The organism is Citrobacter sp. MGH110 (assembly GCF_001037515.1).
Taxonomy (GTDB): domain Bacteria; phylum Pseudomonadota; class Gammaproteobacteria; order Enterobacterales; family Enterobacteriaceae; genus Citrobacter; species Citrobacter portucalensis.
On record NZ_KQ089832.1, the window covers coordinates 341305 to 397411 of the forward strand.

The 56107-nt window shown below is 52.2% G+C and carries 60 protein-coding genes, 1 tRNA gene and 1 other annotated feature (2 of these 62 running past the window's edge); of the genes, 27 read left to right on the forward strand and 34 right to left on the reverse strand.

Features of this window, described 5'->3' with window-relative positions; translation table 11 throughout:
• Window positions 1-371, reverse strand: partial view of a glycoside-pentoside-hexuronide family transporter gene (locus tag SK38_RS21550; protein ID WP_048237025.1) — the beginning only. It extends 1012 nt beyond the left edge of the window; 371 of the gene's 1383 nt are visible here — the first part of the coding sequence; its start codon is at window positions 369-371; its stop codon lies off the left edge, out of view.
• A gap of 290 nt (window positions 372-661) precedes the next feature.
• Here SK38_RS21550 and SK38_RS21555 point away from each other — a divergent pair.
• A tRNA-Sec gene (locus SK38_RS21555) sits at window positions 662-756 on the forward strand.
• Window positions 757-855: 99 nt separating this feature from the next.
• Window positions 856-1422 carry a DUF6680 family protein gene (locus tag SK38_RS21560; protein WP_048237026.1) on the forward strand — a complete coding sequence of 189 codons (567 nt, stop codon included), beginning with the start codon at window positions 856-858 and terminating at the stop codon, window positions 1420-1422.
• Window positions 1423-1430: 8 nt separating this feature from the next.
• On the opposite strand, the gene SK38_RS21565 is transcribed toward SK38_RS21560, so the two are convergent.
• Entirely contained in the window at window positions 1431-1625 is a 195-nt protein-coding gene (locus tag SK38_RS21565) for a toxin-antitoxin system HicB family antitoxin (RefSeq protein WP_008786495.1), read from the reverse strand.
• 135 nt (window positions 1626-1760) lie between these two features.
• Here SK38_RS21565 and SK38_RS21570 point away from each other — a divergent pair, with 135 nt between their 5' ends.
• The 3 genes from SK38_RS21570 (at window position 1761) to SK38_RS24510 (ending at window position 2793) form a co-directional block, all read left to right on the forward strand.
• Complete coding sequence (locus SK38_RS21570; RefSeq protein ID WP_048237027.1) at window positions 1761-2051, forward strand: SymE family type I addiction module toxin; 291 nt, start codon at window positions 1761-1763, stop codon at window positions 2049-2051.
• Between the two features lie 175 nt (window positions 2052-2226).
• The gene (locus SK38_RS21575; RefSeq protein ID WP_008786497.1) at window positions 2227-2487 is read left to right on the forward strand and encodes a type II toxin-antitoxin system Phd/YefM family antitoxin; all 261 of its coding nucleotides are present in this window, start codon (window positions 2227-2229) and stop codon (window positions 2485-2487) included.
• Window positions 2488-2490: 3 nt separating this feature from the next.
• The gene (locus SK38_RS24510) at window positions 2491-2793 is read left to right on the forward strand and encodes a type II toxin-antitoxin system RelE/ParE family toxin (RefSeq protein ID WP_075553080.1); all 303 of its coding nucleotides are present in this window, start codon (window positions 2491-2493) and stop codon (window positions 2791-2793) included.
• A 109-nt stretch (window positions 2794-2902) separates the two neighbouring features.
• On the opposite strand, the gene misL is transcribed toward SK38_RS24510, so the two are convergent.
• Together misL and SK38_RS21585 are read right to left on the reverse strand one after the other, a co-directional pair.
• Window positions 2903-5707, reverse strand: coding sequence for an intestinal colonization autotransporter adhesin MisL (gene misL / locus SK38_RS21580; RefSeq protein ID WP_048237028.1), 2805 nt, complete (start codon window positions 5705-5707; stop codon window positions 2903-2905).
• A gap of 75 nt (window positions 5708-5782) precedes the next feature.
• Window positions 5783-6400 carry a helix-turn-helix transcriptional regulator gene (locus tag SK38_RS21585; RefSeq protein WP_032945410.1) on the reverse strand — a complete coding sequence of 206 codons (618 nt, stop codon included), beginning with the start codon at window positions 6398-6400 and terminating at the stop codon, window positions 5783-5785.
• 577 nt (window positions 6401-6977) lie between these two features.
• Between SK38_RS21585 and SK38_RS21590 the strand changes: the two genes are divergently transcribed.
• The 3 genes from SK38_RS21590 to SK38_RS21600 all read left to right on the forward strand — a co-directional run bounded on the left by SK38_RS21590 (window position 6978) and on the right by SK38_RS21600 (window position 10051).
• Window positions 6978-7751: a winged helix-turn-helix domain-containing protein gene (locus tag SK38_RS21590; protein WP_048237029.1), complete on the forward strand. Its 774-nt coding sequence runs from the start codon at window positions 6978-6980 to the stop codon at window positions 7749-7751.
• A complete protein-coding gene (locus SK38_RS21595) occupies window positions 7748-8212 on the forward strand; it encodes a hypothetical protein (protein WP_003827183.1) in 465 nt (154 codons plus the stop codon). Before SK38_RS21590 ends, SK38_RS21595 begins: the two co-directional genes overlap by 4 nt.
• Window positions 8213-8554: 342 nt before the next feature.
• Window positions 8555-10051 carry a C69 family dipeptidase gene (locus SK38_RS21600; protein ID WP_048237030.1) on the forward strand — a complete coding sequence of 499 codons (1497 nt, stop codon included), beginning with the start codon at window positions 8555-8557 and terminating at the stop codon, window positions 10049-10051.
• Window positions 10052-10087: 36 nt separating this feature from the next.
• On the opposite strand, the gene SK38_RS21605 is transcribed toward SK38_RS21600, so the two are convergent.
• Complete coding sequence (locus tag SK38_RS21605; RefSeq protein ID WP_020996048.1) at window positions 10088-10990, reverse strand: LysR family transcriptional regulator; 903 nt, start codon at window positions 10988-10990, stop codon at window positions 10088-10090.
• Window positions 10991-11094: 104 nt separating this feature from the next.
• Here SK38_RS21605 and SK38_RS21610 point away from each other — a divergent pair, with 104 nt between their 5' ends.
• Window positions 11095-12111 carry a zinc-binding alcohol dehydrogenase family protein gene (locus tag SK38_RS21610; RefSeq protein WP_048237031.1) on the forward strand — a complete coding sequence of 339 codons (1017 nt, stop codon included), beginning with the start codon at window positions 11095-11097 and terminating at the stop codon, window positions 12109-12111.
• 7 nt (window positions 12112-12118) lie between these two features.
• Window positions 12119-12409, forward strand: coding sequence for a putative quinol monooxygenase (locus SK38_RS21615; RefSeq protein WP_162623446.1), 291 nt, complete (start codon window positions 12119-12121; stop codon window positions 12407-12409).
• Between the two features lie 39 nt (window positions 12410-12448).
• Here SK38_RS21615 and SK38_RS21620 read toward each other — a convergent pair whose 3' ends face one another.
• Entirely contained in the window at window positions 12449-13225 is a 777-nt protein-coding gene (locus tag SK38_RS21620; RefSeq protein ID WP_048237032.1) for an SDR family NAD(P)-dependent oxidoreductase, read from the reverse strand.
• A gap of 146 nt (window positions 13226-13371) precedes the next feature.
• Between SK38_RS21620 and SK38_RS21625 the strand changes: the two genes are divergently transcribed.
• On the forward strand, window positions 13372-14316 hold the full coding sequence (locus tag SK38_RS21625; RefSeq protein ID WP_048227379.1) for a LysR substrate-binding domain-containing protein: 945 nt from the start codon (window positions 13372-13374) through the stop codon (window positions 14314-14316).
• A 25-nt stretch (window positions 14317-14341) separates the two neighbouring features.
• Window positions 14342-15244, forward strand: coding sequence for a carboxylate/amino acid/amine transporter (locus tag SK38_RS21630; RefSeq protein ID WP_048237033.1), 903 nt, complete (start codon window positions 14342-14344; stop codon window positions 15242-15244).
• Between the two features lie 28 nt (window positions 15245-15272).
• On the opposite strand, the gene nlpA is transcribed toward SK38_RS21630, so the two are convergent.
• The 3 genes from nlpA to SK38_RS21645 all read right to left on the reverse strand — a co-directional run bounded on the left by nlpA (window position 15273) and on the right by SK38_RS21645 (window position 17771).
• A complete protein-coding gene (gene nlpA, locus SK38_RS21635; protein ID WP_048237034.1) occupies window positions 15273-16091 on the reverse strand; it encodes a lipoprotein NlpA in 819 nt (272 codons plus the stop codon).
• Between the two features lie 123 nt (window positions 16092-16214).
• A complete protein-coding gene (locus SK38_RS21640; protein ID WP_048237035.1) occupies window positions 16215-17129 on the reverse strand; it encodes an Rpn family recombination-promoting nuclease/putative transposase in 915 nt (304 codons plus the stop codon).
• 225 nt (window positions 17130-17354) lie between these two features.
• Window positions 17355-17771, reverse strand: coding sequence for a GNAT family N-acetyltransferase (locus SK38_RS21645; protein ID WP_003827152.1), 417 nt, complete (start codon window positions 17769-17771; stop codon window positions 17355-17357).
• A 130-nt stretch (window positions 17772-17901) separates the two neighbouring features.
• Between SK38_RS21645 and SK38_RS21650 the strand changes: the two genes are divergently transcribed.
• Window positions 17902-18195, forward strand: a complete 294-nt coding sequence (locus tag SK38_RS21650) for a YicS family protein (protein WP_003827149.1) — start codon at window positions 17902-17904, stop codon at window positions 18193-18195.
• A 37-nt stretch (window positions 18196-18232) separates the two neighbouring features.
• Here the strand turns inward: SK38_RS21650 and SK38_RS21655 are convergent, their stop codons facing one another.
• Window positions 18233-19180, reverse strand: a complete 948-nt coding sequence (locus tag SK38_RS21655) for a LacI family DNA-binding transcriptional regulator (protein WP_032941556.1) — start codon at window positions 19178-19180, stop codon at window positions 18233-18235.
• Between the two features lie 292 nt (window positions 19181-19472).
• Here SK38_RS21655 and SK38_RS21660 point away from each other — a divergent pair, with 292 nt between their 5' ends.
• From SK38_RS21660 to SK38_RS21680, 5 genes are all read left to right on the forward strand, one after another.
• Complete coding sequence (locus SK38_RS21660; protein WP_008786511.1) at window positions 19473-19787, forward strand: PTS sugar transporter subunit IIB; 315 nt, start codon at window positions 19473-19475, stop codon at window positions 19785-19787.
• Between the two features lie 12 nt (window positions 19788-19799).
• A complete protein-coding gene (locus SK38_RS21665) occupies window positions 19800-21131 on the forward strand; it encodes a PTS cellobiose transporter subunit IIC (protein WP_008786512.1) in 1332 nt (443 codons plus the stop codon).
• 20 nt (window positions 21132-21151) lie between these two features.
• The gene (locus SK38_RS21670; protein WP_048237036.1) at window positions 21152-22534 is read left to right on the forward strand and encodes a glycoside hydrolase family 1 protein; all 1383 of its coding nucleotides are present in this window, start codon (window positions 21152-21154) and stop codon (window positions 22532-22534) included.
• Window positions 22535-22546: 12 nt separating this feature from the next.
• Complete coding sequence (locus SK38_RS21675) at window positions 22547-22849, forward strand: PTS lactose/cellobiose transporter subunit IIA (RefSeq protein ID WP_008786514.1); 303 nt, start codon at window positions 22547-22549, stop codon at window positions 22847-22849.
• A gap of 205 nt (window positions 22850-23054) precedes the next feature.
• A complete protein-coding gene (locus SK38_RS21680; protein ID WP_048237037.1) occupies window positions 23055-24434 on the forward strand; it encodes a carbohydrate porin in 1380 nt (459 codons plus the stop codon).
• Window positions 24435-24495: 61 nt separating this feature from the next.
• Here SK38_RS21680 and nepI read toward each other — a convergent pair whose 3' ends face one another.
• The 3 genes from nepI to SK38_RS21695 form a co-directional block, all read right to left on the reverse strand.
• Window positions 24496-25689, reverse strand: coding sequence for a purine ribonucleoside efflux pump NepI (gene nepI, locus SK38_RS21685; protein ID WP_048237038.1), 1194 nt, complete (start codon window positions 25687-25689; stop codon window positions 24496-24498).
• A 141-nt stretch (window positions 25690-25830) separates the two neighbouring features.
• Window positions 25831-26355, reverse strand: a complete 525-nt coding sequence (locus SK38_RS21690) for an SRPBCC domain-containing protein (protein WP_003827143.1) — start codon at window positions 26353-26355, stop codon at window positions 25831-25833.
• A gap of 99 nt (window positions 26356-26454) precedes the next feature.
• Window positions 26455-26907: a DUF1198 family protein gene (locus SK38_RS21695; protein WP_003827141.1), complete on the reverse strand. Its 453-nt coding sequence runs from the start codon at window positions 26905-26907 to the stop codon at window positions 26455-26457.
• A 105-nt stretch (window positions 26908-27012) separates the two neighbouring features.
• On the opposite strand from SK38_RS21695, the gene SK38_RS21700 reads away from it, so the two are divergent.
• Window positions 27013-27918 (forward strand): LysR family transcriptional regulator, encoded by a 906-nt coding sequence (locus SK38_RS21700; protein WP_003827139.1) that lies wholly within the window; start codon window positions 27013-27015, stop codon window positions 27916-27918.
• 47 nt (window positions 27919-27965) lie between these two features.
• Here the strand turns inward: SK38_RS21700 and uhpT are convergent, their stop codons facing one another.
• The 7 genes from uhpT to rbsK form a co-directional block, all read right to left on the reverse strand.
• Window positions 27966-29357: a hexose-6-phosphate:phosphate antiporter gene (gene uhpT / locus SK38_RS21705; protein WP_048237039.1), complete on the reverse strand. Its 1392-nt coding sequence runs from the start codon at window positions 29355-29357 to the stop codon at window positions 27966-27968.
• Between the two features lie 142 nt (window positions 29358-29499).
• On the reverse strand, window positions 29500-30828 hold the full coding sequence (locus tag SK38_RS21710) for an MFS transporter (RefSeq protein WP_048237040.1): 1329 nt from the start codon (window positions 30826-30828) through the stop codon (window positions 29500-29502).
• 9 nt (window positions 30829-30837) lie between these two features.
• The gene (uhpB, locus tag SK38_RS21715) at window positions 30838-32340 is read right to left on the reverse strand and encodes a signal transduction histidine-protein kinase/phosphatase UhpB (protein WP_032945436.1); all 1503 of its coding nucleotides are present in this window, start codon (window positions 32338-32340) and stop codon (window positions 30838-30840) included.
• Window positions 32337-32930, reverse strand: coding sequence for a response regulator transcription factor UhpA (gene uhpA, locus SK38_RS21720; protein WP_003023923.1), 594 nt, complete (start codon window positions 32928-32930; stop codon window positions 32337-32339). The genes uhpB and uhpA overlap by 4 nt, the downstream gene beginning before the upstream one ends.
• A 153-nt stretch (window positions 32931-33083) precedes the next feature.
• Window positions 33084-34097 (reverse strand): aldose 1-epimerase family protein, encoded by a 1014-nt coding sequence (locus tag SK38_RS21725; RefSeq protein WP_048237041.1) that lies wholly within the window; start codon window positions 34095-34097, stop codon window positions 33084-33086.
• An 11-nt stretch (window positions 34098-34108) separates the two neighbouring features.
• Window positions 34109-35425, reverse strand: coding sequence for an L-fucose:H+ symporter permease (gene fucP / locus SK38_RS21730; RefSeq protein ID WP_003827126.1), 1317 nt, complete (start codon window positions 35423-35425; stop codon window positions 34109-34111).
• Window positions 35426-35452: 27 nt separating this feature from the next.
• Window positions 35453-36373: a ribokinase gene (gene rbsK, locus SK38_RS21735; RefSeq protein ID WP_048237042.1), complete on the reverse strand. Its 921-nt coding sequence runs from the start codon at window positions 36371-36373 to the stop codon at window positions 35453-35455.
• Between the two features lie 324 nt (window positions 36374-36697).
• On the opposite strand from rbsK, the gene SK38_RS21740 reads away from it, so the two are divergent.
• Window positions 36698-37483, forward strand: a complete 786-nt coding sequence (locus SK38_RS21740) for a DeoR family transcriptional regulator (RefSeq protein ID WP_048237043.1) — start codon at window positions 36698-36700, stop codon at window positions 37481-37483.
• A 1-nt stretch (window position 37484) separates the two neighbouring features.
• Here the strand turns inward: SK38_RS21740 and ilvN are convergent, their stop codons facing one another.
• The 3 genes from ilvN to ivbL all read right to left on the reverse strand — a co-directional run bounded on the left by ilvN (window position 37485) and on the right by ivbL (window position 39673).
• Window positions 37485-37775 carry an acetolactate synthase small subunit gene (gene ilvN, locus SK38_RS21745; protein ID WP_003023914.1) on the reverse strand — a complete coding sequence of 97 codons (291 nt, stop codon included), beginning with the start codon at window positions 37773-37775 and terminating at the stop codon, window positions 37485-37487.
• 3 nt (window positions 37776-37778) lie between these two features.
• Window positions 37779-39467, reverse strand: a complete 1689-nt coding sequence (gene ilvB, locus SK38_RS21750) for an acetolactate synthase large subunit (protein WP_048237044.1) — start codon at window positions 39465-39467, stop codon at window positions 37779-37781.
• Between the two features lie 107 nt (window positions 39468-39574).
• On the reverse strand, window positions 39575-39673 hold the full coding sequence (gene ivbL / locus SK38_RS24515; protein WP_003827118.1) for an ilvB operon leader peptide IvbL: 99 nt from the start codon (window positions 39671-39673) through the stop codon (window positions 39575-39577).
• A gap of 522 nt (window positions 39674-40195) precedes the next feature.
• On the opposite strand from ivbL, the gene tisB reads away from it, so the two are divergent.
• From tisB to emrD, 3 genes are all read left to right on the forward strand, one after another.
• Window positions 40196-40285, forward strand: coding sequence for a type I toxin-antitoxin system toxin TisB (gene tisB, locus SK38_RS21755; RefSeq protein WP_003023909.1), 90 nt, complete (start codon window positions 40196-40198; stop codon window positions 40283-40285).
• 123 nt (window positions 40286-40408) lie between these two features.
• Window positions 40409-41242, forward strand: a complete 834-nt coding sequence (locus tag SK38_RS21760; protein ID WP_020996046.1) for a DMT family transporter — start codon at window positions 40409-40411, stop codon at window positions 41240-41242.
• A gap of 191 nt (window positions 41243-41433) precedes the next feature.
• On the forward strand, window positions 41434-42618 hold the full coding sequence (gene emrD / locus SK38_RS21765; protein ID WP_048237067.1) for a multidrug efflux MFS transporter EmrD: 1185 nt from the start codon (window positions 41434-41436) through the stop codon (window positions 42616-42618).
• On the opposite strand, the gene SK38_RS21770 is transcribed toward emrD, so the two are convergent.
• Window positions 42563-43627: a cellulase family glycosylhydrolase gene (locus SK38_RS21770; RefSeq protein WP_048237045.1), complete on the reverse strand. Its 1065-nt coding sequence runs from the start codon at window positions 43625-43627 to the stop codon at window positions 42563-42565. The two genes, emrD and SK38_RS21770, sit on opposite strands and share 56 nt — an antisense overlap.
• A 78-nt stretch (window positions 43628-43705) precedes the next feature.
• Window positions 43706-44632 carry a DNA-binding transcriptional regulator DsdC gene (dsdC, locus tag SK38_RS21775; RefSeq protein ID WP_048237046.1) on the reverse strand — a complete coding sequence of 309 codons (927 nt, stop codon included), beginning with the start codon at window positions 44630-44632 and terminating at the stop codon, window positions 43706-43708.
• A 229-nt stretch (window positions 44633-44861) separates the two neighbouring features.
• Between dsdC and dsdX the strand changes: the two genes are divergently transcribed.
• Window positions 44862-46199, forward strand: a complete 1338-nt coding sequence (gene dsdX / locus SK38_RS21780) for a D-serine transporter DsdX (protein WP_003827107.1) — start codon at window positions 44862-44864, stop codon at window positions 46197-46199.
• Between the two features lie 17 nt (window positions 46200-46216).
• The gene (dsdA, locus tag SK38_RS21785) at window positions 46217-47539 is read left to right on the forward strand and encodes a D-serine ammonia-lyase (protein WP_048237047.1); all 1323 of its coding nucleotides are present in this window, start codon (window positions 46217-46219) and stop codon (window positions 47537-47539) included.
• A 12-nt stretch (window positions 47540-47551) separates the two neighbouring features.
• On the opposite strand, the gene SK38_RS21790 is transcribed toward dsdA, so the two are convergent.
• From SK38_RS21790 to ibpA, 6 genes are all read right to left on the reverse strand, one after another.
• The gene (locus SK38_RS21790) at window positions 47552-48064 is read right to left on the reverse strand and encodes a radical SAM protein (protein ID WP_053069354.1); all 513 of its coding nucleotides are present in this window, start codon (window positions 48062-48064) and stop codon (window positions 47552-47554) included.
• Window positions 48065-48078: 14 nt separating this feature from the next.
• The gene (locus SK38_RS21795) at window positions 48079-48441 is read right to left on the reverse strand and encodes a DUF202 domain-containing protein (RefSeq protein WP_032945444.1); all 363 of its coding nucleotides are present in this window, start codon (window positions 48439-48441) and stop codon (window positions 48079-48081) included.
• Window positions 48431-48778 carry a YidH family protein gene (locus tag SK38_RS21800; protein ID WP_003023888.1) on the reverse strand — a complete coding sequence of 116 codons (348 nt, stop codon included), beginning with the start codon at window positions 48776-48778 and terminating at the stop codon, window positions 48431-48433. The genes SK38_RS21795 and SK38_RS21800 overlap by 11 nt, the downstream gene beginning before the upstream one ends.
• Before the next feature lie 185 nt (window positions 48779-48963).
• Window positions 48964-50625, reverse strand: a complete 1662-nt coding sequence (locus tag SK38_RS21805; protein ID WP_048237049.1) for a putative transporter — start codon at window positions 50623-50625, stop codon at window positions 48964-48966.
• Window positions 50626-50748: 123 nt separating this feature from the next.
• On the reverse strand, window positions 50749-51177 hold the full coding sequence (ibpB, locus tag SK38_RS21810) for a small heat shock chaperone IbpB (RefSeq protein WP_003827096.1): 429 nt from the start codon (window positions 51175-51177) through the stop codon (window positions 50749-50751).
• Window positions 51178-51269: 92 nt separating this feature from the next.
• Window positions 51270-51683 (reverse strand): small heat shock chaperone IbpA, encoded by a 414-nt coding sequence (gene ibpA / locus SK38_RS21815; protein ID WP_003023882.1) that lies wholly within the window; start codon window positions 51681-51683, stop codon window positions 51270-51272.
• Window positions 51677-51749, reverse strand: a sequence feature (ROSE (Repression Of Heat Shock gene Expression) occurs in the 5'-region of heat shock genes and acts as an RNA thermometer to modulate expression.). Its footprint overlaps the gene before it by 7 nt.
• A 238-nt stretch (window positions 51750-51987) precedes the next feature.
• Between ibpA and SK38_RS21820 the strand changes: the two genes are divergently transcribed.
• Entirely contained in the window at window positions 51988-52320 is a 333-nt protein-coding gene (locus SK38_RS21820) for a YceK/YidQ family lipoprotein (RefSeq protein ID WP_003023879.1), read from the forward strand.
• A 1-nt stretch (window position 52321) separates the two neighbouring features.
• Here SK38_RS21820 and SK38_RS21825 read toward each other — a convergent pair whose 3' ends face one another.
• Entirely contained in the window at window positions 52322-53548 is a 1227-nt protein-coding gene (locus SK38_RS21825; RefSeq protein ID WP_048237050.1) for a YidR family protein, read from the reverse strand.
• 99 nt (window positions 53549-53647) lie between these two features.
• Here SK38_RS21825 and cbrA point away from each other — a divergent pair, with 99 nt between their 5' ends.
• The gene (cbrA, locus tag SK38_RS21830; protein ID WP_048237051.1) at window positions 53648-54793 is read left to right on the forward strand and encodes a colicin M resistance lipid reductase CbrA; all 1146 of its coding nucleotides are present in this window, start codon (window positions 53648-53650) and stop codon (window positions 54791-54793) included.
• Here the strand turns inward: cbrA and SK38_RS21835 are convergent.
• Both SK38_RS21835 and SK38_RS21840 read right to left on the reverse strand, forming a co-directional pair.
• Window positions 54782-55909, reverse strand: a complete 1128-nt coding sequence (locus tag SK38_RS21835; RefSeq protein WP_048237052.1) for a DUF4056 domain-containing protein — start codon at window positions 55907-55909, stop codon at window positions 54782-54784. The two genes, cbrA and SK38_RS21835, sit on opposite strands and share 12 nt — an antisense overlap.
• A protein-coding gene (locus tag SK38_RS21840) for a BamA/TamA family outer membrane protein (protein ID WP_048237053.1) crosses the window boundary here: on the reverse strand, window positions 55906-56107 show its final stretch. The gene runs 929 nt beyond the window's last position; the window shows 202 of its 1131 coding nt (coding positions 930-1131); its start codon lies off the right edge, out of view; its stop codon occupies window positions 55906-55908. The genes SK38_RS21835 and SK38_RS21840 overlap by 4 nt, the downstream gene beginning before the upstream one ends.

Consider the following 56107-nt stretch of genomic DNA (forward strand, 5'->3'; position numbering starts at 1 on the left):
GTATAAAGCAGGGTCAGCAGCGTGTAAGTGATTGCGGCATAAATCATTTTGCCGTGCAGGCTGAGATCCGGCGTGCTGTAGGCGAGCACACAGACCAGACCAAATGGCAGAGCGCCAAACAGCACCCATGGGCGGAATTTCCCCCAGCGTGAACGGGTGCGGTCGGCGAGCAGTCCCATGCAAGGGTCTGAGATAGCATCCAGCGCGCGAGCCAGTAAGAACATGGTGCCGACAAAACCGGCCGGGATACCAAAAATATCGGTATAGAAGAACATCATATATAACATAACGTTATCAAAGATGATGTGGCTGGCGGCATCGCCCATGCCGTAGCCAATCTTCTCTTTAACGGACAAAATCTCACTTTTCATTACGCATCCTTGTTAGCACTTTCACACGCACTGATACCGGTTACAGTTCTTGTAAACCATCCCTGTGAGCGCGGGTATTCCGATATCTCGTTATCAAATTATGATTCTTGTTTTCTGTGATCAGAGTAGCGTCAAAAAATGTGTCTAAGTGTAAGTAATGGATTTTGCGGGGATTTATTTGAAACTGGTCATGGTATGGAGAAACGGAAGTTAAAAAAGTGAGTGAGGGGGTGTGGAAACGTTTGGAAGTAGCTATAATGCGCCCCGCCTCCATGTAGCAATCGAGGCGCGGAAGATCGTCATCTCCGGTGAGGTGGCTGGACTTCAAATCCAGTTGGGGCCGCCAGCGGTCCCGGGCAGGTTCGACTCCTGTGATCTTCCGCCAAAATTCTCATATCATCCCAGCCATTTGCCATATATTCTCAGCATATGCATGCTTTTATAATTCTCGTCCACAATATCTATTTTCATTTGAGAATCCCATATGAGCACTGCCCTTACGATCATGGCCATTGCTGCTACTGTAATTAGCCCATTATTAGCCATTCAGACACAGAAATTTATAGAAAGATATTCTCAGAAAAAATCATTAAAAATTGATATATTTAAGCAACTTATGGCTACTCGATCTCAGAACTCTCGACTGTCTAATGAACATGTTCGCGCATTAAATATGATCGACTTAGCATTTTACGGAAAAATAAAAAGAGGAAGAACCAAGAGAAGCGATTCTGAAAGTAAAGTATTATCTTCGTGGAAACTTTACTTTGCACATTTAAATACATCTTACCCTGATAATGATAATGCATCTGGCACCATATGGAACCAAACAAGCAACAATCTTTTTCTAGACTTGCTATCAGATATAGCGAAAGATATTGGCTATGATTTTGAGCGAGTTCAATTACAAACAGCCATATATTCACCTATTGCCCACGGGGCAATAGAAAACGATAAATTAAAAATTAGACAGGGGTTGGCTGCAATATTCTCAGGAGAAAATGCCCTAAAAATGGAAATTATTAATATTCCCGCAAGACAGGGCAATTAATCTATTCACTATTTATCCTGTGGCTCAATACCTAACCGTTCCAACTCCTTTCTCCCTAAAGTTTTGAGCCAATTCCCCAAACTCATCCCTTCGGCCTTTGCCGCAGCCTCGAACTGCGCCTTTAACTCGGGAGTGATGCGAATCTGGAAAGTTGGTGCTTTTCCGGATTTAGACTGATTTGGATCGCGTTTAGCCGTTGACATGTACGTACCTATAAGAGCAGTATACCACCAACCAGGTACGTACCTTTATATCTGGCGACCTGATTTATAACGCCCTCGCCTGGTATTCGCAGTACCCGACGAGAGCTAACCTCATCAACTATCAAGGAGTTGATTATGGCTGATTCGCATTCTACCCTAGACACCGACCAATCCGGAACCGAGCGTTCGGTAATTGTGGGATACCGCCCTAATGTTTTCGACAAATCTACACCCAAAATTATCCTTTCCGGCAAGTGGCTACGCGAAGCGGGGTTTGATACCGGGCAACAGATTACCGTAAAAGTGATGAATGGCTGTATCGTCCTGATGGTCTATGGCGAGCAGGAGCAACGGTTGCAGGATGAGTTGAAAGAGGCACATCAGAAGCTGAACAGAATCGAGAGCACATTGGCGACTCTCCAGTGAAGCACGGCTGAACCTGCAAGCGGTACTTACAGGTTCACCTGGTGCCGGATGGCGCTTACGCTTATCCGGCCTACTTTCACAATACCCTCTGTCTGACCACCCACCTCATAGTGACCCCCAGAAAGATATCGACTATAATGAACGAATCGAACGATTCATGCGAAATGGTGGCAATATGCATACTCTTACGGCAAATGAAGCCAAAACCCAGTTTGGCGATATGCTACTTAAAGCGCAGCGAGAACCTGTGCAAATTAACCGTAACGGTAAGCCTGTTGCAGTTGTCGTCTCCATTGAGGACTATGAACAAATGGAAGCCATGAAGCTCCAGTTACTGAAGGCCAAAATTCAGCGTGCTCAAAACGATATTCATTTGGGCAATATTGTTGATGGTGATGCTTTTTTTGATGAGTTGATGGATCAACACAAAGGATAAAAAGTGAGTTACAAACTTACTGGAGAAGCACAGCGCGATATTATTGAAATCCGTGATTACACATCAAGAAATTGGGGCGCTAAACAGTCCAGGGATTATCTTAGAAAATTACGTGGCGTTCTCTCTCAGTTAGCTGAAATGCCAGACATGGGGCATCATCGAATTGATGATTTTGGTGCAGATATTTACAGCTTTCCTCATGTTAGCCATATGATTTACTACAGTGCACAAGACACAAATATTGTTGTACTGGCAGTCTTACACCAAAGCCGAGTACCAACAAAACATCTCGGACAACGTTTGTAGCCCGCCACCTTATTTGCCGGATGGCGCTTGCGCTTATCCGGCCTACGATTGCCACAAAAAAGAAAGCCGCCGATCGGTGAATCAGCGGCTTTTCCATTACTCACTTACATTAGAAATTATATTTCACGCCCAACATACCGCGGGTATCGCTGTAGCCTTTATCACCGACCTGTTGGGCCACGTTGCTCCACACGTTGAGTCGCGGAGTGATTTGACCTTCAACGCCGACTTTCAGCTCGCCGATGTTTTTGGTGCCGCGCATGTCATTGCTCACATCGTCCATCTTCACGCTGGTCGTCTGCGTGTTGTGGATCCAGTTGGCTTCAACAAACGGCTGGAACTCGCGAGATTTACCGTCGTCGATAGCGTTGTGCCCGTTGATAAAGGCTTTCACACCCAGACGGGTCATCAGGTTGCCATCGGTGTTGTCCTTCACGCGGGTACCGTTCGCTTCGCGGTGACTGTCGGCTTGCACGTCCATCCATACCACCTGCGCTTTCGGTTGCAGCCAGTAGCTGTTGCGTTCGCTTTCACCCAGTTTGAAGCTGTAACCGGCTTCAACCGAAGCGGTTATCCCGCTGGATTTGTATTTCTCTGCTGCCTGCTCCTGGCCCATCACTTTGTTATCAAACCAGTTGTACAGCGCCCAGGTATCCACGTAGGTGCCGGTCTTGTCGGCGTCATTGGCATACCATGTGCCATACAGCCCCACGCTGTAACCGGTGACCTGACCACGTGAATGGTAGCCGGTCAGGCTGGACTGCGTGCGGTTCTGGCTGTTGGCATAACCTGCCATCGCGCCAAGGTGCCAGCGGTCAAGACCGTCGCTACTCCACTGCGCCAGGTCGCCGCCTAGCTGCATCACATAGCTGTTGCTTTGGGTTTTCAACTGCCCGCTACCGTCTTTGAAGCGGGTATGCGCCCCAACGTTACGCATCCACAGGCTGGTAACTTTCTTCTCGCCTGTCAGCATATCGACATACTGCGTTTCACCCAGACGATCGTGCAGTCGGGTCATAAACAGCGTGTTAGCCGCATAGTTGTTCGCCAGATAACTGCCTGCTTCCGGACGGTATTGCTGCTCAGTGACAGGAGGCGCAACAGGTTCTTCCGGCTCAGGGATAATCGGGTCTACAGGATCGACCGGGTCTGGATCAATAGGGTCAACCGGGTCCGGATCAACAGGGTCAGGGTCATGCGGATCGACGGGGTCCGGGTCTTCCGGATCCGGCGGAGCAGGAATAAAGCTGGTCAGATACCAGTTACTGCCTTTCTGCACCACGTTATAGTCGTACGCTCCGGCAACAATACGGCCCGCTTTCTCAAAAGTACCGTCAGAATTACCGGCCACTTCGATGATCTCAATACCTTCAATGGTCTGCGCCCCGGTTCCGCCAATGTTATTCACCGCCACAAACGCATTACCCGCGGTGTTGCCGAGCACTTTCAGCTTGTCGGTTTCGGAGGTATCGTCATTCAGGACAGTATTGAAAACCAGTTTGCCGCCGTTCCCGGTAAAATCTTCATTGATGGTAAGCGTCTGCCACGGTTCGCCGTCAGCATGCCCAAAGTTCACCACTGACCCGCCGTTCAGCGTCAGGTCGGTGAGCGTTGAACTGTTAGTCATGTTCCAGGTCGCGTCGCTCATTTGCAGCGAGATAACGCCCGTCCCGGCAGTGGCGCTGGTGATGTATGACGCCCCGCTCCACAACGAGTTGTCGGTCATGTTGAGCTTAATGGTACTGTTTTGCTGCGGCAGGCTGCTGGTTGCAGCAGTCGCGCCAGCGGCATGAAGATCGCCGTCGATAAGAAAACGCCCGCCAGTAGAACCGTCTACGATGCCGCCCGTTTCAGTGCTGATGGCATAACTTTCGTTGCTGTGATCGCCCGCCATCGTAATGGCGGCACCGCCTGCCAGGTTTATCGCCCCGCGTGAAGTCGCATACAGGCCGCGTGGCGCTTTGCTGTATGACGCCGCTTTCGCCGAACTGTTCACGTTGATCGTTGCGTTTTCACCGAGATTCACGGTCGCGTTGGTGGAATAAACCGCATGAGCGCTGACGCCGTTGACCGTAATCGTCGCGTTGTTGCCCAGTTCCGTTTTGGACGATGAGGCGGCATAAATCCCCGTTGAAGAAGCACCCGAAGTCTCGATGGTGGCGTCATTGCCAAGCAGTATCGAGGAACCGCTCTGCCCGGTGCGAAGACCCTCTGAACTGTCACCGATCGTCACAATGTGTGCCCGGTCGCCGACCACAATTGTATTTTTGGCCTGCGTGGCGTCTTTCATCGCGTTTGCTGTGATACCACGTCCCTGGGAACCGGTAGTTTGAATATACAGATCGTCGCCGACGTAAATGCTGGCCGAGCCCTTCCAACCCTGGCTATAGGAGTTGTAACCGGCATTAATCCCGTCACCATCCTGACCGTCCACATAAATGCTGGTGCGATCCCCGGTGATGATAAAGACCGGGTTATCCGGCGTATTGGCCCCGTGCGTGCGGATACCGTCAACATCTTTACCATTATTGGCGGCATTCTTCGACTGCGTGCGAATCGTCAGGTCGTCCCCAAAAATAACGCCCGGACTACCCGTTGTACTGTTCTGAATAACGGTAACAGAGTGCTCAAAAGCTTCAGCGCCGGGTCCATTAATCGTTAATCCATTGCCATAAACGGGAATAGTGCCCGCACTCCATTGATAAACATAATTCGGCATGGCGCTGGTTTTAGCGAAACTGGCATTTGCCTGCGCTGGAATTATTGCCTGCAATTCCGGGGGCAGACTGCTAACCAGTCCGGTGGAGGGTAGACTATCAACGTCAACCCATGCCGCTTGAGCTGAAAATACCATAGAGGTTAATGCGGCTGAAACCGCTATGGCAATACGAGAATAAGATTTGGGATTTGGCATATTAGCCTCCTGCTTTCAGGCGTAGAGCGTCCACCACATCGCAAGGATGTGAAAATAATAAAACTCAAAAATACGTTATAAAATATTCGACAATATTTGATGAATACTATGGCCTAACTTATCTTCAAGCCTGAGCTTGTAGACATATATTTTCTTAATATCGATATTATCTATTTTGGTAATTTGCTGAATACTTTTCCCTGACACAAAACGCTTCAGTAATATCATTTCAGTATAGTTAAGTGAGCGTCCACGTTTGCTGTTAGCGAGATGACCAGTAAAGAGTCGCCTAATTTTCTGATGTTGAACTTCGTCATCATCATCAGAATATATAATCCCTTGTATTTTATTGCTTTTGGACAGCCAGTAGTTGGCTAACGGCGCCAGGTTCCTGTCTGCTATCAACACAATATGCATACCGCTGTAGGCAAGCCGGTCAACCCATTGCGGGTCGGCAAACAGGCGCAGATTCGGGAAAGAAAAGTCCACAAAAATAAACCCACGCGACAAATGGTTTTGATTATTAAGCAGAAGCTTTTCAATAATTCCTTTTTGCAGAAAGCCATTCCCCTCAGGCCAGATCGCAAATGCGGCACGGTGACAGTAACTGGCACGAACCGCAGTATCCGGAAATAATTGACAGGATAATTCACAGCTTATGCAACGAACAGTCTGTGACGGTGATCTCTTCATCAAAAATGACTCCTGTTATTTTTCCATAAATATTTCATTGGTAAATAAATGTGTCAATCCAACACGTAGTACGTTCCTTGTCAGTTAATAACAGTGGCGCTAATAAAATGTAATAAACTCCTGATGCACTAATATGTATGGTCTGTGAGTAATACGATTGCGCTAAGCTTATTTACGCTTTATCTCAGAATAACAACCTATGCATTAGGAATTTTATGCATAAATTCAGATTCCAGGATAAACAGTAAAAAAGCACTATTTGCTAAAAAATAACCTGCGTAAAAGTTACTTACTAATTACGTAATTCTGATAACTCAATCACCCTTGTCATGTTGTGGACAAATATAAAGATAATTCAGATAAAACTGTAATGAATTCTCATTATTTAACCTTAGTTAATTCTCACCTAAGAAATAAGATTACTAACATATTGTATTTAAAGAGATTTTAACTAATTAGTGAAATTCTTATCTTCGTTCATGAACAAAGAGTGAGGCGCATTTTCGATTTGGATGTAAAATTTAAAGGATGCGTTAGCACACGCTGTGATTCGTTTTGGTTACTGAGGGCTGGGCAATTGTACCTTATCAATCAGTTGGTCGAATTTAATCCTGATAGCAAAAGTCTGGTCAATCGTCAGACCGGGCGAGCAATTCAGCTCCAGCTCCCTGCCTCGCTCTGTTTTCTCTATTTAATTACTCACGCAAGTGACATTGTTTCCCAGAACACGTTGATGACAATTGGTTGGGGTGAAAGAAATAATGTGACCACCACCAACACATTTTACCAGGCTATTCTGACGCTACGAAACGCGCTGGCGGACGTGGGGTTGCCTCGTGATACGGTGAAAACTATTTCCCGACGCGGGCTCAGATTAAATGAGAATACGCAAGTAGAGACAATAACGCTTCAACAGAGTGAAGTTTCCCCGCCGCCGGTTATTGAAGAAATCCCCCCCGCAAAGATAATTCCTTCGACACCACAACAAACGACGCAGATACCCTGGTTTGAGGTTTTATTTAGCGTCAGTGTCGTGATTGCCACGTTGATCATCTGGCTGGTGTGGTATCAAACGCGCCCTGTTATGCCGTTTAGTAAATTTGTCCAGGCTTCCATGCAGACCCCATCGCGGCAAAATTGCAAAATCTATTACTCACCAAATGAACACGACCAGCAAGGCTATTTCAATCTGATGCAGTTACATCCCTATCTCTGTGAAAACAACAAGCACGTGTTTCTTACCGGTTACAGCAAAGCGGAAAGGATCGTGGCATTTGTCTGTGATAAAGATGCACGGGTGGATGCTAACGCATTTTGTACTACTCATTATTACTGGATGCGCGGGCAATGAAAAAAACACGCCACCTTATAGTGCTCGTGGCCGGGCTGGTTACTGTGCTCGGTTCAGGCGGATGGTTATGGCATTCACGCTATGCCGACAAACCGCTGAATTGCATCGGTAACATGGAATGGAATATTGGCAGCAACCGCTTTACCGGTACGTTATCGTTTCGGATGTACAACAGTGAAGGCCTGGCCACTATTACCGGCAAACTGTACGGGCGTAATACCTCAGACATTAGCAGGAACATCTATTTTAACTACACCCAAAAGCGCGATGCCCGAGTGCTACAGGCGATGCAGGTCGTCAAAACCTTCGCTGACACCGCTGATGAAGCGGATATTAACGACACATTACCTGGATTTTACCGCCAAAGCGGACGAAGCCTGAGCCTGGTCATGGAGGAGTATAAAGGTGCATGGATTTTTGCCAGCTCCAATGTGCCCTCGCTGTATTGCCGCAAAAGGTAACGTCATATCCGGAAACAAAAAGCACGGCCCCTCAATGAAATTCACATTTGTCATCATTGACTTACGCGACATGGGTCACTGAATCCACACATAACCCATTGCTATTCTTCATCGCGAATCAGGAAACATCCTGAATATCATAATATCCGTTGCGTAATAATTAAGCGAAATGGGCGTTATATTTTGCCCAGAAGACTTCAACCTACGGATGGATATTTGGAGAAGACGTGGGCAGGGGCGTTTATCTCTCTCGCGAGCAATGTCTGAGCGTTCAGGCGTTATCGCATTTCAGGAAACGGTGTGTTTCCGGTGTATTTTTGGCGTACATATGAGGGATACGTAATGTTTACTTTTAAAAAGTGCCTGATTGCACTTTCTATAAATTTGGCCGTTGTTTCATCAGGTTTTGCTTGTACGACCCTGCTGGTCGGCAACGAAGCATCAGCGGACGGCTCCATGCTGGTCGCCCGTAGCGCAGACAGCGATGCCCTGAAAGCACAGCATTTTGTCATTCATCCGGCAAAGCAAAATCAGACCGGGGTATACAGCACCAAAGCACATAATGGTGCGAATGATTTTACCTGGCCACTGCCGAAAAACTCTCTGCGTTATACCACTGTCCCAAACTGGAAAACCCAACTGCACGGCGCGACCGGATTTAACGAGCTGGGTGTCGGCGTGAGCGGTACAGAATCCATTTTTGCCTCACCGAAAGCACTGGCCGCCGACCCGTACGTTGAGGATAAAGGGATCACCGAAGACGATATCCCGGATATTCTGCTGTCACAAAGTAAAACCGCACGTGAAGCTGTGGCGCTGTTGGGCCATATCGTTGAGACCGTCGGCGCAGGCGAAGGTTTTGGCGTTGCCGTCGTCGACGATAACGAGATCTGGTACCTGGAAACCGGTAGTGGCCACCAGTGGATGGCGCAGCGTCTGCCGAATAACCAGTATTTTGCTACCGGTAATCAGGGCCGCTTACAGGATTACGATCCTAAAAATCCGGACATGATGGCGTCAAAAAACCTGATTCAATTTGCGACTGAAAAAGGACTGTACGATCCGGCGAAAGACGGTAAATTCAACTTCTCCAAAGCCTATACCCGTGATGACGAGCGTGACCGCACGTATAACGACCCTCGTGTATGGACCATCCAGAAAGAATTCAATCCTTCCGTAAATCAGGATATGGCCAAAGGGCGCGAATTCCCGGTCTTCATGACGCCTGAGAAGAAAATGACGCTGGACGATGTGAAGGCCGTGTTGCGTAGTCACTATGAAGGGACCAGCCATGACCCGTACACCAACGGTCTGAACGGCAAAGAGCCATGGCGTCCGGTCAGCGTTTTCCGTACCTATGAAGCGCACGTCATGCAGGTCCGTCCGTGGTTGCCAAAAGAGATTGGTGAAACGACCTACATTGGCCTGGGCATGGCTGACCTCACCGCCTTTGTTCCGTACTACAGCGGCCTGAAAGCGTATCCGGCTAACTACACGATGGGTACCGATAAAGCGGACGATCAGTCTATCTACTGGAAATATCGTAAATTACAAACGCTGACGATGACCGATTATCCGAAGCTCGCACCAGTCGTCAAAAAAGCCTACAAAGCGTGGGAAGACAAAGTGGCGAAGGAGCAAAAAGAGGTCGAAGCAGAGTATCTGAAGATGGCGAAAACCGATAAACCCGCCGCGGATAAGATGCTGAATGACTTCAACCTGCGCATCATGGCCGACGCCGAGAAGCTGACGGAAGATCTGACTAATCAGCTCTTTACCATCCGCACTAAAGACATTCAGTCTGATATTTTCTTTGCGAATGCAACGAAAAAAGACTGAGTAACGACGCGATAGTATTCTGGCGTAAAGCGCTTATTAGCTTTGCGCCAGCATTTCACACCGCGCCTTCACCGCCTCGTGCAGAAGGCGTACCGCGGTTGAAAGCTGCTTCCGATGCGGGCAAATCATATTCAGCGGGACTTTCTCTCCCTGATAATCCGGCATCAGCAGTTGTAATCGACCGTCACGCACATCCTCGCTGACATCCAGCCACGACTTGTACGCCACACCTTCTCCGGCAATCGCCAGGCGCCGGATCACTTCCGCATCGTCACTCATAATGGTGCCGTTAACCTGCACACTGCTGACCTCGCCGTTGCGCGTAAACGTCCAGCGATCGTGCAGGCGGCCGCGTAATACGAAAGTCATGGCGTTGAGCTGTGTTAAATCATCCAGTTTTTGCGGCGCGCCGTTTTGCTCAACCCATTCCGGTGATGCCACCAGCACGCGTCGGTTACCCGCTGCAACCGGCAGCGCAATGTAGGACGCGTCTTCGGTGTTGCCATAGCGAAACGCAACATCGACGGGGTCTTTAAAGACATCCGTTACCTGGTCGGAGAAAAAAATCCGCAGGCGCAGCGCGGGATAGCGGCGTCGAAACGACTGAAAGACCGGTAGCAGCAGGTTACGACCGAGATCGGAAGGCACGGCGATTTGCAGCGTGCCTGACACTTCATCTTCCGGGGTCTGAATTTTTTGCAGCCCGGCATGCATTACATCCAGCATCTGGCGGGCATAGGGTAACCAGACTTCACCTTCTGGTGTCAGGCGCAGGCTGCGCGTGGAGCGGGCGAACAAGCGGATAGCCAACGTAGACTCCAGGCGCTTGATAGCTGAACTGACCTGAGCAGGCTGAACGCCGACTTCGCGCGCAGCATCACTAAAACTATTCAGCGCCGCGGCGCGGACAAACAACGTGAGATCTTCAAGCCGGAACATTTTCACTCCCCGAGTATAAGTCCTGTCGCCATAGGGCTATTTTTCCCGTTCTGTTACCGGTTTACCATCGAATTATTCAACTGATTCCTGTGACCGGAGATAATATGAAAGCCATCGCCATTACCCGCGCCGCGACCGACGGCAATAACATTGAATTTTTACAAGAGATTGACCTGCCCATGCCAGTTGCTACCGGGCACGATCTGCTGGTTGAAGTGAAAGCCATTTCCGTCAACCCCGTTGATACCAAGGTCCGCGAAGGTTTTAACGCTGATGTGCCGCGCGTACTGGGCTGGGACGCCGTTGGCGTGGTGAAGTCCGTGGGCGAAGCCGTCACCCTGTTCGCACCCGGCGATGAAGTCTGGTACGCCGGAGCGCTCGGCCGCGCTGGCAGTAACAGTGAATTTCAGCTGGTTGATGAACGTATTACCGCGCTGAAGCCAAAAACACTGGATAATGCTTCTGCTGCGGCGCTGCCACTAACCGCTATCACCGCCTGGGAAATGCTGTTCGACCGTCTGGGCGTTGAGGAAAATGGCAATGAAGATGATGTGTTATTGATTGTTGGCGCGGCTGGCGGCGTCGGTTCTATTCTGACACAACTGGCCAGTAAGCTGACCAAAATGACCGTCATCGGTACCGCATCACGTCCGCAGAGCCAGAAATGGGTACGTGAAGCGGGCGCTCATCATGTGATTGACCACAGCAAGCCGTTGACGGAAGAGCTGGCACGGATAGGCATTAAAGAGGTGACGCACGTTGCCAGCCTGAACAATACCGAGCAGCACTATTCGCAAATTATTGCCGCACTGGCGCCGCAGGGCAAACTGGCGCTGATTGACGATCCGCAAACTCTCGATGCGCGCCCGCTGAAGGCCAAAAGCATTTCGCTGCATTGGGAGTTTATGTTTACCCGTTCGATGTTCACAACCCACGACATCATTGCGCAGCATCAGTTACTGACCCGCGTGGCGCAGCTGATCGACGACAACACCCTCCGTACCACGCTGGGCGAACATTTTGGCGCGATTACCGCGGCAAATCTGCAAAAAGCCCACACGCAAATTGAAACCGGCCGCTCGGTTGGCAAGATCGTGCTGGAGGGGTTTTCACATGTCTGATTCTGACGTGATTTCAATTATTGCGGTACTGAAAGCCAAACCGGGGAAAATCGACGCACTGAAACAGGCGCTACAAGCTCTGCTGCTGCCCACGCGCCGGGAGCCGGGCAATATTGAATATGCCCTGTTCCAGTTACGCGACACGCCGGATGTGTTCTACGTGCGCGAATCCTGGCGCGGTCAGGCCGGTCTGGATGAGCATATCGCTCTGCCACATTTCCAGGCGTTCATTCTACAAATGAACGATCTGCTAGCCGAACCGCTACGGCTGGATTATCTGACGCCGATTGAGCCTTAATGTCTAGACGCGCCCCCGCAGCTATGCGGGGGATTTACATCAGCCATTGCGTCCGGCCATAACACCGCCATCCACATCCCAGATGGCGCCAGTTACCCATTGCGCTTTGTCTGACAACAGGAAGGCGACGGATTCAGCCACATCACGCGGCGTACCAACCCGACCAATCGGATGGAAGCTGTCAAAGCTACTCATCACACCTTGTACGTCTTCTTTCGGGATAAATCCTTCGTAGATAGGTGTATGCACGACTGCTGGCGAAACGGCATTGACGCGGATCCCATTCGCCCCCAGCTCGATGGCCAGATTTTTAGTTAATGCATGCAGGCCCGCTTTTGCCATTGAGTACGCTGAAGAAGGTGTTGCGCCAATTGCCTGTTGCGCCCACATCGAACCAATATTCACGATGGCACCCTGGATGTTAGCCGCCACCATATTACGCACGACATCGCGGGTGATAAAAAACGTCGCGCGGTTGAGGCTCATGTACAGTTCATAATCTTCAACTTCATGATCAGTGAAAGGTTTTGGGAAGAAAACCCCAGCTGCATTTACTAACAGGTTGATGTCTTTGTGCTCAGCATTCACCGTTGCCATCACCTGCTTAACGCCCGCTTCTGACATCAGATCCGCCACAATGACAGAGACGTCACCCAGTTCCGCCAACGCCTGACGGGCCCGTTCCGCTTTCTCGGCACGATTGCCAACCAGCACCACTCGACCACCACCCTGGAGGATCAGTTTTGCGGTTTCAAATCCGATACCACTGGTACCGCCCACCACTAACAGTTTTTTGCCGACAAATAATGTGTTCATCGTTAGCCTCGTTTCAAGTATTCGTTAATGCGCTAACAATGCCACTCCCCTGAGGCGCTGACGAATGAGAAGAAATAGCGATCCGAGAAAGAAAATCTATCTCGATGGCATATACTGAAGATATTCACAAAACGGGAAATGACCTGATGCGCTCGCTTAATCGGCTTAAATGGTTACACGCTTTTGAGGCCACAGCCCGCCACGGCAGTTTTACTGGTGCGGCGCAGGAACTGGGGGTAACTCCGGCTGCCGTTGGGCAACTGGTTCGTGCGCTGGAAGACTGGGTTGGCCACCCGCTGCTGCATCGAACCCGTTCAGGTAAAGAGCGTCTCACGCTGGTCAGCGAAGCACAGGACGCGTTGCGCGAGATAACCCAGGGACTGGATAGTCTGGAATCTGGGCTGAACAAGTTACGCGGTCGGCGAGCGCGCTCGGTGGTGATTATCACGGCCTCTCAGGTACTGGTGATGAACTGGCTGATGAGCCGCCTCAATCGTTTCTCACAAGCGCATGAAAACATAGAATTACGCTTGAACGTGACGGAAAAGCTGATGGATGTTGCTCATGGCGAAGCGGATCTGGGCGTACGTTGCGGTAAAGGCGACTGGCCTGGGGTAAATAAAACCTGGCTGATGGATGAAGAAGCGGTTCTGGTTTGTAGCCCACGTATTGTGCCAGTAGATAAAATATCCTGTGGAGAATGGTTGGCCGCACAGAAGCTTATCCATGATGACACTCCCCACCCCGGCGCCAATTTCCCGGGCTGGAATGATGTCCTGACCGCCACCCAGGCACCTGCCGTTCGCGACAGTGGATTGCACATCAACTCTACCTCTGCAGTGATTCTGGCGGCGCTCAGCGGTCAAGGTGTCGCCATTGTGCGTAGGGCATTGGTGCAGCAGTTACTGACAGACGGACAACTGGTTCAGCTTCATCCCAACACCCGCTGGCCTCTGGCGTGGTCTTACTACATTGTTACGCCACAGCACGCGGTAATGCGCCCGGAGGTAAAAGTCTTTAATGACTGGTTGATTGCGGATGTGCTGGCAGAAATCACAACCATCTCTGCTATGATGCCTGCACACAAATAAAACAAAACAACATGCCGAGGGAAAGATGAGTTCCACCAGAAGAGGGATGATGAACGTCCTGATTGCCGCCGTATTGTGGGGAAGTTCAGGCGTTTGCGCGCAATTCATCATGGAGCAAAGCCAGATGTCGTCGCAGTTTCTGACCATGACGCGCCTGATTTTCGCCGGGCTCATTCTGCTGATGCTCTCTTTCGTTCACGGCGACAAAGTGTTCTCCATTATCAAAAACCGCAAAGACGCCATCAGCCTGCTGATTTTTTCCGTGGTTGGGGCGCTCACCGTACAGCTAACTTTTCTGCTGACTATTGAAAAATCCAACGCCGCTACCGCGACGGTGCTGCAATTTTTGTCACCGACCATAATCGTGGCGTGGTTTTCCGTGGTGCGCAAAGCACGACCGGGGATTTTAGTGCTGACTGCGATCTTCACATCGCTTATCGGCACCTTCTTGCTGGTCACCCACGGTAACCCGACGTCGCTGTCTATCTCACCTGCCGCGCTGTTCTGGGGAATTGCCTCGGCGTTTGCCGCCGCGTTCTACACCACCTACCCCTCAACGCTTATCGCGCGCTACGGCACGCTGCCGGTCGTCGGCTGGAGTATGTTAATCGGCGGCATGATCCTGCTGCCGTTTTATGCCGGACAGGGCACTAATTTCGTGGTGAATGGCAGTTTGATTCTGGCGTTTTTCTATCTGGTGGTCATCGGCACATCGCTGACGTTTAGCCTGTACCTGAAAGGCGCGCAGATGATTGGTGGACCGAAAGCGAGCATTTTAAGCTGCGCGGAACCGTTGAGCAGCGCATTACTATCCCTGCTGCTGTTAGGTATTACCTTTACCCTGCCAGACTGGCTGGGCACGCTTTTGATCCTCTCTTCGGTAATACTTATCTCAATGGACTCACGTCGCCGCGCCAGAGCGGTTTAACACCAACCGGCGCGGCAAAAGGTCATGATTACCAGCCCGGAACCGCGCCACCGTTAAAGATAGTTTCTGCCGCCTTCGCCACTTCCGGTGACTGATAAGATTCCAGGAACTCTTTCACATTCTCGGCATCTTTATTGTCTTCTCGCGCCACCAGAATGTTCACGTACGGTGAGTTTTTGTCTTCAATAAATACGCTGTCATGTACCGGGGAAAGCCCGGTTTGCTGGATGTAGGTGGTACTGATAATCGCCACATCCACTTTCTGATCGTCCAGCACACGCGGCAACTGCGCACCTTCCAGTTCCATAATTTTCAGATGCCGAGGATTATCAGTGATATCCAACGCTGTTGGCAGCAGGCCGGTATCCGCTTTCAGCGTAATTAACTTCTCTTTTTGCAGCAGCAACAGCGCCCGGCCCAGGTTGGTAGGATCGTTAGGTATCGCAATCGTTGCACCGTCTTTTAGTTCAGCGACAGTTTTGATTTTCTTCGAATAACCAGCCATCGGGAACACAAAGGTATTGCCCACCGCAACCAGCTTATAGTCGTGTGCTTTATTATCTTGTTCAAGGAACGGACGATGCTGGAAGACGTTGGCATCCAGCTCACCATGATTGGTGGCATCGTTGGGCAGCAGAGAACCGCTAAAACCCACCAGTTCTACCTCCAGACCATATTTTTCTTTAGCGACTTTCTTCGCGACCTCCGCTACATCCTGCTCAGCACCGTTAATTACACCCACTTTTATATGCTTTGCATCACTGCTCTGTTGATCGCATCCTGCCAGCAATAATCCCGCCAGTAATACCGCCGCCCCGGCCCCGAAATAAGGTATCTTCAGCTTCACGTTTTATCCTTTTGCAATAACCGCCTGATGAGTAATGAAATGACTATAGCGGGAAGGCCGCTGCGGTTTAAAAAACGAAAAAGCATCAGCAAGAAGAAAAAAGCATAATGGGGCTAAGATAAATTAGTCGGAAGATACTGTTAGTTCATCAATTGCAAGCCCGGTAATAATTAGCACCAGTTCACGATCGATCCCCTTCTCAAGCATGGCATGGGCTATCCGCAACGCTTCGTCTTTTTTGCCCTCGCGTTTGCCCTCTAGCAACCCTGTCCTTCGCCCCGACTCACGTAAGCATTCTGCAATCGTCATTAATCTCTCCTTATGCTGGGGAACGCGCAGGGCAACCTCTCGAATAAACGCCTCAAAACGCGGTGCGCTGCCAGACTGCACCAGGTAATTAAATAGCGTTTCTACCTGACTGTCATTAGCGTGTCCCTTAATCAACAGGGCAACCAGTTTATCGACCAGCACCATCAAATCGCGCTCGCGTATATGCTTCTGGACAAGTTCCAGTAGTGCCACTCGCCGGTGTTGCATAATCTCATCATCAGACACCACCGTGATATCGACCAGCGGGAAGGCCGCTCCATAAAGCTGCCGCGCAGTCTCTGGATCGTCAAATTCATCCAGCCAGCACAGCGAAAAAGGGTACGGGCTGGCAACGCCATGGTAAAAATGTATCGGAACCACCAGCGGCAGCGTTTTGTGCCCGGCATCAAGGTGATTCTGCATCGCGGCAATGGCGTAACGCATCATTCGGAATGCCATATGAGCATCCGGTGAACTCTGGTGTTCAATCAACGCGTAGATATAGCCTTTACCAGTTCTCGTTTTTAGCGACCACAGAACATCGGAATAACTGGCACGCAGGTCTTCCTCAATAAAACTCCCTGGCTCCAGCTTCAGTGTGTTCAGATCGCAAAGTTCACGTAATGGTGCGGGGAGATAGCTATCAAGAAAATCCCGAGCCGTTTCTGGATGGCTTAAGAACTTTTTAAATACCGCATCATGCGGCGTAGAAGTTGTTGGTTTTTTCATGGCGGTCCGTCACCAAAAGAACAAGATGACGGAACCTTACTCGCCAGTCGCACACACAACATCTGGGAATTTTTCTATCTGCGAGGCGGCTTGGCGGATAAATACATACTTTTGCAATGTATTCATTTTCAGGGAATAACGCTCGCAAAAATGCCCGGTAAGCGTGATCACCTCCGGGCAAGTACCTAAATCCTCTTTGGCGGCAGCATCCAGACCTTCCGGTCATCAAAACGTTTTCGACAAATAATGGCGCGCGGAACCGGTTTCCGGGAAGTTATCGAGGGTCATTTGCAGCTGATAACCGTTTTTCTGATAAAACGGCAGCGCCTGGAAACTCATGGTATCCACCAGCGCATGCAGGCATCCTCTCTCACGCGCCGTCTGTTCTGCGGCCTGCATCAATTTTGTGCCGTAACCACCTTTACGCAGCGAGTCATGCATCCACAGAAAATCAATGCACAGCCATTCGCCTTTGATTTTGCCGATCAGCCCACCCAGAATGTCATTGCGCTCATCGCGCCAGTACACCGCCAGGTCGCCAAAATTGGTGGTTCTCAGAAACTGCCGGTTGTAAGCGCGCAATCCGGCAAGCAGGGCATTTTGATCGTCTTCGGTAATCGTATCTGTAATCTGTATTTGCATCCTATCCTCCTGAAATAACTACAACTTCTGGCTGATTTATTTTTAGACATTAACACAGGGTGATGAGTGAGTCGTATGCCGTCTACACTTACTCTTGAGATGATGCGCATAGACAACAAGGATTATTATCATGAAACGAGTCATTTTTCCGATTATTGCCGTCCTTTTCACGCTACCTGGTCTGGCGCAAGCCGACTCGGCTTATGGCAGTCTGCAGGCTGTACACGAAAAGAATACTGTTATGAAGGATTTACGTAAGATTTGCACCCCGCAAGGGTCGCCATCTGATGAGGTGTGGGAAAAAACGATTATGGCTGATACGCGTAATCAGCAGCACATCCGCGAAGCCATTCTGGCAATTCAAAGAAACAATCAAAACAACTACTGGGAAGCGCTTGGCAAAGTTGAATGCCCGGATTTATAGGCGTGAAGCGAAATAGCCCCACGCCAGAGGGAAAGCGTTAACGCTGAGGAATAATTAAGTCGCCGCGCAGCACGTACGACCCCAGCACGCTCTGGGTTTTCTCGTTAAGCCAACTGACGATCCGCGCCGCCATGGCGTCCATGGAATATTCAATCGCCGGGATCGTAGGGATTCCCGGCAGATGCAGCGAACCGGCCAGGCTAAAGACCATAATGTCTTGCGGTACTGATTTATTAAACGCCTGCAACTGCGGGATCACCCGCTGTGCCTGCTGTTCATCCGCCACCAGCAGCGCGTTAAAATTCAGCGTGGACGCGTTGTTCAGCAGCTCCTGCAAGGCCACTGACGATGACGTTGCAGCCATAAATACCAGGTTACGGTTAAACGGCAGGAAGTTTTTTTCCAGCGCGTGTTTATAGCCCAACAGCACCTGATCGGAGAAACCCATCCCGTCCGGATGAATTAAAGCAATCTGGCGTCGGTTTTGACTTATCAGGTAGTTACAGGCGGTTTCGGTAGCGAACTCATGATCGAACTGGATGCTGTTGACGTCATCGCCGGAATCCAGACAATCCACCAGAATGACATTCTCCTGATTGATGTTCAGCGGAAAACGCGCGCCAATAATCAGGACGTCATCGCACAAGCCGCAGCTTAATTCATCAAGAGCGCTCATGACTTCCGCTTTGGTATTGGCAAAACGCAGCAGCAGGTGCTTTTGATGCTGGCTAAGATGCTTTTCCAGCGCGTAGAGATAACCCGTGGTCTGATTAATGTTGTCCTGCGCGCATATCACGCCGATACAGCCCGTAGACTGGCTGAGTAGCGACTGCGCAATCACGTTCGGACGATAATTGAGTTCATCCACCGCTTTCAACACGGCGAGGCGGCTGGCCTCTTTTACGCCACGCGATCCGCTCAACACGCGTGACACAGTGGCTTTTGACACGCCAGCCAAACGCGATACATCGTTGATAGTAGACATCATTCTCCCCTGACAGGACCCGCCTGGCCCTTTCCATCCTGAATTTAACATTGGCTCAAATAATCGCCATCCGCAGTATAGCTGTTTCCGTTTTTCATGGAAACCGATTTTCCATTTGGACTCAAAAAGAGATCTTCACAGCTAATTTCGTGAGCTAAATCCAAATAATTAGCCTTATAAGAATAAGATCTTGATGGCCGTCACAGTTCTGTTTTCCATGAATGGAAACCGGTTTCCGTATGATATCAAATCAGACTCGCAATAAGTTTTTACATTTAAAGGATGGTTCACTATGTTCAGGATTATGTTGTGTTGTTCGGCAGGGATGTCCACCAGCTTACTGGTTCGCAAAATGGTTGAAGAGGCAGAGTCTCGCGGATTGCCTGTGAAGATTGAGGCCTACGGCGTTTCCGAATTTGACATTCAGTTTCCAAATTACCAGGTGGTGCTACTCGGCCCCCAGGTAAAGTACATGCTTAATACGCTCTCCGAAAAGGCTGCCACCCAGGGTATACCCGTAAAAGCCATAGATATGATGGATTACGGTATGCAACGCGGTGACAAAGTGCTGGATTATGCTCTGTCGCTGATTGAAGCGACACATTAGAAAGGTGTCATTATGAGTTCGTTATATCAGTCAATGGTTGCCGTCATTGAACAATCCATCACCCCGCTCGCTGGCAAGTTAGGGCAGCAGAAGTATGTGATTGCAATTCGTGACGGTTTTACGGCGGCGCTGCCGTTTATGATCATCGGCTCCTTCATGCTGGTGTTTATTTTTCCGCCGTTCTCTGCCGATACCACCAACAGCTTTGCCCGGGGCTGGCTCGATTTCTCGGCAACTTATCGTGAACAGCTGATGCTGCCGTTTAACCTCAGCATGGGTGTTATGACGTTCTTTATCTCCGTGGGCATTGGTGCCAGCCTGGGCCGTCAGTTTAACCTCGATCCGGTGATGTCTGGCCTGCTGGCCTTTATGGCGTTTTTACTGGTTGCTGCGCCCTATGCCGACGGTAAAATCTCGACGCAGTATCTTTCCGGTCAGGGTATCTTTACCGCCCTCATCACCGCCATTTACTCCACCCGTATATATGCCTGGCTGAAGCAGAATAACGTGACAATCCGCCTGCCGAAGGAAGTCCCGACCGGCGTCGCGCGTTCATTCGAGATCCTCATTCCGGTACTGGTGGTGATTGCGACCCTGCATCCGCTGAACCTGTTTATCGAAGCACAAACCGGGATGATCATCCCGCAGGCGATTATGCACCTGCTGGAGCCGCTGGTTTCCGCTTCTGACTCACTGCCCGCTATTCTGCTTTCTGTGCTGTTGTGCCAGATTTTCTGGTTTGCCGGCATTCACGGCTCATTGATCGTAACCGGCATCATGAACCCATTCTGGATGGCGAACCTGTCTGCTAACCAGGCCGCTCTGGCAGCGGGCGCTGCGCTGCCCCATGTCTATCTGCAAGGTTTCTGGGATCACTACCTGCTGATTGGCGGCGTCGGTTCAACTTTACCGCTGGCATTCCTGCTGCTGCGCAGTCGCGTCGCGCATCTGCGTACTATCGGCAAAATGGGAATTGTGCCTAGTTTCTTTAATATCAATGAGCCTATTCTGTTTGGTGCGCCAATCATCATGAACCCGATGTTGTTCATCCCGTTTGTCTGCGTCCCGCTGGTTAACGCCGTGCTGGCCTATAGCGCCACCAAACTCGGCTGGCTGGCACAGGTTGTTTCACTGACGCCGTGGACTACGCCTGCGCCAATCGGTGCTTCCTGGGCCGCAAACTGGGCATTAAGTCCGGTGGTGATGTGCTTTATCTGTATGGCGATGTCAGCGCTGATGTACCTTCCATTCCTGCGTGCTTACGAACGTTCTTTGCTGAAAACCGAAGAGCAAAAAGCACAGGATGCCGTCTCCGTGGCGAACGCTGCCCGTAGCAACTCATAATGAATCAAGGAGTCAGAACAATGAGATACCGTTTTCCTGAAAACTTCTGGTGGGGCAGTGCCTGCTCAGCGCTGCAAACCGAAGGGGATAGCCTGAACGGCGGCAAAAGCCAGACCACGTGGGACGTGTGGTTCGACCGTCAGCCAGGTCGTTTCCATCAGGGAGTTGGCCCGGCAACTACCTCGACCTTTTATCAGCACTGGAAACAGGACATCGCACTGCTCAAACAGCTGAAGCACAACAGCTTCCGTACGTCTCTGAGCTGGTCGCGCCTGATTCCGGACGGTACCGGCGAGGTTAATCCTGAAGCCGTCGAGTTCTATAACAACGTCATCGACGAGCTGCTGGCACAAGGCATTACGCCATTTATCACCCTGTTTCATTTCGACATGCCGATGGTGATGCAGGAGAAAGGTGGCTGGGAAAACCGTGAAGTGGTCGAGGCGTTTGGCCGCTATGCACAAACGTGTTTTGCATTGTTCGGCAACCGGGTTAAGCACTGGTTTACCTTTAACGAGCCAATTGTCCCGGTTGAAGGCGGCTATCTGTATGACTTCCATTACCCTAATGTGGTGGATTTCAAACGTGCAGCCACCGTGGCGTATCACACCGTACTGGCGCATTCGACGGCGGTTCGGGCATATCGTGCCGCAAATCATGATGGTGAAATCGGCGTGGTGCTGAATTTAACGCCTTCCTACCCGCGTTCACAAAATCCGGCGGATGTGAAAGCCGCACACTATGCGGATCTGCTGTTTAACCGCAGTTTCCTTGACCCGGTGCTGAAGGGTGAATATCCGGCGGATCTGGTTGAGCTGCTGAAGGAGTATGATCAATTACCAACATGTCAGCCAGGCGACAGCCAGTTAATCGCCGAGGGCAAAATCGACCTGCTCGGCATCAACTACTATCAGCCGCGTCGCGTGAAATGTCGTGATAGCGCCGTCAACCCGGATGCACCGTTTATGCCGGAGTGGCTGTTTGATTATTACGAAATGCCGGGGCGGAAAATGAACCCCTACCGTGGCTGGGAAATTTATGAGCCGGGTATTTACGATATTATTACCAATCTGCGTGATAATTATGGCAACCCGCGCTGTTTTATTTCTGAAAACGGTATGGGTGTCGAGAATGAGCAGCGTTTTATTCAGCAAGAGCAAATCAACGACAGCTACCGTATTGAATTTGTCTCTGATCATCTTAAATGGCTACATAAAGGAATTAGCGAAGGCTGTAATTGTCTTGGCTACCATATGTGGACCTTTATTGATAACTGGTCATGGCTTAACGGCTATAAAAACCGCTACGGTTTTGTTCAGTTAGATTTAGCAACGCAAAAACGTACGGTGAAAAAAAGCGGCGAATGGTTTGCCCAGACCGCCGAAAATAACGGATTCGATTAGGAAGAGAACAACATGATTGCATTAGAAGAAGCAGTAATGGAAATCATCGTCAATGCCGGGCAATCCCGCAGTCTGTGCTTTGAAGCGCTGCATGCCGCGCGCGCCGGCAATATTGACGAGGCAAAAAGCCTGCTTCGTGAGGCTGACGGTTACGCCCGTCAGGCTCATCACATGCAAACCAAATTGATCGAACAGGACGCCGGGGAAGCCCGGCAACCAATGACATTAATTATGGTGCATGCGCAGGATCACTTAATGACGTCGTTATTAGCCCGCGAACTGTCAGAAGAAATTATTCATCTGTATCAGCGTTAATCGTTAATTAAACATTCAACAACGGAGAAAGCATTACGATTAAATAAAGCAGCCCTGTACCCGTTATTAAATAGACAAATCAACTTGTTTTGGTGATAGCAAATTAAACCGAGACGGGATGGTTATTATCTTAAAATAAATTAATGCACACGCTTATTCAGAATGCTCTGCGCAAACTGAAGGGTAAAGTGTCGATGAGATAACCATGAACATGATAAAAAAACTTCCAGTCACGCTGGCGGTCGTCGCCGCGCTGTGCCCAATTTCTGTCCTCGCACAGGAATTCACACAAGAACAAATCGATGCCATCGTTGCCAAAGCCGTCGATAAAGCGCTGGCTGAGCGTCAGGCAAAAATGGACGCCGCCGTGGCGAAAAAAACCGATGTCATTAACGAGCCGCAAAGCGCGGCGCAATCGCCGGATATGGCTATTCCGTTCGGTGTGAAATTCAGCGGCTATGCGCGTTACGGCGCGCATTTCCAGAGCGGCGATCAGAAATACGTTGGCGTTGATGGCTCCTACAACGGTGCTTCCGCCATCGGTCGCCTGGGTAACGAAGGCAACGGCGGCGAGTTCCAGCTCTCAAAAGCGTTCAAAAGCGATAACGGCGCCATCTGGGACATCAACGTGATGATCGACCACTGGGGCGACGAAGTTAACCTGAAAAAAGCCTACGCGGGCGTCACCAACGTACTGGAATCCAATCCCAACGCCTATATCTGGGCAGGCCGCGACTTCCACCAGCGTCCGCAACAGGGTATCAACGACTACTTCTGGATGAACCACGACGGCCAGGGCGCCGGGGTGAAGAACTTCGACATCGGCGGCGTACAGTTTGATGTCGCCACCGTTGCCGCAGTTGAATCGTGCAGCCCGGAAGTGATGGAAGACGAAGCCAACCCATCGCGTATTACCTGTACCGGCGGTTCCGGTACCGGCGATAAAGGCAACTACGCTGTGACGTCAAAAATTCACAATATGAAAGTGGGCCCGCTGGATCTGGAGATCTACGCCAACTACGGTTTTGACTCCAAAGCCGTCGAGAGCGATGACCGCCTGAAAGCCTGGCAGGGCGCATTCGTGCTGAGCCACACCAACGACAGCGGCGTGAATAAAGTGATTGCCCGTTATTCTGATAACTCCGACAACAGCGTCTATAACAAAACCGACGACCTGACTACGATTTACGCCAGCTTCGAGGGAAGTCATAAGTTTACCCGCCAGGCGCAGGTGGAATACCTGTTAGCGTTCCATGATTACGACAACAGCACCGATAAGAGCGATAACCGTAAGAACTACGGCGCGATTGTGCGTCCAATGTACTTCTGGAACGACGTTCACTCCACCTGGCTGGAAGCGGGCTATCAGCGCGTAGATTACGACAACGGCGGGGATAACCACGGCTGGAAACTGACGCTGTCGCAGAACATGTCGATCGCCATGGGACCGGAGTTCCGCCCGATGCTGCGCTTCTACGTCACCGGCGGCAAGGTGGATAACGATCGCACCGCGCGGGTCAACGGCACGCAGGATGAAACGCTGGACGACTTTAACCTTGGTGCCATGTGGGAAGCATGGTTCTGATTAGTGAGTCGTGAAGTGCCGGATACGGCGAGAACGCCTTATCCGGCGAACAACACCGAGATTATTGCATACCTTTTATGCGAACTTTCGCTGCCACCAAAAGCGCCGTCAGCAGCATCAGGCTGCCGGAAAGCATCAGGGGCGACAGCAGTCCGAGGGTATCGAGCGCATAGCCTCCCACCGCAGCCCCGCAGGTATTGGCAAGCTGGATCACGGCGACCTGGACGGATCCGGCTTTTTCTGCCTGATCGGCAAGCGAACGGGTGATCCACGTCGACCAGCCGACCGGTACCAGCGCAAACAACAGCCCCCAAATAATCGCAATACCCGCCGCGACCACTTTGTCGCTGCCCCACAGGATCAGGACCAGCGCACTGAGCGCCAGCACCAGTGGCGCACCGGCTAACGCCAGTTTGACCGAACGCTTCAAAATCATCGACGAGAACGACGTACCAACGAAACTGGCAATACCGAAGCTCAGCAGCACCAGCGTCAGGCCATCAACGTCAAAGCCCGCCAGATTCATATAGATCGGGCGAATATAGGTAAAGAAGGCGAACTGACCAGCAAAGGACATGAAGATGGCAATCATCCCGGCCATCACCCCTGGACGCTGCAACAGGCTGAACATGTTTTGTTTCTGATGCGAAGGTTCACCAGGCAGCGAAGGCAACGCTCTCACCACCCAAATCGTGCACAGCACGCCCATTACCGCCGCCGCATTAAACACGTTGCGCCAGCCGATAATGCCGCCCAAAAAGCTCCCCAGCGGCGCGGCAATTACCAGCGCAATGGAGACCGCGCCAAAAATAACCGACAGCGCTTTCGGCACCGTACGTGCAGGAACCAGACGCATAGTCAGCGACGCCGACATCGCCCAGAAGCCGCCAAGCGCCAAACCGAGGCAGGCGCGGCCAACGAGCAGTAGCGAAAAAGAATTGGCAAAGGAAACCAGCAGGCAGGAGAGAGTCAGTAGCACCGAAAACAGGATCACCACATAGCGACGATCGGTCGCCTGAACAATTTGCGTCACAAACAGGCTGGCGAACATGGCGACAAATGCCGTCACGGTCACCGATTGACCGGCCACGCCTTCAGAAATCCCCAAATCCTGCGCCATCGGCGTTAACAGGCTAACGGGGAGAAATTCAACGGTTATCAGGCAGGCAACGCAGAACGCCACGGCAAATACCGCCGACCAGTTAGGTCGGGAATTTGCCTCAGCGCGGGATTTTTGTTCAACAGCTTCACTCATTTTGTTACCTGCGTGGGGTTATTGTAGAAAAGTTACGCAGTGTAACATTAAATTTGTGACGTAATTAACGTTTTGACAACTATTCACCAGAGATCGGCTGCGCCTTATCCGGCCCAGGACAGAGAGCCCTTTCTGGCTCAATTAAGCGTCACGCGCAGCCCGGGCCAGGCCGGTTATCCACTCCTGGTGACCGTTGATCATCGGATTGGGCAGCGTACGTGCCAGTTCTTGTGCCGGAACACCAATTTGTGATTCCTGGGTCAGAATACGTACGCGCCCGCCGGGTAAATCCTCAAAGAGCCAGGCGTGGATCACATCCAGACGTGTAGTGGCGTCGCCTTCCGCCCAGCCATGCCAGGCAACACGCGCGGCCTGGCCGTCAACCGGCGGCACATACTCAGTGATTTGCGCTTCGATGGGGAAACCAAAAGTCGTAAAACGAAAGCGGGCATCCATGCTTAACAATGGACCGGAACCGTCGTGAAAACGGATATCCGCCACGTTGCTGTAATACGTCGGCCAGCGCGTTGTGTCATTAAGCTGTGCCCAGACGGCACGGGCGCTCAGTCCGGCAACGATAATTTCATTTGAGGCAAAGTTATCAGTCGTCCCCGGCAGATACGCTGCAGGCCAGATAATTGCACGTTGTTGAGTCGCTTGATTCATGATGTACCTCGTCGTGTGAGTTAACGAGGTACATCATGCTTTCGCGTAAGATATAAAGATAATGACGATTCAAAATAGTCGTCATCATAAATTTTGATATCAGTGCAGCCAGTGCACGCCATCCTCGGGCTGGAAAAAGGCGTTATAGCGCATCTGGAACGCATTAAGCTCCTGCATATCCGGCTCCATCTCGCGCAGAAAACCGAGCGCCAGACGCACCTGCGCGTCGGTAATCGGTGCAGCCAGCCGGGCTTTTTGCAGCCAGCGGTGCCATTGCAACAAGTTCTGCTCACTGCCGTCGACAATAACGATTTGCCAGATCAACAGCACCTGGGCAGCATTTTGTAGATGCGATTCATCAGGACGGTGGAGGTACTGTAAAAAAGCCTCACCCTGTACTTTTCCCATCTGATCGATCATCGATTCTACCGGCACGACATCAATGTTCAGCCGCTCGCTCAGACGGCGAATTGCCCGCCGCGACCCGGACGTTAGCACCCGAAATCCCACCACAAAAACAACCACCAGCGTGGCCAGCATTATCCAAATCATGCGCACATCCATTACCAGACAGGACGCCCATCATAGCGGCAAATTCACCTCTGTCGACGACTGAACGTGTCATAATGTGACTTATCGAACTCGCAGGCAGACATCATGAAATCTGATATCAGAACGCTGGATCTCAATCTGTTAAAAACGCTGGATGCCCTGCTGGATGAACGCAGCGTAACCCGGGCGGCACAGCGGCTGTCGCTCACCCAGCCTGCAGTAAGCGGTATGCTCAACCGCCTGCGCGACTATTTTGACGATCCGCTGTTTAGTCGCACACCGCATGGCATTGTTCCGACGCTGCGTGCCCAACAGTTGGCCGCCCCGGTCAAACAGATCCTCAGCGATATCGATATCCTGCTTAAACCGACACAATTTGACCCGCTCACCGCAGCGCTCACCTTTACCGTCGCCGCTACGGATTACGCGCTCAAAGCGGTTATCGTGCCATTTATTGCCGCGCTTCGCGTGCGCGCACCGGGCATTCGTGTACGAGTGATCCCGGTTGAGCCAGTGCTGCTCACCACACAGTTTGAGCAGGGGAAAATCGACCTGGCATTGCTGACGCCGGATTCCACGCCCGACAACCTGCATAGCCGGGCGTTATATGATGAAGAGTACGTTTGTCTCATGCGTCATGCGCATCCTGATGCGGGGCAACCGCTGACGCTCGATCGCTTCTGCGCGCTGGAGCATGTGCTGGTTTCTTATGAGGGTGAAAGTTTCTGGGGCGTCACCGATGAGGCACTGGCAAGCGTCGGACGCCAACGGCAGATTGGTTTGTCGGTTAGCAGCTTCCTGGTATTGCCGGACATCCTCGCTATCAGCGATATGATTGCCGTTGTTCCTGCCCGTCTGGCGTATGACGACACCCGTATGCACGTTTTACCGCCCCCGCTGCCCATAACCGGTTTTACAAAAAGCATGGCCTGGCATGAACGCACGCACCGCGATGCCGCTCATCAGTGGCTGCGCAATCTGGTACATGAAACCAGCCAGTTGAGAGCATAAAAAAGCCCGCCATTAAGGCGGGCAAAAGTTACCAATGCACACTTAACTTAAGCTACTTTCAATTGTTGAATCTTTTTCTCGCGGCGAATTTTACGTTCTTCAAACACAGCCACGATGGCCATCAAACAGATACAACCGATAGCGGCAGCATCCAGCGCGGCGAAAGTGCCTGCCCAGCCGGTCAGCCCGAAAATCGGCGTGCCGTCGGCAATCATCCCCAAACCGAGCTTGGCGAAGCTGTCACCAATCAGATAAGCGAAAGTGCCTTTAATCCCATCGGCTGCGCCGATCGCTTTTTTCGGCACAAATCCGACTGCCGCAACGCCGATTAACAGCTGCGGGCCAAACACCAGGAAGCCCAGCGCAAACAGCGAAGCCAGATAAACGTACTGGTTGCTGGCGTGCTGATAAACGCCCAGGGTGGCGATAATCAACGCCAGCGCTACACAGGCCACCAGCGCACGACGACCGTTCGCCAGGTCGGAGAGCCAACCCCACATCAGCGTGCCAACCAGCGCGCCCACTTCGAACAGGGTAAAGCCCTGAATCGCCACTTCTTTGGAAAGCTTCAGCTCCTGGAAGGCGTAGACTGTGGACCACTGGTCGATACCGATACGCACTACGTACAGGAAGATGTTCGAGAAACATAACAGCCAGATCACTTTGTTTTTCAGCACGTACTCAACAAAGATCTGCCATTTGGTCATCTCGTTTTCTTCGGTCTCTTTGTCTTCTTCGCTGATCTCCTCACCGAACAGCTCTTCGGCTTTACCGAGGCCATAAGATTCCGGGGAGTCGCTGCCGTAGCGCAGGCCGATAAAGCCAACAATCAGAGCAATAATCGACGGGAAGATAAACATACCGATGACGTGACCGTCGAACAGATAGTTAGCGCCAAACAGCGCCACGCCCGCTGCACCCGCACCGCCGAGGTTGTGGGAGATATTCCACATACCGAGGTAAGAACCCCGCTTGCGACGCGGCGTCCATTTAGTAATGGTGGAATAGCTACATGAGCCGCCAGTACTCTGGAAGAAACCGCTCAGCGCGTAGAAGGCGATCATCAAAAACAGGCTGGTTGAACCCGCGCCCATGCTGGCGCTGAAGCCGAGCATACAGATGGCGGAGAGGATCAGCATAAACGGCAGGAACTGCTTGGTGTTTTTACCGTCCGCGTAGTAGGAAACCAGCGTTTTACCCACGCCGTAGGTGATGGAGAAGCCCAGGCCAATCATCCCCAGCTGCGTCATGCTCAGCCCGTAGGTGGAGATCATGTCGTTCTGCGCGATGTTGAAGTTTTTGCGGATCAGGTACATGGTCAGGTAGCCGATAAAGACCACCAGATAGGACTGCATGAACGGTTTGAACCACATTTTGCGCCGCACATCGAGCGGCAGATCCAGGGTCGGCTTGCGCACCTGGTTTAGAAAGGCCAGCATTTGACACTCCCGAGCTAATTTTTATACCTGCGAATAGCAGGCATTGTAAAAATCAGCCGGAAGACGCGCCTGAGACAGCGTCCAGGTGAAACCGGGAAAATTTCTTAGTTTTGCTCCACTCGGGGCAAAAAGGTGAGGTACATCACGCTTCGTTGAGTTCGCGCGGAGCCTGGGCGTTTAAAAACGGCAGCAGCAGCAGCGCGGAAATTCCCGCCGCAATAGCGATCACCACAAAGAATCCGGTCCAGTGCCAGACCTCCATCACCTTCGCCAGCGGCCAGCCGGAGAGCGATGCCCCCAGATAAGCAAACAGCCCGACAAATCCGGTTGCCGCGCCCGCCGCCTCTTTGTGCGAACACTCCGCCGCCGCCATGCCGATCAGCATCTGCGGGCCAAAGACGAAGAATCCGGTGGTGAAGAAGCACGCTGCCTGCATCACATAGCTGGCAAACGGCATTAGCCACAGCGAGCCAACGGAGAGCAAAATTCCGGCGGCGAAAATCAGGTTCATTGGACCGCGGTTGCCGTTAAACAGCTTGTCCGAACCCCAACCCGCCACCAGCGCGCCAACAAATCCGCCCAGCTCAAACATTGTCACGGCGGTATTGGCGGTCACCAGATCCACGCCGAGCGTCTCCGACATGTACAGATTGCCCCAGTCGTTAATCGCGGCACGGACCACGTACACCAGCACATAACACAGTGACAGCAGCCAGATATAAGGATTCAGCAGCACATAGCGGGTGAGGATCTCTTTGCGGCTCAGCCCAGCACCTTCCTGCTGTTGGGCAATTTCCAGTTCATCATGCCGCCAGTCGCCAATTGGCGGCAGACCAATCGCCTGCGGCCTGTCGCGCAGCCGCCAGCAGAGAAAAATCCCCACCACAATCGCCAGCAGCCCGGCGATCATCATCCCGGCGCGCCAGCCGTAGTGCAGCGCTGTCGCCGCCATCACGATAGGGATCAGCGCCCCGCCGACGTTGTGCGCGGTGTTCCACAGCGCCCACCAGCCGCCGCGTTCAGTACGCGAATACCACGCGGTCAATAAACGCGCGCAGACCGGCGATCCCCAGCCCTGGAAAAAGGCGTTCAGCGCCCACAGCACCGCAAAGGCCCATAGCGAGGTGGAGAATCCAAACAGAATGTTTACCACGCCGGTGGCAATCAGTCCGATGCCCATAAAATAGCGAGCGTTGGATCGGTCGCTGACGATACCGGAAACAAACTTCGACAGGCCGTAGGTGATGTAAAACAGCGTCGCCAGCAGCCCAATGTCGCTGCGAGTCAGCACGCCGCTGGTGAGGATATCCGGTACGGCGGCATTGAAGCTTTTGCGTGTGAAATAGAACAGCGCGTAGCCGAGCCAGATGGTGGTCAGGATATGCCGCCGCCAGTAGCGGTAGAGGGCATCCACTTCACGCTTATCAGTAATGAGCGGCGCACTGGCCGGAGCTTTTAAAAACGAAAACATGACCGCGCCTTACACATATCGCTGGGGTAACGACACGCTGACCCGCGTGCCATGCGTACAGGAAATCGAGAGCGATCCGCCGAGGGCGCTAATCCGTTCACGCATCCCAGTGAGGCCAAATCCCTGTTGATTCGACCCAGGCGGCAGGCCGCTGCCGTCGTCCTCAATCACCAGCATTAGCCGTTCATCCTGTTGCCAGCCCTGAAGCGTCACCGCGCTGGCGTTGGCGTGCTTAACGATGTTGTTCAGCCCTTCCTGACAGACGCGAAACAGCGTCACCCGCTGGCTTTCGCTAAGTGCAGATTCATCAATTCGCCAGTCGAGATGGCTGACGATACCGCGACTTTCCAGCTCCATTTCGCGCATCAGTGAGCGGATGGCCTGCTCCAGCGTGAGATCGTCCAGTTGACGTGGTCGCAGACGGCCTAACAGGCGACGCACCGAATCGTACACGCCGAGAGAAAGTTGTTCGATGTGCGCCCCGCTGCGCTTCACCCCTGCGTTTTCTGGCGCCAGCCGCTGAACAATACCCGCCTGGGTGCGAATGGCGGTGATGGTCTGGCCGATATCATCGTGCAGTTCGCGCGCCACATCCCGGCGCACGCTCTCTTCGGTTTCCAGCAGGCGTTCCGCCAGACGATGGTTGCGTGCTAATTCATTTTGCAGCGACTGGTTAAGTTCGCGCAGACGCTGAATACCCGCACCGAGCAGCAGCCCGGTCAGGCTTTGCACCAGCAGCGAGAGCAACAGATCGACGGGATGATCGTGCCAGGTCTGGCTGGCAATCAGCGCGATGGCGTTCATCAGCGTCGCAATCAGCGCCCCCTGCCAGCCGTAGTGCCAGGCCAGCGCAATGATCGGCAACGCGAGGCAAAACGGCGTGAAGCGCGAAAGTTCGGCGGGTAAACCGAGCTGTAGCCACAGGCTGACGCTAAACAGCAGCAGGTACCAGACCAGATGTCGCCCGCGCCAGTTCACCGGCTGCGACACCACCGCCGGGCCCAGCGGCAGCCAGGTCGTGCTGGTCAGATAGTGCCAGAACACCAGGCAGATCGGCGCCAGCGTTAATCCGCCGGTGAGCGTCAGCAGCAGCGCGTTCCACGCCTCTTCACCTTGCCCAAGCCAGGGCAGCGATTGCAGCAATGCCGCCGCCGTGAGCGCCGCGCCCTGCAACAACAGCGTGCGCCAGTCGCGCTGATGGCGGTATCGCGAAATCAACATCACCGGGAGTAACGTGAGGAAGCTGCCGATCATCAAAAGTGGTAAATGGACCAGCGCCACTTCCTGTGCCAGCCAGAAAAGAAGCAGCCATTCCGCGCCCAGCAGCACCGGCCAGTAGCCGCGCGGACATTGCAGCATCAACCCCAGACGCAGGCCAAACGGAAACAGCAGTACCGCCAGCTCCGGGCGCTCAACCAGATGCAGGCTGATGCTCCACAGGCAAAACCACGCGGCAGAGAAGATAAAGAAGCAGGCAACAACGGTGATTAACCGGGAACAGAGCGTGTTCATTGCCAGCCGTCAAACATCCGGCGGGCCAGTTCGACGTCGTTGCTGACGCCCAGCTTTTCCATCAGGTTGGCGCGATGCACGTGCACCGTTTTCGGCGACAGACCCAGTTCAGCGGCAATCTCTTTGACCGCCATACCTTGCGCCAGTTTTTCCGCCACCTGACGTTCGCGTTTGGTGAGCGGATCCTGACGACCGGCCGCCAGTTTGACGGCGATGTCCGGCGTCAGGTAACAGCCGCCAGTCGCCACGGTATGCACCGCCGCGATCAGCTCATCCGGGCTACAACGTTTAGAAAGGAAACCACGCGCGCCCGCGTTGAGCGCCTGCTCCACCAGCGCCGGGCTGTCGTGGACAGAGAGCATGATAATCGCCATTCCTTTTGGCAACTGGCTTAACAGTTCAAGACCGGAGATATCAGGCATAGAGATGTCGCAGATACACACCTGCACGCCGCGTCCCGGTAATCCCGCCAGCGCCTCACTGCCTGAGCCAAACTCAGCGACCACCTGCAAATCAGGTTCCAGCCCCAGCAGTTGGGCAAAGCCGGAGCGGACGATGAGGTGGTCGTCAATAAGGGCAACGGTAATCATGGGTTCATCCTGGCGCTAAGGCATGCCTGATGGCGCTACGCTTATCAGGCCTACGGGCGGGTGCCGTTGTAGGCCGGATAAGGCATTAATGCCGCCACCCAGCAAAAGCGCTTACCTTAACGATAAGTGCTTTGGTGTTCAAGCCTTGAGCGATCAGGCTATGCCAGTTGTGACTGTAAATGTCCGGGTGTGCTGCGGTTCTATTTCAATCAAGGTGCCATTGCGTTGTGCTGCCAGGAATCCTTCAGGTCGACAGGTTGCAGGCAAGGCGAATGCCGCAACCTGTTGATCGCCGTTGTAGAGGATCCAACGCGTCACATAATTCAGCTCCGTGCTGGAGAAACGCGTAACGAACGTGGTGCCATCAGGCGCGATCATGCTAAATTCTGGCTTATCAGTGTACCTGTCCAGTTGGTCAGCAAAGAAGACAATTTCCGGATCGTAAAAATGGGGTTCATTGAGCCGCGCCAGAGAAGCCTCGCCCTGTACAATCCGCTGATTAAACGCCAGCCACTGCTCAGTCGGCTTAACATGCGCGGGTATCGACTCACGCAGCTTCATGGCCTCATCCGGAATATTCTGGCTGAAGGTGGCTTCCGATACGTAGGCGTAGTTCATATGGCACATGTACTGCAACGGCATTGCCACTGAGGCGAGGTTGGTAACCGCCATCTGAATATCAAACAGCGCGCTCGCTTTGTGCATTACCACCGCAGGATGCGCCTGATAATGATGACCGAACCCCATCACATACTCATAGCGTCCACCCACGCGCAAATTCTCACCCTCCAGCTCCAGCCAGGCTTCATCCATCGCGGCACAAGCCATTTCACCGTGCAAAGGATGTGAATCCTCTGGTGATGGGCAGCCATTTGCCAACAGACCTGAGTGGAAGGCAAAACAGCCGTAGGTCGCCACCACTTCCGCCGCCGGTTTCGGCTGACTGAACATGTTACGCATGGTCAGGTCATGGCCATCAAACTGAGCATCCCAGATCATCTGCCCCATCCAGGGCAGAATAACCAGATGTCCACGACTGTTTTCTACCTTCAGCCCTTCCACTCCGCTGGCGTAACGAAATGCGGTAACCGTGAAGTCGTTATTCTTCAGTAAGATTCGCGGATGCTCTGCAAAGAGTTCTCGCCACAGCGTTATACGTGTTGTCATGATCGCTCTCCTCAGGAAACTGTCGCTTCAGCCAGGTTGTTGCGCACTTTGCTTTCACGCCAGAAGTAGATCCCGACATACACGAAGCACAGCATGGAGACCAGGAACGAGAGTTGCAATGAATGGAACATATCGGCCACATAGCCCTGAATCGCAGGAACCACCGCCGCACCGACAATCGCCATGACAATGACAGCACCTGCCATTTCGGTATGTTCGTTATCCACGGTATCAAGCGTACCCGCATAGATTGTCGCCCAGCAGGGTCCAAACAGGACACTCACCAGCACTGCGACATACACAGCGCTGAAGCTTGGCGCCAGTGCAACATAGACGAGGAACAGCGCACCAATAATGGAATAGAGAATCAGCACTTTTTCCGGATTGAAGCGCGTCATCAAAATGTTGGCGATAAACTTGCCGATAAAGAAGCAGGCGAAGCTATAGACCATGAAGGTTGAGGCGTCGCGCTCGTTGATATCACCTAATTCCAGTGCCAGACGGATGGTGAATGACCACACCGCGACCTGCATCCCCACATAAAGAAATTGCGCCACAATTCCACGACGGAAACGGGCATTGCTGGCCAGATAACGCAGTGTATCCATCGCTGACGGGCGTTTATGACTCGTGGTTTGCGCGACTTTACAGGTCGGGAAGCGAGTCAGGAGGAATAACACCATCACCACAACCAGTACCATAATCATGTACTTGTATGGCTCAAGGGTATTTTCCAGCATCAACACTTTAAAGTTATGGATCTGCTCAGCGTTCATCCCGGCCATCTGTTTTTCCAGGCTTTCGCCTTCAGAGAAGACCAGATATTTACCCAGCAGAATGCCAGCAGCCGCACCAATAGGATAAAAAGTCTGACTGATGTTCAGGCGTAAAGTGGCATACGCTTTTGGGCCGATCATTGAGCTGTAGGTGTTGGCTGCTGTTTCCAGAAAGCTCAGACCAATCGCAATCGCGAAAATCGCCGCAAGGAACATGGTGTAGGTGGCCATGTGCGATGCCGGGAAAAAGAGCGTACACCCAACGATATAAAGGGTCAGCCCCATTAAGATGGCGACTTTATAACTGGTCTTTTTAATCACCAGAGATGCTGGAATCGCAATTAAAAAATAACCGCCATAAAAGGCACTCTGAACTAATGCCGAGGCAAAATTGCTGAGTGAAAATACGCTTTTGAATTGCGTAATCAGAATATCATTTAATGCGGCTGCGCATCCCCATAACGGGAATAAACAGGATAACAAAATAAACTGGAACAGAGGGGTCTTATTCAAATAGCCGTCAGGCATCTGAATGATGTTTTTATCGTTCATAGTGCTACCTTTTACAGTGCAGGAGTATTATTCGTTTAAGGTAAGAAACTCATTAAATTGTTCGATGCTTGGATAAGATGATTGAGTGCCTTTCCCAGTAACGCTGAAAGCAGCGAAGAGAGCGGCTTTTTTCATGGCGGCTTCCACATCACCGCTTTGAACGTAATAGTGAGCAAAACAACCGATGAAAGCGTCGCCTGCGCCACTGGTATCGACAGCGTTCACTTTAAACGCTGGAACATGGACTTCCTGGTCACGCGTCATCCACAGCGCACCTTTCTCACCCATGGTGACGATAATATTGTTCAGACCTTTATCAACCAGAGAACGTGCCGCTGCGCGAATATGGTCATAAGTATCTACTGGCATACAGGTTAATATTTCCAGCTCGGTTTCATTCGGCACAAAAAAATCACATTTACAGGCATAAGACATATCTAATTCCCGTAATGCAGGGGCGGGATTTAGTAACACTTCAATACCGTGTTTTTTGCCAAATTCAATCGCGTGATAAACGGTTTCCAGCTGCACCTCCAGTTGCAGGACAATAAGCTGACATTTTTTCAGATCTTCCGCCGCACGATCGATATCTTCCGGGGAGAGAAATTTGTTCGCTCCTTTAATAATCAGAATACTGTTGCTGGAGTTCGCATTAACAAAGATCGGTGCGACACCGCTGCTGGTGCAGGGTACCTTTTCGACATAGGTAGTATTAATTCCCCAGGATTCGAGATTGCGAATAGTGTTATCCGCAAAAATATCATCACCGACTTTTGTCAGCATCAGCACTTTGGAATTGAGCTTAGCGGCCGCAACGGCCTGATTTGCGCCTTTGCCCCCGCAGCCAATTTTGAACGCCGGTGCTTCCAGCGTTTCCCCTTCTTTGGGCATCTGGTTGATGTAGGTGATGAGATCCACCATGTTGGAGCCAATAACCGCGATATCCATTTTACTACCTCTCAGAAACAATCACACAACAATGATATTAAAATAACATTATCATGTTACTTTCGTATCATTTGTGACTAGGATCGCGATTGGAAGATCATTTTATTGTTTATTTATTGCACTGAATGTTACACCCACATCACAATACAAATGATGAAGTTGCTTACAATTGACTGAAAATTAACTGGTTATAATCAATAAAACGTGAAAAAACACGCTTTTATTTCCGGATAGTCAGACGTATAGTAATGCGGCAATGTCATGTTCTCAGAAACACAAAAATGTTACTGAAGGAACATGGGAACATGATTCGTGGAGAAGCACATGGAAACTAAGCAAAAAGAACGTATTCGACGTCTGATGGAATTGTTGAAGAAGACCGACCGAATCCATCTGAAAGAGGCGGCACGAATGCTGGAAGTTTCCGTGATGACTATTCGTCGGGATCTCAGTCAGGATGACGAACCGTTACCACTCACGCTGCTCGGTGGTTACATTGTGATGGTGAACAAACCTGCTGCCATCGTTAACGCGCCACTCCCCGCGCAAAAACAGTATCACCGCGACGATTTACCGGTTGCCATTCTGGCTGCGGGACTGGTGAGTGAAAATGATCTGGTCTTTTTTGATAATGGTGCGGAAATGCCGTTGGTGGTCAGCATGATCCCGGACGATATTTCCTTTACCGGGATTTGCTACTCGCACCGGGTGTTCGTAGCGCTAAATGAAAAGCCCAACGCCACAGCGATTCTTTGCGGGGGGACCTACCGGGCGAAAAGTGACGCCTTTTACGACACCAGCAATCCCTCCCCGCTGGATGCACTCAACCCACGGAAAGTCTTTATCTCCGCCAGCGGAGTCCATGAGCATTTCGGCGTTAGCTGGTTCAATCCGGACGATCTGGCCACAAAACGCAAAGCGATGGAACGCGGATTACGCAAAATTCTGCTGACGCGCCACGCCCTGTTCGATGAGGTCGCCCCCGCCAGCATTGGTCCACTCTCCACCTTTGACGTACTGATAAGCGACCGTCCGTTACCGGCAGATTACGTAACCCACTGCCGGAACGGCTCTGTCAAAGTGATCACCCCGGATTCAGACGGCGACTAACTCACTCAAAGAACACGGTAATTTTGTTAAACATCGACGGATCGGACTGGTTGCGGGCCACTTTCACCACATCTTCCAGCTTGTCGATCTGGCTTATCATCTGCTCAAGACGTTGATCGTCATTGACCAGTAGCCAGATGCGGCTCTTATCGCTGTCCTGAATCGGTAGACAGAGAATGCCTTCTACGTTGAACGCGCGGCGGGCGAACAGCCCGCAAACGTGAGTCATTACGCCCGGATGGTTGCGTACGGTGAGTTCCAGGATTACGTTGTCATGTGTCTGCTGTTGCATGGCTTATTCCCCCACCATTTCTGTGTTTGCCGCACCCGGCGGCACCATCGGGTACACTTTTTGTTCGGCATCGATGCGCACGTGGATCAGCGCAGGCCCAGGGCGATTAATAATCTCCTGCAACGCTGCCTGTGGGTCCGCTTCGTTATTCAGATCGCAGGTTTCGAGACCAAACCCGGCGGCTATCTGCATAAAGTTAATCATCCCCGGATAGGTCGCGGCAAAAACACCCTGCTTATAGAACAAACTCTGCTGCTGATATACAAGACCCAACGCTTCGTTATTCATCAGGATGATTTTAATATCCAGCTGATTTTCGCTGGCTGTCGCCATTTCCTGAATATTCATCATCAGGCTGCCGTCGCCGGAGAAGCACAGCACTTTCTTGTCGGGATTGGCCAGCGCTGCACCAATTGCCGCTGGCAGGCCAAAGCCCATAGTTCCCAGACCGCCGGAGGTCAGCCACTGACGCGGACGGTTCAGCGGATAAGCCTGTGCCGCCCACATCTGATGCTGGCCTACGTCGGTGGTGATAATGGCGCTATCGTCTACGCAGGCAGCCACGGCGTTGATCAATCCATAGTGGCTGAGCGGGTCGCTTTCCTGCGGAATAGTGCAAGGGAATTCACGTTGTAAATCGGCCACCGTCTGATGCCACGACTCTCGCGGCTGCGCGTCAATAAATGGGATCAATTGCGCCAGAACCTCATCGACATCCGCCTGAATCGCCACGTGCGGTTGTTTGATTTTACCCAGCTCCGCGCGGTCGATATCCACGTGAATGATTTTGGCGTTCGGGCAGAATTGCTCCGTTTTACCAATCGCCCGGTCATCAAAACGTGCGCCCAGAACAATCAATAAATCCGCTTCTTGCAGAATAAAGTTAGTGCTACGCGCGCCGTGCATGCCCAGCATGCCTAACGACAGCGGATGCGCTTTCGGCAACATACCGAGCGCCATTAAGGTCATAGTGGTGGGCAGCATCGCTTTTTCCGCCAGTTCACGCACGCGCTCAGGTGCGTTAATCACGCCGCCGCCGAGGTACAGCACCGGACGCTGTGCGGCGTTAATCATGGCTGCGGCATCGCGAATGCTGTCCTGGCTGAACGCTGGTGCCGCCATTTTCTGCGCAGGCTCCGGCATCTCTTCAATATCAAAAACAGCGGTTTGAATATCCTTAGGAATGTCTATCCACACCGGGCCTGGACGTCCGGACTGCGCAATGCGGAACGCATCGCTCATGACCTGAGGTAATTCACTGATATGGCGGACCAGATAGTTGTGCTTAGTGATGGGGATAGAGATGCCGTAGGTGTCGACTTCCTGGAAGGCGTCGGTGCCTATCATTGAAGCCGGAACCTGCCCGGTGATACACACCAGCGGGATGGAATCCAGACGCGCATCGGCAATGGCGGTCACCAGATTGGTTGCGCCCGGTCCGCTGCAGGCCATACAGACGGCGGGTTTGCCATCGGTTCTCGCCATTCCCTGCGCGATAAACCCTGCTCCTTGCTCGTGGCGCGCCAGGATATGACGGATTTGCGTGCTTTGACTTAAGGCGTCATAGACGGGAAGAATCGATCCGCCGGGAATACCGGTAACAACCTGAATCCCCTGGCGTTCCAGGAAATGAACGATGAATTCTGCGCCCGTAAAACGCGTACGCTTGGATGTTATGCCCGAACTTGCCATGCTCCAGTCCTTTTATTCTGGGCCTTTGCTCCGGGCAGGTCTCTGAAACGAAAAACCCCGCCCGGTTTGCGCCGGCGGGGTTTTGGAATCGTGTGTTGATTCGGACCCTACGGCGCATTGCCGACGACCACCACCACACGCACGACGACCGCTGCGCGAGATGGCGCAGTTTTTAGTAGGGTCGCAGTCAGCATGGAAGGGTTCATTAGGGACCTGTCTGTTTGTTGATTAACTGGATTTATACAAACACAGGTTTTTCAGCGTGACAATGGAAAAATTTTCATCTGCATAAAAATGCGTCAATGATCACATTTCGTTGTGCATTGCTGAAAAACAAAAAACCCCGCCGGAGCGAGGTTTTTTTCAGTGCTGTGCGGTTGGTAGCCGCCGAACACACTGTGTTATGTCAACGAAAAAAGTATACGCGTTCTGCGAAGAACACGCAATTTCGGCACGAATTTTGATGGTTTTGAGTATGGAACATGAATAGCGTAACGTCCATAAAACACTGTTAATTTATACAGTATTTATCTATAATGTCTCGGTACGCAATGTGTTATGCGGGGGCCGCATCGTAAACCGGCGCATCAAAGTCCTGGCTGAAACGGGTGGTGCCGTCAGCGCCTTAACCCCCGTGTGAGCACACTGTGTTATGTCAACAAAGGTGCTGGCAACAGGCAGCGGCGAGGTACGTCAGCACCGTGCTCCTTGTACCAAAAGGAGAGCGTATGAGCCTCGTGGATATCGCTATTCTTATCCTCAAACTCATTGTTGCAGCACTGCAACTACTTGATGCCGTTCTGAAATACGTTAAGTAATTCGGATTCAAGTCGCACCTAAGGGGGGCGGGTAACACTCCGCTCCCCTTTCACCTTCTCCCTGGTGCTTGTGTCGCGCCAATATGTTACGTTTTTATGACATTCTCAGGGAAGAATTCCACCATGACGCTTTCTGTTTTCTGCATTTTGCTGTTCGCCGCGCTGCTGCATGCCAGCTGGAATGCCATTGTTAAAGCTGGAAACGATAAACTGTACTCAGCGATCGGTGTCAGCGGTTCTGCTGCAATTATGGCATTGATTTGCTTACCCTTTGCGCCGCAACCTTCCGCCGCCAGCCTGCCTTTTTTAGCCGTCTCAACTGCGTTGCAAATTGTATATACCGTCCTGGTCGCCAAAACCTATCAGGTTTCGGATATGAGCCAGACCTATCCGTTAATGCGCGGCACAGCGCCGCTGCTGGTCGCAATTATCAGCGTCCTGTTTCTTGGCGATAGCCTCTCTGTGCTAGCCTGGGTGGGGATTGCCACGATCTGTCTGGCGATCCTCGGCATGGCGTTTAACGGACGCAGCAGCTCGCAACGCGGGATCGTGCTGGCGCTCATTAACGCCTGCTTTATCGCCGGATATACGCTGGTTGATGGCACCGGCGTACGTTTATCAGAAACCGCGCTGGGTTATACGCTGTGGACCTTCTTTCTGAACGGCTCCTGCCTGCTGGGCTGGGCGATGATTGCCCGACGCCGGGAAGCGTCGCGCTATCTGGTACAGCAGTGGAAGAAAGGTATTCTTGGCGGGATTGGCACAATGGGTTCTTACGGTCTGGCGCTGTGGGCCATGACTCAGGCTCCGTTGGCGGTAGTCGCTGCGCTGCGTGAAACTTCCATCCTGTTTGGCGCGCTGCTCGCGTGGCTGCTACTGAAAGAGAAGGTTGCCGGAATACGTCTTGTTGCGGCTGGAGGCATTGCCATAGGCGCAGTTTTGCTACGCTTATCATGACCTCTGTAAACCCGATGCAATCCGGCAACATTTGTTGCCGCTTTTTGTTTACATTTCCTGCCGTTCATCGTTTAAACATTCCAGCCCACTATCTGGCCTTCTTTTTCTGTTGTGGTAGATTCCACGCGCATTTACGGGAAAGTGCAGCACCTTATTCTTATTTTTTCACTTTTTTAAAAGTAATCAGCGAAATGAAAAGGCATAGAAGCGTCAATTTGTTGTTGATGTTGGTATTACTGGTGGCGGTAGGTCAGATGGCGCAAACCATTTATATCCCCGCGATTGCTGATATGGCGCGTGAACTGAACGTTCGCGAAGGGGCGGTGCAAAGCGTGATGGCCGCCTATCTGTTGACCTACGGCCTGTCACAACTGATTTACGGCCCACTTTCCGATCGCGTTGGCCGCCGCCCGGTGATCCTCGCCGGGATGTCCATTTTTATGCTGGCTACGCTGGTCGCCATAACCACCCACAGCCTGACGGTATTGATTATCGCCAGCGCAATACAGGGGATGGGAACAGGCGTCGGCGGCGTGATGGCGCGAACGTTACCGCGCGATTTGTATGAAGGCACGCAGTTACGCCATGCGAACAGCCTGTTAAACATGGGGATTCTGGTTAGCCCACTGCTGGCACCATTGATTGGCGGTATGCTGGATACCCTGTGGAACTGGCGCGCCTGTTACATCTTCCTGCTGGTGCTGTGTGCAGGCGTCACGTTTAGCATGGCGCGCTGGATGCCGGAAACGCGCCCCGCAGGTGCGCCGCGTCCACGGCTTATCGCCAGCTACAAAACGCTGTTTGGCAACAGCTCTTTCACCTGTTACGTGCTGATGCTGATCGGCGGCCTGGCGGGCGTTGCGGTCTTCGAAGCCTGTTCCGGGGTGTTGTTAGGCGCGCGTCTCGGCTTAAGCAGCATGGTGGTCAGTATCCTGTTTATTCTGCCCATTCCGGCGGCGTTTTTTGGTGCCTGGTTCGCCGGTCGCCCGAATAAGCGTTTCTCGACGCTAATGTGGCAGTCAGTTATCTGCTGTCTGGTCGCCGGTTTGATGATGTGGATCCCTGGTCTGTTCGACGTGATGAACGTCTGGACGCTGCTGGTTCCCGCCGCACTGTTTTTCTTCGGCGCCGGGATGCTGTTTCCGCTGGCAACCAGCGGCGCAATGGAGCCTTTCCCGTTCCTGGCCGGTACTGCTGGTGCGCTGGTTGGTGGATTACAGAACATTGGTTCCGGCGTGCTGGCGTGGTTCTCTGCCATGCTGCCGCAGACCGGGCAAGCCAGTCTGGGCCTGCTGATGACCCTTATGGGGCTGTTGATTTTTATTTGCTGGCTTCCGCTGGCGTCACGCGTGTCGCATCAGGGACAGGCAGTTTAAGCGTATGATGGCCCGGCTTCTCGCCGGGCTTTTCACACTCAGGGGCAATCATGGTATTCAACAACGGCTCCAGCGCCGGTCTCCATGCCCCTTCCTCACCATCATAGAACTGCGTATCCGCATTGATAGCATAGGGAATTTTCGCTTTCTTCAGCTCGCAAGCCATAAAGCGGGCGAACGCCATTTGCGAGGCAGAAGGCGCATTCCTGATGGTTTCTCCCGGCGACCAGCCTCCTACCCAACTAACATGACCGGTTTTCTGCTGCCAGTGAATGGCAGTATTGATACGGGCGCGAATGGCGGCCTTTTCTGCCGCTGTCCCTGAGGTCCACGGGTATTTACCGTTATTTTTCAGCGGCCCCCACGGGAAAATATGCCATTGGGCCAGCACGGTATTCTGACTTTGCGGCGGCAATTTTAGGTTGGGCAAATCTTCCGGAGCGGCATGCAGTTTCGGCGCGATAAATATCATTCGCTGTGGATCGATGGCATGGATGGTACGGATGGTTTTGTCATACACCCTATTGAGCGACGCCTGATTATGGTTGAGCTTATCGGCAGGTTCATAAATCAGGTCGAAACCCAGCAACGGCGAACTTTGACCAAAGTAATGCGCCACTGCCACCCACCAGTTAACCACCTCTTTTTCGTTACTGACACTGGGGTCTTTTTTATACTCGTCAGCCTGATAGGCGATTATCGGGATCACGCCATACTGCTCGCAGGCTTCCACCAGCTTGCGCAGATGAATGAGCCGCGCCTCCGTAGGCTCACCCGCCACGCGAATGCGCACGTGGGTCAACCCTTTCGCCTTATAATCCCGCACCACCAGCGGATCGAATTCACGGATGCCCCGATCGGTACGCGCCCAATCTACGTCCATCCCAACCCCAAGCTGCTGCACATACTGCGCCGCCGTCAACGCAGGTTGCGCGGCACACACGGTGGCGCTGGCCAACAGTAAAAGGGAAACAATCGGCTTTAACACGGTCGTCCTTACGCAAATCATCAGGAGTGATATCACGTATTTAGCACGCTTTTTCACTTTCCGTGTAGAGCGAAAGCGTAAAAAATATTCGCGACCCGCTTATTTAACCTGCTCCTGTAGCCAGCCAATAAACGCCTCGATTTTCGGCCACTGCCTGCCGGGCAGCGTGGTGATGTAGTAATGCTGATGACATTTCAGCGCCATATCGCCAAAAGGCGCAATCAACTCTCCGCTGTCGAGGCGTTTTTGCACCAGCCGTTTTCGGCCCATCGCCACGCCGATATGGTTCATTGCCGCAATTACTGCTAAATCCGAACGATCAAAACCAATCCCCGACGATGTCGGCAAATTCGCCGCAAAATGCTGCGCCCAACTGTGCCACTCATCGGTCCCGGAATCGTTACTCCACGCCTGTCTGTCGTGCAGCAACGTACAGTGCGGCAAATTCACCAGCGAACCGGTAAGGTCATGGCGGCGGGCGTAGTCCGGGCTGCACACCGGCAGGATCTCTTCATTCATCAGGAAGTGATGCGTGAGTTGCGCGGAGGGTGCATCGTCAAAATAGATGGCGAGATCGATACCCGCACGCTGTAGATTGACGTTGTCGTTTCCGGTCAACATGGTTAGCGAAATTGACGGGTAGCGACGGGTAAAGTCGCCGAGCGCCGGAACCAGCCAGCACTGGGCGATAGAAGGCCGTGAGTAGACGGTGAGCGTCCCCGAGAGCTCCTGATTCTTAATATCAAGAATCTCCTGGTTGAGCGTGTCCAGTGACGACTTCAGCGCCCAAAATACCCGTTTGCCCTCATGAGTGAGTTCCACTTTGCGATGAGAACGAACAAATAATTGGATGCCAAGCTCATCTTCAAGCTGATTTATGCGATGGCTGACGGCACTGGGGCTCAATGACAGCTCGTCTGCCGCCAGCGCAAAAGACTGATGCCGGGCCGCCACTTCAAAAGTATACAGCTTTGACAACTGCCAGCCGTTGAGCAGCCGGTTTCTGACTTCGCGTAGGGGATCCATTCTCACCTCCTTTCCTTCTGATTCATGCGCTGGAGTGTAAAAAAGTTCGCTGCAAAAATCAGCTCAAAGGTGAATCAGAGTGAACCATATCGCATAAACAAAGCGCAATTAGACATAAATCACGCATTTGATGCAATCTGGCTCATGTGAATGGGGATTTATATCGTTTGTCAGACCATGCCTTATTTTTGTCCAATAACCCTATATTAATCACAGGGCAAGGTGAGTTATGCACTCTCAAATCTGGGTTGTGAGCACGCTGCTGATAAGCATCGTGTTAATCGTTTTGACCATCGTGAAGTTCAAATTCCACCCGTTTCTGGCGCTGCTGTTAGCCAGCTTCTTCGTGGGTACGATGATGGGCATGGGGCCGTTGGATATGGTCAATGCCATTGAGAGTGGCATCGGCGGTACGCTGGGCTTCCTCGCCGCGGTTATCGGCCTTGGGACCATTCTGGGCAAAATGATGGAAGTGTCCGGCGCAGCCGAACGCATTGGCCTGACGCTGCAGCGCTGCCGCTGGCTATCCGCCGACGTCATTATGGTTCTGGTTGGGCTGATTTGTGGGATCACGCTGTTTGTTGAAGTCGGCGTGGTGCTGTTGATTCCACTGGCCTTTTCAATTGCCAAGAAAACCAATACTTCATTACTGAAGCTGGCGATTCCGCTGTGTACGGCGCTGATGGCGGTGCACTGCGTGGTACCACCGCATCCGGCTGCCCTGTTCGTGGCGAACAAGCTGGGCGCAGACATTGGCACCGTGATTGTCTACGGCTTACTGGTCGGCTTGATGGCCTCGCTGATAGGCGGTCCTCTGTACCTGAAATTCCTGGGTAACCGTCTCCCGTTTAAACCGGTTCCGGCTGAGTTTTCTGACCTTAAAGTGCGTGACGAAAGTACGCTACCGTCGCTGGGTGCTACGCTGTTTACCGTTCTGCTGCCGATTGGCCTGATGCTGGTAAAAACCGTCGCTGAGCTGAACATGGCGAAAGGCAGCACGGTATATACGCTGCTGGAGTTTATTGGTAACCCGATCACCGCGATGTTTATTGCCGTTTTCGTTGCCTATTACATTCTCGGCCTGCGTCAGCACATCGGTATGGGTACGTTGCTGACCCACACTGAAAACGGTTTTGGCTCCATCGCTAACATTCTGCTGATTATCGGCGCAGGCGGCGCATTCAACGCTATCCTCAAGAGCAGTGGGCTGGCGGATACTCTTGCGCTGATCCTCTCGAACATGCATATGCACCCGATTCTGCTGGCGTGGCTGGTGGCGTTAATCCTGCATGCCGCGGTGGGTTCCGCCACGGTGGCAATGATGGGTGCCACGGCAATCGTTGCACCGATGCTGCCGCTCTATCCCAACGTCAGCCCGGAGATCATCGCCATTGCTATCGGTTCCGGCGCTATTGGCTGCACGATCGTTACCGATTCCCTCTTCTGGCTGGTGAAGCAATACTGCGGTGCCACCCTGAATGAAACGTTTAAATACTATACGACCGCGACATTTATCGCGTCCGTGATTGCACTGGCTTGCACATTCCTGCTTTCCTTTATTATCTAAGCGCAAAGAGACTGACTATGGAAAACATTCAAACACTTATCGCCCAGTATCCTTTAGTGGAAGATCTGGTTGCTCTCAAGGAGACAACCTGGTTTAACCCTGGCACCACCTCTCTTGCGGAAGGTTTACCGTATGTTGGCCTGACTGAACACGATGTTCAGGATGCTCACGCCCGTCTGACGCGCTTTGCGCCGTACCTGGCAAAGGCATTCCCGGAAACCGCGGCCACCGGCGGCATTATTGAATCTGAGCTGGCCGCGATTCCGGCCATGCAAAAGCGGCTGGAGAAAGAGTACGGGCAGCGCATCAATGGCGAAATTCTGCTGAAGAAAGACAGTCACCTGCCAATTTCTGGCTCGATTAAAGCCCGTGGCGGCATTTATGAAGTACTGACCCACGCGGAAAAACTGGCGCTGGAAGCCGGTCTGCTGACCACACAAGACGATTACAGCGTTCTGCTTTCGCCCGAATTCAAACAGTTCTTTAGCCAGTACAGCATCGCGGTAGGCTCCACCGGTAACCTCGGCATGTCGATTGGCATTATGAGCGCCCGTATCGGCTTTAAGGTGACGGTGCATATGTCGGCCGATGCCCGCGCATGGAAAAAAGCCAAACTGCGCAGCCACGGTGTGACGGTCGTGGAGTATGAAGAAGATTACGGCGTGGCGGTTGAACAAGGCCGTAAGGCAGCGGAGTCCGATCCAAACTGCTTCTTTATCGATGATGAAAACTCGCGCACGCTGTTTTTAGGCTATGCGGTGGCCGGACAGCGCTTAAAAGCGCAGTTTGCCCAGCAGGGACGTGTGGTGGATGCAGACCATCCACTGTTTGTTTACCTGCCATGCGGCGTCGGCGGTGGCCCTGGCGGCGTGGCGTTTGGCCTGAAGCTGGCGTTTGGCGACAACGTGCACTGCTTCTTCGCAGAACCAACCCATTCACCGTGCATGCTGCTGGGGATTTATACCGGGCTGCACGATACGATTTCCGTGCAGGAGATTGGCATCGACAACCTGACGGCGGCTGATGGGCTGGCTGTCGGCCGTGCGTCTGGCTTTGTTGGCCGGGCAATGGAACGTCTGCTCGACGGTCTGTACACTCTGGACGATCAGACGATGTACGATATGCTGGGCTGGCTGGCGCAGGAAGAAGGTATTCGCCTCGAACCGTCAGCGCTGGCAGGGATGGCCGGTCCGCAACACGTTTGCGCCTCTGCTGACTATCAGCACATGCACGGCTTCAGCGCGGCTCAGCTCAATAACGCCACCCACCTGGTGTGGGCGACCGGCGGTGGAATGGTCCCGGAAGATGAAATGGCGCAGTATCTGGCCAAAGGACGTTAAATACCGCTGAGCTTAACGCAGCATCGCCATCAGCTCCATCGGTGAGCGATGCTGCTTAAGCAGGTCACGCATCACGCGCATATGCGGTGCGGTGTGGCTGAAGAAAGCCTGATAGCCTGCACACAGCACGCCCTTTCCATTTTCCTCGCAGTACGCAGGACAATCACCGTGGTAATATTGAAACAATGAGCATGTCTGGCAACGCGTATTCATTGATGACATGGTCTGTCGTTCAATCTGTGCCGTCAGACCACACCACTGGCGAAGCGTTTTATCGAAAAGCTGGATAGATATCTGATTAATATCTTCACGTACCCAGATATCAAATATCGTAATTAAAAATCGGCCCCATGCCTCAGACGTAACCGATTCGTCTGTCAGATGACCTGAACCATCGAGCTTAACCAGCGGAATAAACTGTACCAGGCGAACATTTCCTTGTTGCAAACCACGGTACACTTCAACCGGTTGTAAACACTTCTGATGGTCAATCACCACGTTTAAAACATCATCACTAACATCCATGTTCTCACATCCTGTCATGCAAAATTCCCGATAAATACGATAAGTTGGCGAACATGCGTTACAGCAAACAGCATTGCGAGGGATAACACCGCGAGGGAGATCATAAATTTGTCACGCACCGCGCGAGATTCAGAAAAATCGCTATGACTCACATCCATCAGATTACGGCTGCGGGTGTAGCGCCAGAGGATAATCGCCACTATCGCCAGCACAACTACCGATATCCAGAACAATGCTCCCGCCTGGTGCCAGTTGTGCTTAATCGCCAGCGCCATTAACGCGCCATAGCCCAACAACGTGCGAAACCAGGCCAGTGAAGTCCGCTCCGGTTGTAACCCCGGATCAGCGATGCGTCGGGATTTGCGGCTATCCGGCATACAGCACCAGCGTCATGACAATCACCGCCACAATAGTCAGCATGACGCTGATAATCAGCAGGCTGTGGGTGTAGGGCAAGTCCTCTTTCAGTCGCATCGCCTTTTCGTTACGTAGCCAGCGCAGGTAGCCGTAGATCGCCAGACCGCCGGCAAACAGACACAGCAACAAGGCAAGCGCCTCACGGATGACCGGCGTGGCAAAATCCGGGGCCAGTTGATCAAGGCCAACCCCCGCCGCCAGAAATCCGAGCGCGGTGCGGATCCACGCCAGAAAAGTACGCTCATTTGCCAGCGAGAAGCGATAATCCGGTGCTTCTCCAAGGCGAGAAATCTTCATGACAGCTCCTTAAATATTGTTGTCTGGTCGTTATACCGGAACAGTTAAGGAGTATGAACCTGATTCTCAAACGAGAGGGCGAGTCGGGTGATGAGACAATGGGAAAGAGAGAGGGTGTTTGTAATGCCGGATGGAGAGTTGCGTTTTATCCGGCCTACAGGAGATGCAGGCCGGATAAGTCAGTTTTAACCTAATCCCCAGAAGAGCACCGCCAACAGTTGCGGGGTGATAATCCTCAAGAACATGACCAGCGGATAAACGGTTGCGTAGGAGAGCGCAGCCGCCCCGCTGGTGGCATGCAGGTTATTAGCAAACGCCAGAGCCGGGGGATCGGTCATTGAGCCAGCCAACATGCCGCACAGCGTCAGATAGTTCATTTTGGCAAAGATTCGCGCCAGCAAGCCCACGGTAATGAGCGGAATCGCGGTAATGAAAATACCGTAGCCCACCCAGCTCAGACCATCTCCCTGTGTTAAGGTATCGACAAAATCACCGCCTGACTTCAGTCCCACCACTGCAAGAAACAGCACGATACCCAACTCTCGCAACGCCAGGTTAGCGCTGGGAGGCATAAACCAGTACAGCTTACCGATGCTACCAATACGCCCCAGGATCAGGGCCATAATCAGCGGTCCACCGGCCAGACCCAGTTTTAACGCCACCGGGAACCCCGGGATGAATAGCGGGATTGAACCCAGTAGAACCCCCAGCCCGATACCGATAAATACCGGCAGCATCTGCACCTGCTGCAGTTTTTGCTGCGCGTTACCCACAACATTGGCAACGGCATCAATGGACGAAGGACGTCCCACCAGATTGAGGATATCCCCGAATTGCAGGCTGGCGTCACTGCTGGCTACCAGCTCAACACCCGCACGGTTCAGGCGGGAAATCACCACGTCGTAACGTTCTTTAAAGTGCAGGTCGCGGATACGTTTACCCAGCACCTGCTCGTTGGTCACCACCACGCGTTCTACGCGTAAATCGGTACCTCGCGTAGACAGCGATGTGTCTACCTCCTGCCCAATCACCACCTGCGCGTTATGCAGGTCAGCTGGCTGCCCGACCAGGTGTAGCAGGTCGCCCATCTGTATAACCGTCCCTGGCGACGGCACCATCAATGTCTCGTCACGTTTCAGACGCGAGCAGATGATTTTGTCGCTGTTCAGAATCGGGACATCCTGAATCGCCATATTGTTGATGTTTGGGTTTTCCACGCGGATGTTCATCGTCTGAATCAGTGCGTGCCCGTTGGTCAGCGTGGATTCATGCTGCTGGGCTTCAGCATCGACGTTAACGCGGAAAATAAGGCGCATCAGCCACATGGTCAGTAAAATTCCGCAGATGCCGAAAGGATAAGCCATGGCATAGCTCATCCCCATCTGGTCAACCACATCGCCAGGCGTACCTAAATCGCGCAGAATTTGCTGCCCCGCACCTAACGCCGGGGTATTGGTGACCGCTCCAGAGAATATTCCCAGCACCACAGGGAGAGGAATGGCAAAAATCTTATGCAGGATCGCGGTGACCAGGCCACCCATGATGACAATCAGCACAGCAAACAGATTCAGCCGCAGGCCCGAAACGCGCAGAGAAGCAAAAAAGCCCGGCCCCACCTGAATACCAATGGTGTAGACGAAAAGAATCAGGCCAAATTCCTGAATAAAATGCAGCATGTCGCCGCTCAGGGTCATCCCTGCCTGATCGACAAAATGCCCGACGATAATACCGCCGAACAGCACGCCTCCAATGCCAAAACCCACGCCACGTATTTTTATGTTGCCGATCCATAACCCGACAACTGCCACTAATGCCAGAACGCTGACCGTCAATGCTATATCACTCATATCCTGTTCCCTGTGAATAACATCATTAAGTAAATGGATTCTCGCAGAGTACAGTCGCAATGTATGGGTGGTAAAGCACAAAAAAGCCCCGTCATTTCTGGCGGGGCAAAGGCATGGAGCTATTTAACTATCTAATGCAGGACGTTCGCTGATGGCGATACGTTGTGGAGCAATGGTTTCAGGTTCATTCCGGGTCAAATCAATATGCAGCAAGCCGTTAGTGAAGCTTGCGCCGGAGACCTCCATATTTTCAGCCAGCGTAAAGCTCAGGCTGAACGGCTGAGTGACCAGCCCCTGATGCAACCATTTGGTCTCTTTTTCCGGCTGCTGCGGCGTGCCTTTCACGGTCAGGCGCGTGCCTTCCAGTTGAATATCCAGATCTTCCTGGCGGAAACCGGCTAACGCAAGGGTAATGCGGTAGTGGTTATCATCGCTCTTTTCGATGTTATAAGGCGGGAAGCTCTGGCTTTCACCGGTGTTTTGCAAGGCATTGGCCAGTTTGTCAAAACCGATCCATTGACGCAGCAGTGGGGATAAATCGTAGTTACGCATAATAATCTCCTTCCAAGAAGCGAGCAGGTACCTTTCGGCTCCCTGACGGCAAGCCGATGACTTAGCAAGGCCGCCTGAAGCGGCCTACAGAATTAGTTGATTTCGATGCGGCGCGGTTTGTTCGCTTCAGGAATCACGCGCTCAAGATCGATATACAGCAGACCATTTACCAGGTTTGCGCCGCGAACATGAATGTTCTCCGCTAACTGGAACTTGCGTTCAAAGTTGCGCTCGGCAATACCCTGATACAGGTAAGTACGTTCTTTTTGATCGTCCGCATGGGCGCCTTTTACCACCAGCAGATTGTCCTGGGCAGTAATTTCCAGTTCGCTTTCAGCAAAACCGGCAACAGCAATTGCAATGCGGTAATGGTTTTCGTCTACCAGCTCAACGTTGTACGGAGGGTAGCCGCCATTGCTCTGGCCCTGATTGTTTTCCAGCAGGTTAAACAGACGGTCAAAACCAATAGCAGAACGGTACAGCGGGGATAAATCAAAGTTACGCATAATCAATAGCTCCTGAATTCAGCGAGAATAATTGACCTTCCATCATGGACAGGTCAGGTAGCCAGGACACCCATCAGGCATGCCCTTCATTTGTCTACACTCTAAAAATGGGTCTTAATACAAACTTTTCAAGCGTATTCATCTGACTTTTTTTGCAGTTTGTTGTCTATTGCATACACTGGGGGGAGCAGTTGTTCTCGTTAAATCGCGATGGCCGCCACAGTGCGACGAAATGGTGATGTTATTTTCGCAACGGATCGCTTTAACTCACCATGCAAACACGATAAATACAGATGAATAAATGATGATTAAAAAAATGTTGGTAACACTGACGATGTGTAGTGGGATGGCGTTTGTAAGCGGTTGTTCCAGCATCATGTCGCATACAGGTGGCAAAGAAGGGACGTATCCTGGCACGCGAGCCAGTGCCACAATGATTAGCGAAAGTGATACGAACTGGGGAACCAAGTCGCTGGCGATTCTGGATATGCCTTTTACCGCGGTGCTCGATACGGTATTGCTACCTTGGGATCTCTTTCGCAAAGATAACTCGGTGAGATCCCGCGTAGAAAAAAGCGAGGAGAGAACCCAGGCCACGAACGCCGTTATTCCCCCGGCAGAAATGTCTGCTCCATAAATTAACGCCCGGTTTCAGTCACCCACAGCTGGCGGAAACCCTCGACGTCTTCCATCCACGCAACCTGTCGACCATCAGGGGAGAAGACGATCGCATCGGCCGACGGCGGGTTATCATGACGTTCCGTTAAAAAATCAATCTCGCCCGTTTGAACATCACAACAGGCAATTCTGTTCTCCAGTACAAATCCCAGCCATTTCCCCGAAGGGTGCCAGTTAAAGGCTGACTGAATATTCGTAGCGCACTGGGTAAGCTGACGCAGCGATCCACCCTGTGGGGAAATCAGCCAAAGCTGTACAATACCGTTGTCATCACGCATTAAAAACGCAATCTCTGATGCCTTTGGATTACTGCGTACCCAGTGGCGAGGCTGATTCACCAGCCCCGGGAAGGCGCGCTCATGGGTAAACGTCAGACGGCGTTGGCGAATACCGGATGGTGGCGCAGGCATGGTCATGTCAGTCCCCTCCAGAGGCGCGTCCCCCGGCTGTTTCCAGCCGCTTTCATCCTGTGGCAAATCAACAATAAACAGCTCCGGTACTTTCTCGCCAGTGGCTGATAGCGTATCACCGATAAACGCCAGCCTGTTTTCTCCAACCCAGCCCTCTTCATAGGCGCGGTTAATCTCATCGCTACCCGGTTTTGGCGTTGGTGTCGTCTGGCTCACCAGCACGCACCAATGGCTGCCACTGTATTCACGCGGATGCTGCGCGGAGACCTTCACCGGACCATACGGTGCAGCCACGCCGACGTTGCGTAAATCGAGCGCCGGAGAGCGCTCATGCAGAACATGGTCGTTATAGGTGAAACTGACAAACTCACCGTTCGGGCTAAAGACATGCACATGACTCCCGCCGCGCAGCGCACCTGGCGTATAGGGCGCAGTAATATCCATTGCATCCAGATTCTCCACCCCAGCCTGCGTAACAATCACCCCACGACGATGATGGAAGTCGTAATGCCATGTTTCATCAGGATTTTCAGGCCCGTGAATGAAGACATATTTTTCCAACTTTGGATGAACGGTCACCACGCCAACGTGCGATCCCTGAATAGCCCGGTAAATCACCTCCAGCTCGCCAGTATGGATATTGACGCGCTCAATTGTTTCACCGGTAAAAGAGGCGCCGGAAGGGCGCACATCAAAGACCAGCCACTGGCTGTCCGGTGTCCAGGTATTGATATTGGTAAGCTGATGATTACGCGGCGTAAAGGTGATTTGCTTCATGGGATGCCCTGATACAAGACGATTAAAACAATCATACTTCACAAGCACTTCACTTTCAGGCTTTAGCGTATCGCCATCTTCATTTTTGCGGACAGAAAGATGGAACATTTTGACGTAGCGATTATCGGTTTAGGTCCGGCAGGCGCAGCGCTGGCGCGACAGTTGAGCGGAAAAATGCGCGTGATTGCGTTGGATAAAAAACGCCAGTGCGGCAACGAAGGTTTCACTAAACCCTGCGGCGGTCTGCTGGCCCCGGACGCCCAGCGTTCGTTTATCCGCGACGGGATAACCTTACCCGTTGATGTTATCGCCAACCCGCAGATTTTTAGCGTTAAAACGGTTGATGTTGCAGCTTCTTTGACGCGTAACTACCAGCGCAGCTACATTAATATCAACCGCCATGCTTTTGATTTATGGCTTAAATCTCTCATCTCTGATGATGTGCAGGTGTATCACGACAGCCTGTGTCGGAAAATCTGGCGCGAGGGCGATAAATGGCATGTTATCTTCCGCGCCGACGGTTGGGAGCAGCAGATCACTGCACGTTATCTGGTGGGGGCAGACGGCGCGAATTCACTGGTGCGCCGTCATCTCTATCCACAGCACCAAATCCGTAAATATGTCGCTATTCAACAATGGTTTGCGGAAAAGCATCCCGTACCGTTCTATTCCTGTATTTTTGATAACGATGCAACTGACTGTTATTCCTGGAGTATCAGCAAAGATGGCTATTTTATCTTTGGTGGCGCCTACCCCATGAAGGACGGACAGGCACGCTTTGACGCGCTGAAAGAGAAGCTGGAAGCGTTCCATTTCCAGTTCGGCAAACCGGTGAAAAGTGAAAAATGTACGGTGCTATTCCCCTCACGCTGGAAAGACTTCGTCTGCGGCGAGGACAACGCATTTTTGATTGGTGAAGCGGCCGGTTTTATCAGCGCCAGCTCGCTGGAAGGGATTAGCTATGCGCTGGACAGCGCGGAGATCCTCAAATCGGTACTGCTGCGGGATACGCCAGATATGAATCACGCTTACCGTAAAGCCACCCACAAGTTACGTCTCAAACTGTATGGCAAAATCCTGAAAAGCCGGGCCCTGACGTCGGCATTTTCCCGTAAATGGATTATGCGCAGCGGCGTTGCGCATATTCCCTTGGCAAAATCAGAAAACCGCCCGCCAGTGAAAGAAAAACGTGAGAGAAAACGTAGTAAGGCAATGACATTGTGGCGCGTTTTCTTAAGGGACTGAGTTCACCTCGCTGTCACGGCCTTGTGCCACCGTAGCCAGCGCGGGAAAGTTGGCGACGGTGTACCAGGAACCTGGCGTAGGCAGCCGCTCCATTGTACGGCCAGGCCAAAGTTCGAGTTGTGCCAACGCATCAAGGGAATATTCTCGCCAGTGATGTGGCAACATCAGTCTCAATGGCGAGGCTTGTTCACCCGGTACCGACGTCGGTAAACGCGAGCCACTCACATCATAGTTTCTGTGCAGAACCAAATATTTCTCTGGTACCCGACGCTTGCTGTTCCACCATTTGCCATCCAGCATATCAAACTGAAAGCGGGTGATTTTTTCCGGTTTTGCCCCCAATTGCATCAACGCCTGGCGCAGCGCGTTGTTCATCGCCGCATCGTACATTTCCGTTGTTGCCAGTTGCCCATTGAGGATCAGCGATACCGCAATTCTGGTACCCAACAAATTTGAGTAGAGATCTTCCGGGGAAAATGCAGAAACCTCCTCCGAAAATCCTGGAACAGACTCAAAACCATACCATTGCGCAATTTCATGCCAGGCAGCGAGCTGAAACGCCAGATGCGCGGCCATCCATGCCGCCAGCGCGTAACGATCAGCAGGCTCTGTGGGGGGTGTGAAAGCGTTAAATACGACATGCCGTTGCGCAAGCTCATCATCCAGACGCAGCGTAAATGATTGACCAAGCCGTGGAAGAAGATGGCTAAAGAGCCAGGCCGTCATGTCTGCGGTATCACGGACATGTGCGGTATCAATGAAGCCACCGCGAGCGGTATACACTATGCCATTATTCTCATGCCCGATCCCTGCCAGATTCGCTAGCCCTAACAGTAGGCTATCGTTATAGCGGTGCTCGCCGATGCTATCGATCGTGACAACATTATCAAGTTCATAAAATGGCACCGGCATATGCAGTACCTGTGCGTGCAGGTCGTAGCCAAACGCGCAGCACGGACGTAATCCCTGAGGTGCAGGGAGGGGCGAAACTACCGGCCAGGCAGTACCCTGGGCCTTATCCTCTGTAGAAACGAGCTGCAAAGTTACAGGTATTGCCGCACGGGCTATCGCCGTTGCCAGCCATAAGAGCGCTATTAACACCACCTTATTGATCAAAATGCCTCTCCAACCTGAAAATAAAAACCGCTGCTCCCTTTGCCAATCCCATAATCAAGACGCACATTCACCCGGGGCTTAAATTCAAAGCGGTAGCCCACACCGGCGGACGGTAACCAGCGTCCATCGTCCAGCGCATGAAAAGAGGGTCCCATCGTGCCCGCACCGAGCCAACCAACCACACCATGCCGCCAGTCA

Excerpts from the sequence above, each read along its gene's own strand:
- SK38_RS21625 (WP_048227379.1), top strand. The coding sequence starts at position 13,372 with ATGCGCTCGCTTAATCGGCTTAAATGGTTACACGCTTTTGAGGCCACA.
- SK38_RS21605 (WP_020996048.1), bottom strand. The coding sequence starts at position 10,990 with ATGTTCCGGCTTGAAGATCTCACGTTGTTTGTCCGCGCCGCGGCGCTG.
- SK38_RS21610 (WP_048237031.1), top strand. The coding sequence starts at position 11,095 with ATGAAAGCCATCGCCATTACCCGCGCCGCGACCGACGGCAATAACATT.
- SK38_RS21575 (WP_008786497.1), top strand. The coding sequence starts at position 2,227 with ATGCATACTCTTACGGCAAATGAAGCCAAAACCCAGTTTGGCGATATG.
- SK38_RS21595 (WP_003827183.1), top strand. The coding sequence starts at position 7,748 with ATGAAAAAAACACGCCACCTTATAGTGCTCGTGGCCGGGCTGGTTACT.
- SK38_RS21600 (WP_048237030.1), top strand. The coding sequence starts at position 8,555 with ATGTTTACTTTTAAAAAGTGCCTGATTGCACTTTCTATAAATTTGGCC.
- SK38_RS21790 (WP_053069354.1), bottom strand. The coding sequence starts at position 48,064 with ATGGATGTTAGTGATGATGTTTTAAACGTGGTGATTGACCATCAGAAG.
- uhpB (WP_032945436.1), bottom strand. The coding sequence starts at position 32,340 with ATGAACACGCTCTGTTCCCGGTTAATCACCGTTGTTGCCTGCTTCTTT.
- SK38_RS21740 (WP_048237043.1), top strand. The coding sequence starts at position 36,698 with ATGGAAACTAAGCAAAAAGAACGTATTCGACGTCTGATGGAATTGTTG.
- SK38_RS21725 (WP_048237041.1), bottom strand. The coding sequence starts at position 34,097 with ATGACAACACGTATAACGCTGTGGCGAGAACTCTTTGCAGAGCATCCG.
- misL (WP_048237028.1), bottom strand. The coding sequence starts at position 5,707 with ATGCCAAATCCCAAATCTTATTCTCGTATTGCCATAGCGGTTTCAGCC.
- SK38_RS21650 (WP_003827149.1), top strand. The coding sequence starts at position 17,902 with ATGAAACGAGTCATTTTTCCGATTATTGCCGTCCTTTTCACGCTACCT.
- SK38_RS21800 (WP_003023888.1), bottom strand. The coding sequence starts at position 48,778 with ATGAAGATTTCTCGCCTTGGAGAAGCACCGGATTATCGCTTCTCGCTG.
- SK38_RS21630 (WP_048237033.1), top strand. The coding sequence starts at position 14,342 with ATGAGTTCCACCAGAAGAGGGATGATGAACGTCCTGATTGCCGCCGTA.
- ilvN (WP_003023914.1), bottom strand. The coding sequence starts at position 37,775 with ATGCAACAGCAGACACATGACAACGTAATCCTGGAACTCACCGTACGC.
- dsdX (WP_003827107.1), top strand. The coding sequence starts at position 44,862 with ATGCACTCTCAAATCTGGGTTGTGAGCACGCTGCTGATAAGCATCGTG.
- SK38_RS21770 (WP_048237045.1), bottom strand. The coding sequence starts at position 43,627 with ATGATTTGCGTAAGGACGACCGTGTTAAAGCCGATTGTTTCCCTTTTA.
- SK38_RS21820 (WP_003023879.1), top strand. The coding sequence starts at position 51,988 with ATGATTAAAAAAATGTTGGTAACACTGACGATGTGTAGTGGGATGGCG.
- tisB (WP_003023909.1), top strand. The coding sequence starts at position 40,196 with ATGAGCCTCGTGGATATCGCTATTCTTATCCTCAAACTCATTGTTGCA.
- uhpT (WP_048237039.1), bottom strand. The coding sequence starts at position 29,357 with ATGCTGGCCTTTCTAAACCAGGTGCGCAAGCCGACCCTGGATCTGCCG.
- SK38_RS21560 (WP_048237026.1), top strand. The coding sequence starts at position 856 with ATGAGCACTGCCCTTACGATCATGGCCATTGCTGCTACTGTAATTAGC.
- SK38_RS21570 (WP_048237027.1), top strand. The coding sequence starts at position 1,761 with ATGGCTGATTCGCATTCTACCCTAGACACCGACCAATCCGGAACCGAG.
- emrD (WP_048237067.1), top strand. The coding sequence starts at position 41,434 with ATGAAAAGGCATAGAAGCGTCAATTTGTTGTTGATGTTGGTATTACTG.
- SK38_RS21640 (WP_048237035.1), bottom strand. The coding sequence starts at position 17,129 with ATGAAAAAACCAACAACTTCTACGCCGCATGATGCGGTATTTAAAAAG.
- SK38_RS21660 (WP_008786511.1), top strand. The coding sequence starts at position 19,473 with ATGTTCAGGATTATGTTGTGTTGTTCGGCAGGGATGTCCACCAGCTTA.
- nepI (WP_048237038.1), bottom strand. The coding sequence starts at position 25,689 with ATGAGTGAAGCTGTTGAACAAAAATCCCGCGCTGAGGCAAATTCCCGA.
- SK38_RS21585 (WP_032945410.1), bottom strand. The coding sequence starts at position 6,400 with ATGAAGAGATCACCGTCACAGACTGTTCGTTGCATAAGCTGTGAATTA.
- ilvB (WP_048237044.1), bottom strand. The coding sequence starts at position 39,467 with ATGGCAAGTTCGGGCATAACATCCAAGCGTACGCGTTTTACGGGCGCA.
- SK38_RS21710 (WP_048237040.1), bottom strand. The coding sequence starts at position 30,828 with ATGTTTTCGTTTTTAAAAGCTCCGGCCAGTGCGCCGCTCATTACTGAT.
- rbsK (WP_048237042.1), bottom strand. The coding sequence starts at position 36,373 with ATGGATATCGCGGTTATTGGCTCCAACATGGTGGATCTCATCACCTAC.
- SK38_RS21665 (WP_008786512.1), top strand. The coding sequence starts at position 19,800 with ATGAGTTCGTTATATCAGTCAATGGTTGCCGTCATTGAACAATCCATC.
- SK38_RS21795 (WP_032945444.1), bottom strand. The coding sequence starts at position 48,441 with ATGCCGGATAGCCGCAAATCCCGACGCATCGCTGATCCGGGGTTACAA.
- ibpA (WP_003023882.1), bottom strand. The coding sequence starts at position 51,683 with ATGCGTAACTTTGATTTATCCCCGCTGTACCGTTCTGCTATTGGTTTT.
- dsdA (WP_048237047.1), top strand. The coding sequence starts at position 46,217 with ATGGAAAACATTCAAACACTTATCGCCCAGTATCCTTTAGTGGAAGAT.
- SK38_RS21675 (WP_008786514.1), top strand. The coding sequence starts at position 22,547 with ATGATTGCATTAGAAGAAGCAGTAATGGAAATCATCGTCAATGCCGGG.
- SK38_RS21565 (WP_008786495.1), bottom strand. The coding sequence starts at position 1,625 with ATGTCAACGGCTAAACGCGATCCAAATCAGTCTAAATCCGGAAAAGCA.
- fucP (WP_003827126.1), bottom strand. The coding sequence starts at position 35,425 with ATGAACGATAAAAACATCATTCAGATGCCTGACGGCTATTTGAATAAG.
- SK38_RS21825 (WP_048237050.1), bottom strand. The coding sequence starts at position 53,548 with ATGAAGCAAATCACCTTTACGCCGCGTAATCATCAGCTTACCAATATC.
- SK38_RS21620 (WP_048237032.1), bottom strand. The coding sequence starts at position 13,225 with ATGAACACATTATTTGTCGGCAAAAAACTGTTAGTGGTGGGCGGTACC.
- SK38_RS21645 (WP_003827152.1), bottom strand. The coding sequence starts at position 17,771 with ATGCAAATACAGATTACAGATACGATTACCGAAGACGATCAAAATGCC.
- SK38_RS21670 (WP_048237036.1), top strand. The coding sequence starts at position 21,152 with ATGAGATACCGTTTTCCTGAAAACTTCTGGTGGGGCAGTGCCTGCTCA.
- SK38_RS21760 (WP_020996046.1), top strand. The coding sequence starts at position 40,409 with ATGACGCTTTCTGTTTTCTGCATTTTGCTGTTCGCCGCGCTGCTGCAT.
- ivbL (WP_003827118.1), bottom strand. The coding sequence starts at position 39,673 with ATGAACCCTTCCATGCTGACTGCGACCCTACTAAAAACTGCGCCATCT.
- SK38_RS21700 (WP_003827139.1), top strand. The coding sequence starts at position 27,013 with ATGAAATCTGATATCAGAACGCTGGATCTCAATCTGTTAAAAACGCTG.
- uhpA (WP_003023923.1), bottom strand. The coding sequence starts at position 32,930 with ATGATTACCGTTGCCCTTATTGACGACCACCTCATCGTCCGCTCCGGC.
- SK38_RS21695 (WP_003827141.1), bottom strand. The coding sequence starts at position 26,907 with ATGATTTGGATAATGCTGGCCACGCTGGTGGTTGTTTTTGTGGTGGGA.
- cbrA (WP_048237051.1), top strand. The coding sequence starts at position 53,648 with ATGGAACATTTTGACGTAGCGATTATCGGTTTAGGTCCGGCAGGCGCA.
- ibpB (WP_003827096.1), bottom strand. The coding sequence starts at position 51,177 with ATGCGTAACTACGATTTATCCCCACTGCTGCGTCAATGGATCGGTTTT.
- SK38_RS21680 (WP_048237037.1), top strand. The coding sequence starts at position 23,055 with ATGAACATGATAAAAAAACTTCCAGTCACGCTGGCGGTCGTCGCCGCG.
- dsdC (WP_048237046.1), bottom strand. The coding sequence starts at position 44,632 with ATGGATCCCCTACGCGAAGTCAGAAACCGGCTGCTCAACGGCTGGCAG.
- SK38_RS21655 (WP_032941556.1), bottom strand. The coding sequence starts at position 19,180 with ATGTCTACTATCAACGATGTATCGCGTTTGGCTGGCGTGTCAAAAGCC.
- SK38_RS21805 (WP_048237049.1), bottom strand. The coding sequence starts at position 50,625 with ATGAGTGATATAGCATTGACGGTCAGCGTTCTGGCATTAGTGGCAGTT.
- SK38_RS21690 (WP_003827143.1), bottom strand. The coding sequence starts at position 26,355 with ATGAATCAAGCGACTCAACAACGTGCAATTATCTGGCCTGCAGCGTAT.